The following is a 54,043-nucleotide window of genomic DNA, read 5'->3' as shown; positions in this document are numbered from 1 at the left end:
TCTTTATCCAAAACCCTTCGATTCAAATTATGTACAGAAAGCAATTCATCAATAAACTCTTGATGGGCTCTGATTGTCTGGCGCGAGACACCTGCACGCGCAGCAAAGGCCTTTTGGCTATATCGAAATTTAGCACCTTCAGATAATTTTAAATTAATATCATCCAACAAACATTGCTCTAGGAATTTCTGTAACTTCTGACCTCTGAGCTGCATACAATATGCACTCCTACGTCTTAGTTTTTGAGAGTATCTGATTAAGAATTCTATCTGCAGACTTTGCGACATTCTGAAAGTGAGTAAATTGTGGACTAGATTCTCCACCTGCAGATTTTATGTATTCCTGAAGTGTTTCCGCGTTATCCCTTACCCACTTTAATTCCACATATTGAGCCTTGTCAGTCGAATCGATAATCAAGTGATCGCATGGCTCCCCTGACGGGCCCTCTACAAAGCAAGAAAGGCTATGAGGGCAAGGTTTGAGTGCAAGATTATGAAGACATCCCCCATGCGGCATTGGATTTACAATACGCACCGCAGCCAGTAAGTAGGCTTCTGCGGTTTGGCGGTTAGCCAGGGAAATTTCGTTAAACGTATCTTGAACTACCCCGATAGCCTTATTGCCTCTAATACTCGCAATTAGCTCATGGACTACTGCTGACCGTTCCAACGCTGGTGTTTGGTCATAGACTGCGCCTTGCTTCTGATCCTTTCTTCCCAAGATGGTATTGACCTGGAGTTCCGACAGACCGCCTTGTTTATAAGTTGTATCTAACCAGTGCCGCAAATCGTGCCAAGTAAACTTGACAATCTCACCAGTTTTAGGATCGACTACATTATTTTCAATGAATAGCGAATTTCCGCTCTTACTACAATCGAACAACCAGACTAAAAACATGCCGCTTGAGACAGTCGTATATTGATTTGAACGCGCACGCATGTGAGAGCTTAAAAAGTATCTTGGGATGATGAAGAGAGCATCCTCTGGCTCTAACAAGATACTATTAGCTGTCCGCACAACAGGCTGCAACTTTCTTTCATATTTTTTTTCGAATAGCGGATCTTCTTTAAATACAGGACGAGCACCTTCTATCTGGCGTATAACGGCTTCATCAAGAACCTCCATTACAGGCATGCGTATATGATCGTAATCATTGAGTGCGGTTTCATAATGAGCCTCCATATTTTTCACTGTCGGAACATGTGGATGAAACGCGATGCGCTCTTTCCAATTGGAGACCTTCGAATCAAGAACATGAAAAACTCCAAAAGGCTGTTCATAAAGATACTGATTTTTTTTCATTCCTTCCTGACAAGCGATTAGCTTTCTAACCACTCGAAAGCTCGTGCCTAAATATTTTGCAGTTTCAGCGGCAGACCCTAGCCTAGCTGTCAAACCAATAGCATCAACAAACTGATCACTTGTCCGGAAATAGACTCCATTGGGAGTAAACAAACTCATCTTATCCATCCACTCTGAAGCAAACTTTGCAGCAAAATAGCGCAAGGCTTTTTCTGATTTTCTAATCAGCTGCCAATCTAATCCGGGTTGGATTTTTAAATTAAGCGCTATGCTTCTACCATCAGCCGTGTTCTGTTTAATGTATTCAACGGCACTTCGAACTGCTGGGTACATATCTTGCGGAAAAGGCCGATATGTTATAAGTCCTCCTTTTTCAGGAAACAATCTAACAACCCATTTTCCAGCTTGATCAACTAAACAATCCACAGGAAGACAAGCTAGCTCCTTAATTCTCATGCCAGTGGCGGCAGCTAGCACAATGGCGTTCAAAAAAAACTTATCACGCATACTGACATGTGGCGCTTGGGCGAGACTGAACAATCTTGCTATAACCTCCAGAGACATTAGCTTTGCGGCTCTTCCCTCTTCCGTTCCGTGTCGACCGTGCTTAATACCCACTCTAAGCTTCGGAGCGTCATAACTGATCGATAGACCTAATTTATTGCGCAACCAGATCGCGAATGACTGAAGAAGTGTCAATGAAGGCACTTTTCCTTGATGCCCTCGCCTGATGTATGAAAGCTGAATGGCATCGAAATCTGAGGTATTAATTTTTTCGAAATCTTTCGTACCGATCTGTCCATCAAGCTCAAGTAATGCTCGGTGTATTGAATATATTGTCGCCGCGCATATTCGTCTGTTAACTCGCTTTTCCGCAATGTATATTTTTGCAACAGCCTTGGCTCCCTTATTTGTAAACTTATCAAACCGAAGAGGCATCTTTTTACGGTTACCAGGTCTATTTTCCCACGGTAGAATCTCCCAAACATCAGAAAAAAAGTCGACATGTGCATCCAAACGCGCAATAGAAATTTCAGCGGTGGCAAGCAGAGCATCAGGAACACCACTAACCAACAACTTATCCTGTATACTCATTTTTTTCAGCCCCCCTTTTTAATCCTTTCCACGACATCCAAAACTGAGCGATACACCTGCTCAAGATCTTTGAGCACTTTACTTCTCTCATTTCGCCCTTCCGAAACTCTCCATCGGTCTAGCTCGCCTTCGAGATAAGATAATGATCGCGTATGATCTGCCTCCCTCCAAGCCAAGAAATAACGACACCCGTTGTAACACTGAAAAAAAGGGTGCTTACTGCAATTAGTTTTCTTCGAACACCCACCAACTACTGCGGGCTGTTCCGAAGACGGAATTAGAATCGGAGCACCTTTTCCTTCGGAGCTAATAGCACCTTGAAAAAAGAAGTCATTGAGACTTGAGAATAACCCTCCCAGCCTTCTTCCTACTTGATCAATTAAAGGACATAACTCTGAGGCTAAGCTGTCAATGTAAACCTGAACTGCATAAGGCGTACGATGTTCGAGTATATATTGAATTTCGTGAGCAGAAGCACCTAACATAGCCATCTGCGTAGCACCAGTATGCCTAATCCTATAGGGGGTTATTACGAGCGGCTTTAAAGTTCGTGGACTGATGATTTTCCTAGCCTTGAACCATTTATTCAAATTAACTCCAAGCCTACTTCGAAATCCAAATACTGAGGACACCAACAAGTATCCTGTTTCCTTCTGAGCCATACGCACGAAGTCGTGCGCTGAGTACTCGACAATTGCATGTGCCAACTCCCTTGTAATTGGCCACATTTCATCGCTCTGACCTGCCTGATACTTCGCTTTCGGTACCCTTAAGAAATATTGCGAGTCGTTACTAGAGCTGGGCTTCCATAACGCGTCAAACTCAATATCACCGACTTGTGATGGCCGCTTTAAAGTTTCGAATAATATCCATGTATATAATCTCGACGTTGTCTCTGTTATCGTTTCGCCCATTTTCTTATTAATCATTTCTGTTCGCACGACTTCCTGCTCAGCTGCAGTCATTGCTCCTTTGGTTTCGTGCCATTGAAGTACCGCCAGCATAGGTTTAGCGCTTGAGAAAGTAAGAGCTTCTAATTCAATGGCAAAAGACTCATCAGCCCCACAAAAATCATGTATCGCGCAATACATGTAAAATTTCCTAAAGTGAGTCTTTAAATCCTTTCTATATCCAGCTAACAACATGATTAATTGAGGTAAACTAAGCGAAGAGAAATCTAGCCAGCCAGACTTCCAATTCGCTGCCAAATTTCGCATTAGCTTGTCCATACCGATTAAAACGGTCGGCACACAAGTTTCCAGCCGACTTATCGCGAATTGATAAGCGGCTGTCACGATACATTTAGGCAGTTCGAGACCAGTCAGATCCAGCTTGCAGTTCACACGGCGCCATCGACCTTGAATCACAGATTCTTCCACTTTTACAAATACAGGCTGCCTTTTCCCAGATTTAACATAAAGAGTTCCGAGGTCATCCCTGTAGTCTCCAAACTCGTCCATTTCGATGCTCATCCAGAAGCCCCCACTTGGTTAATTCTATTTAACTTTCGTAGAGCGCTATCACGTATTGCTCGACGAGCGTATATGCGAAGAGACTCAGAACTAGCCCACCCCCCCATATAAACGATATGATCCATTTCAGTGGCGTTATCTTTTAAATTAGAGGCGGCTTCGTAAAGGCGGTTAAAGGTGGCATGCCTGAGAACATGCCAATGAAATTTGAATCCAACCTGCGCACTTATAGACGAAGCGATTTTGGTAGCTGCTGAACACGAAAGAGGTCGCGCCGAGCTTTTATTACCATGTTCAATAAAGATAAAATCGTGCCCCAAGAATATTGAAGCCCGCCTCTTACCCCCAACATCCGCGATTTTTACCCTGTGGAAAGATATGTATTGCTCTAACAAAGCAAGCAAACTTTTATCACCAGGATCAAAATAGAGCAACCTAGACAAAGTTTTAACTTTTGGGTGATATGGCGACCTCGGATCTTGATACTCAGCACCGCGCTCATCTATTCTTGTAATTTCTAGTGATGGATGTGCACCGTTCAAGTTTAAATCACTTAACCTCAGCGCCAAGGCTTCGCCAATACGCAAACCAAATGCTCGTATTAACCGATAGATCAGATAGTTTCTAACTGCAGAACTGCCTTCGTCACCGCTGTCTGATAGGGCATTGTGCAGAATCGCTTCAATATTACATAACTGTTCATCCGTGATATTAGGAGCGATGGGATCATTGGTATTCCCTGACATGCACCGAAGCCAGCATAATTCATGCGCCCTAATAAGCTCATGGAAATTATAGTTTACACCCAAACCTCTAGAGCTAATTGGCGCGTAGCTTTCAACAAACCATAGTACAAACCTTTTACAGTTACCCATAATCTCACGAGGATAACCGCAAACTTGTTTACCATCCGTCTTTGACTTAATGTTTTTATCAAGCCAGTTTCCAAATTTTTTTATATCATGGAAATCCACTCCACAACCCTTGAGTAACCGACACTCAAGGTCTGGCAGATTATTTTCCGCCCATGTAAACAAATAAGCTACGTGATGCAAAACAGTATTAATTGTCCCCTTATACCTACGACTACTTTTTGAGTAAGTCGCCTCGTATAAGCTTACACACATAGATGGGGTACTAGTTCCAGCATGCACGAGCATGCACCTGGACAACACACCCACCTTGAACTTATGAACAACAAAAGTAAGACTTACGACCCTAGATATAGAGGACATATTATTTGATAACGCCGTAGGAATAAAACACTGCACCGAGGCGTTCAAAACCATTGAAGAAGCGCATTCTCTGAATATATCGCGCCACCAAGCAAACACTCTTAACATGCCTATAGCAAACGATATACCGTAGAAATATATTAAACCTTTCAATGAGCTGAGAGAAAAACACACCGCGAATCTCGCTAAGACTCGACGAATGTATGCAAACGGACTGGAAATTGAATAGCAGCATGGCCTCGTACTCGACAAGTTAAAAGTCGTGGGTACGGATGCGGGGCCGCGGGCAATCCCGTCGTCTTACCGCTAACCATGCTCCTTATGCGCTGCACTGGCGCAATGTTTACCTTAGCTCACCTCGCCAATCGAGCAAGGCTGCAAAAGGCTAAAACGTTCCGATTAGCGCACCTCAAGTGGACACTACGCGTTCCGCTAAATCATGGATAAAGCCGAAGCTGACCGTCATGACAAAATGCTCGAGCTGGCCGAGCTGCTGGCTGAAGTGTTGCAAAAGGCTGTGCCGTCGCTGAACGAGCAGCAAGTTGAAGAAGCCGGTATCTACATGGCGAAAAACCGCGATGTGTTCGCCAAGGCCTTCAAGAGCCAGCCCGACGCGCTGTCCGAGCTGCTGGTCGAGAGCGAGTAATCAGTCGCGCCCTCGCTTGACTCTCCCCTTTGGGGCAACGTTTACCTTGAAAGGCCTTCTTTCAGGTGAGTGTAGCGATGAGCAAGCGTGTACTGATCATTCTGGGGCATCCCTCGACCGACAGTTTCTGTGGCGCGATAGCAACCTGTTATTTCGAGACAGCAACGCAGGCTGGTCGCGAGGTGCGCATAGTGCAACTGGGGGCTCTGAACTTTGACCCGGTGCTGCACGAAGGTTACAACCAGATCCAGACACTGGAACAAGACCTGCTCGATGCCCAGACAGACATCATGTGGGCCGAGCATCTGGTGTTTGTGTTTCCACTGTGGTGGGGCGGCGTTCCGGCTTTGCTCAAAGGCTTTATCGACCGCACCTTCCTGCCAGGCTTTGCCTTCAAGTACCGCCAGGGCAAAGTCTTCCCTGACAAATTGCTCAAAGGCCGCACCGCCCACCTGCTGGTCGCCATGGACACTGCACCGTGGTATTACAAATGGGTTTACTGGATGCCGGGGCTTCATCAAATGCGCAAGCACACTTTGGCGTTTTGCGGCATAAAACCGCTGACCACCTTGATGTTCGGCCCAGTGTTAACCTCGACCACAACTCAACGGCAAAGGTGGCTGCAACAGGCCATGACGCTTGCCCGTCGCTAATGCTCCGTCGGCCGACGCCTCTTTTAAGGACCTTTCATGTACATCGGCAAAGCGGCCCAATTGTCAGGCACGACCATAAAAAGCATTCGTCACTATGAGGCAATCGGCTTGCTGCCCTCCCCGCAACGACAGGGCAAATACCGAATCTACTCCCAACACAGTGTTGAGTGGCTGAAGTTAATCAAGTGTGCACAGCAGTTGGGTTTCAAGCTTAAGGAAATGCTCACGATTGTCGAGAACCACCCAGGGCAACCCTTGCCGTGGGAGGTGGTCAGCAACGCCATCGAGGTAAAGAAAAATGCTGTGGCGAGGCAGATCGAAGCATTGCAACAGGTGCAGGCGCAGTTGGTTGAATTTGAAACCCGTTTCAAGGATGCCTCACAACCTGTGAATCCTGGCTGCGATCCTTAACCTGCAGAAAACCGGCCCGCTTTTAGTCCTGCCCATACAGCAGCTTCTGCGCCAATTCGTCCGAAACCCGGGCCGGTGAACGTTTTTCGGCCTGGGCGTGGGCGTAGATGCCGGTCAGACGTTTGCTGATTTGCAGCAAATGCTGATTGATGGTTTCTGGCTGCGCCCCTTGGTGGGTCAATGCCATGTAGATCAGCCCGCCCGAATTGATGACGTAATCGGGCGCATACAAAATGCCTCGACGCTCCAACTGGTCGGCCACTTGCAAGTTGGTCAGCTGATTGTTGGCGCATCCGGCCACAGCAGAGCAGCGCAATTGGGCGACGCTGTGCCAGTTCAACACGCCACCCAACCCGCACGGCGCCAGGATGTCACACGGCGTGCTGAGCAAGGCTTCGCAGGCCACCGGATGAGCGCCCAACTGCTCCATGGCCAAGCGTACTTTGCCGGGGTCGGTGTCGCACACCAGCAGCTCGGCGCCAGCCGCGTGCAGTTGCTCGGCCAGGGCATAGCCGACTTTGCCCAAGCCTTGAATGGCAACGCGCAAGCCTTCGAGATTGTCACTGCCCAGCCGCGATGAGGCGGTGCTGCGGATGCCGGCAAACACGCCCATGGCCGTGTGCGCCGAAGGATCACCGGCGGCGGTGGTACTGGTGACGTGGCGGGTGTATTGGGCGATGCAGTCCATATCGGCAGTGGAGGTGCCGCTGTCGATGGCGGTGATGTAGCGGCCGTCGAGTTGCTCCACGCAGCGACCAAATGCTTCAAACAGCGCTGAACGGCTTTCAACATGAGGCGCGCGCATGATGACCGCTTTTGCCCCACCGACTGCCAGCCCGGCCAGCGCTGCTTTATAGCTCATGTCCTGGGCCAGACGGACCGCATCGCTGACGGCACTTTCGTCGTTGGGGTACGCCAGATAACGGCACCCACCCAACGCTGGCCCCAAGCGACTGCTGTGAATGGCAATCACGGCTTTAAGCCCTGTAACGGGATCAATACTGAGGTGCAGCGACTCCACATGAGCGCTTTGCATGAGAGCAAACATTAACCAGCCCTCGATCGGTGACAGGTAAACGCCAGTATAGGCCGTCGCAAAAAAGGCGTTGAAGTGAGCAGGAATAAGGTTCGAGGATTTGCGGTGGTTGCAGGTATATGGAGAACGCCAGATCTGCCGACGGCTGCGATGGTTTGATTTTCAAGATCAAAAGATCCCAGCCTTCGGCGGCTCCTATAAGGTTTAGCGTCCGTTAGATCGGCGTATCCGGTTGCCGTGCCGGGTGCGCCTGGATAAAGGCCGGGTGCTGTTCGGCCAATGTCGCCACCCTCGCAATACGCGGATAAGCCTCCAGCGACACGTTGAACCGTTGTGCCGCGTACACCTGCGGGATCAGGTACACGTCTGCCAGGCCCGGCTCCGGGCGAAAGCAATAGCCGCTGTCACCGATCATGTGTTCGATGGCCGCCAAACCCTGGCTGATCCACTGCTCGATCCACTGGCTCACCTGCTCTTCGTTCTGCCCCTGTTGGCGCAGTTGGTTGAGCACGCTGACGTTGTGCAACGGGTGGATATCACAGGCCACCAAGGCCGCAACGGCACGTTCGTGAGTGCGGGTGATCAGGTCTTCGGACAGTAATGGCCGCACCGGGTAGCGTTCTTCGAGGTATTCGATGATCGCCGGTGACTGGATCAATACGCTGCCGTCATCGGTGCGCAAGGCCGGTACACGGCCCTGCGGGTTGATCGCCTGGTAGATGGGCTGGCGCTGCTCGCCCTTGAGCAGGTTGATCGGCACGGCCTGGTAATCCAGGCCTTTAAGTGCCAAAGCGATGCGCACCCGGTACGACGAGGTCGAACGGTAGTAAGCAAAGAGTTCCATGGCTCGCTCCTCAGCGTGCAGCGACAACCTTGCCACGGCATTCGCCAAAACCGATTGAGGCAAAACCTTCACGCTTGCAACGGGCGCGGAAGATGATTTCGTCGCCATCTTCAAGGAATTTGCGCACTTCACCCGACGACAATTCCACCGGATGTTTACCGCCTTCGGTGATTTCCAGCAGGCTGCCCAGTTGCGATTGGTCAGGGCCTGACAAGGTGCCCGAACCGAACAAGTCACCCGGCTGCAACTGGCAACCGTTGACGCTGTGGTGAGCCACCAACTGCGCGGCGGTCCAGTACATGTTCAGACTGTTGCTCAAACCCAAACGCTGCGCAGGCAGGTTTTGTTCGCGCATTGATGTGGTCAACAGCAGCACTTCCAGTTCGATGTCCAATGCACCGTGGGCCTGATCGTGGGCATCCAGCAGATACGGCAGCGGCTGCGGATCACCTTGCGGGCGCGCAGGTTGCGCACGGCGGAACGGTTCCAGGGCTTCGGCGGTCACCACCCATGGCGAGATACTGGTGATAAAGCTTTTGGACAGGAACGGCCCCAGCGGCTGATATTCCCACGCCTGAATGTCACGTGCCGACCAGTCGTTGAGCAGGCAGAAACCGGCAATGTGTTCGCTCGCCTCGCCGATCGCGATGGCATCGCCCATGTCGTTGCCCTGGCCGATCCAGATGCCCAACTCCAGTTCATAGTCCAGACGGGCGCAGGGGCCAAACACCGGTTCGGTCTGCCCGGCGGGCAAGGTTTGGCCTTTAGGACGGCGCACGTCGACGCCCGACGGGCGAATGGTCGAGGCACGGCCGTGGTAGCCGATTGGTACGTACTTGTAGTTGGGCAGCAGCGGATTGTCGGGACGGAACAGTTTGCCGACGTTTTTCGCGTGTTCAATGCCCACGTAGAAGTCGGTGTAATCACCGATTTTGGCGGGCAGGTGCAGTTCGCAATCAGCCGCCAGCGGTAGCAGTTTGGCGCCCTGGGCTTCGATCTTGCCGCGCAGGGTGCTGCCTTCGCCCAGCAGTTCCAGCAAGCGTTCACGCAAAGCCACGCGAGCGCTTTTGCCCAAGGCAAAGTAGGCGTTCAAGGCGCCGCCCAACGAGGCTTCTACGGCGACTTTGGCAGGCCCTTCGAACAAACCGGCAGCCAGTGCGGCTTCCAGGTCGAAGATGTGCTCGCCGATCGCAACGCCACTGCGCGGAGCTGAACCTTGAACGCTAAACACGCCCAGCGGCAGGTTTTGTAACGGGAAATCGCTGTGACCATTGGCGGAGGCGATCCAGCTACGGGTTAAGGTGGACTGGGTCATGGTTATCTCCGGTTCGGGGTAAAGGTCGAGGGCAACGAAGCCCAGCAAGCGTCGTAATGGGGTTGCAGTTGCGGGCACTCGAGGGCGAATTGGCTCGGACGCAGCACCTGGCTGGTCTCAAACATAAAGGCCATGGTGTTGTCGATTTTGCTCGGTTGCAGATCGGCCGCAATGGCTTTGCTGCAGGTTTCGGCATCCGGGCCGTGGGCGCTCATGCAACTGTGCAGCGAAGCACCGCCGGGCAAGAAGCCTTCGGCCTTGGCGTCATAGCTGCCCTGGATCAGGCCCATGAACTCGTTCATCAAGTTGCGGTGGAACCACGGCGGCCGGAAGGTGTTCTCTGCCACCATCCAGCGCGGCGGGAAGATCACAAAGTCGAGGTTGGCCAGACCCGGCACGCTGGTCGGCGAGGTCAGCACGGAGAAGATCGACGGATCGGGGTGATCGAAACTGACCGTGCCGATGGTGTTGAAACGGCGCAGGTCATATTTGTACGGCACATTGTTGCCGTGCCACGCGACCACGTTTAGCGGTGAGTGATCCAGCTCGCAACCCCACAGTTCGCCGAGAAACTTTTGCACCAGGGTGACCGGTTGCTGCGAGTCTTCGTAGTGCGCGATCGGGCTCAGGAAGTCACGCGGGTTGGCCAGGCCATTGCTGCCAATCGGCCCCAGATCGGGCAGGCGCAGCGGCGCGCCGTGGTTTTCTGCGATGTAGCCGCGGGCTTGTGCGTCGAGCAGTTCAACGCGGAACTTGAGCCCTCGCGGGATCACGGCAATTTCCAGCGGCTCCAGGTCCAGACGCCCCAACTCAGTGACAATGCGCAAACGGCCCTGCTCCGGCACCAGCAGCAACTCGCCATCAGCATTGAAAAACACACGCTGCATCGAGGTGTTGGCGCGGTAGCTGTAGATGCTGATCCCGGCAGGTTTGTCCGGGCCGGCGTTGGCGACCATGCCGACCAGACCGTCGATAAAATCGGTGGGCTCGGCAGGAATCGGCAGCGGGTTCCAGCGCAGGCGGTTAGGCGTCACCGGCCCCAACGGACCACCGGCCAATTGGCGCTCAAGCTTGGTAAAGGCCGGGTGATTGGCGGACGGCTTGATCCGGTACATCCAGGTGCGCCGCGACTCGCTACGAGCCATGGTGAATGCTGTGCCAGAGAGCAATTCGGCGTACAGACCATAGGGGACTTTTTGCGGAGAGTTCTGCCCGACGGGCAACGCGCCCGGCAATGCTTCACTGCTGAATTCGTTGCCAAACCCGGATTGATACGCGAGGTCAGACAAAGACGAGTCGAGGTTCATGGAGCCTCCAGAGTGGAGAAAACAGTGGACTCACTCAACGCTGAACCGCGTGTGTGTCACTGCGTTATTTTTATCGTAATCGAATTACGCATAACGTAATTTGATTGGCAGTAAGCGTCAAGCTATAAAGACGCCCATTCATCCCGAGACCCGCGCCCCCATGCAAAAGCCTCCAAGCACCGCTGACAGCACCGGCAAACAGAAAGTGCGCTCTGCTGAAGTCGGCACCGACATTCTCAAGGCCTTGGCCGAGCTGTCGCCATCGACCTCGTTATCGCGTCTGGCCGAGCACGTGCAGATGCCGGCGAGCAAGGTCCATCGCTACTTGCAGGCGCTGATTGCCAGCGGGTTTGCCGAGCAAAATACCGCCACCAACCATTACGCCCTGGGCCGCGAAGCATTGCGCGTGGGGTTGGCCGCGCTCAACAGCATGGACGTGCTCAAAGTTGCCGCCCTGCCGATGGCTGAGCTGCGTGATGACTTGAACGAAACCTGCTTTCTGGCCGTGTGGGGCAATCAGGGCGCGACCGTGGTGCACATCGAAGCCGCCGTTCGTGCGGTCACGGTGGTGACCAAGCTGGGTTCGGTGCTGCCGCTGCTCAGTTCATCCACAGGGCTGGTGTTCAACGCCTTTTTGCCTGACCGCGAAACCGCCGAATTGCGCGGGCTGGAACTTGCCACCGACCATGTGCACCCGCTGCAACCTGCCCAGGCCTATACCGCGATCAGCGAGCAGATCCGCACCCGTGGTCTGCATTTTGTGCACGGCCTGTTGATGCCTGGCGTCGATGCGCTGTCGGCGCCGGTGTTTGAAGCGACCGGCAAAGTGGCGGGCGTGCTGACCGTGGTCGGCCCTACCTCTCTGTTCCATGCCGATGAACATGGCCCAGCGGCGCAGCGTTTACTGGCAGCGGCCCACGCCGTCAGTTGGCGCATGGGCTACCAGCCCGATTGATCACGTTGCGTGTTGCACACACAAAAGGCGTCGCACAATGAAGCCCAGTAAAACAACCTTGTTCGACCTTTATGCTGTGTTGGCCATCAGCACCCACAGAAGCTTTCGCAAAGCGGCCGATGAGCTTGAGATTTCTGCGTCTGCGTTAAGCCACGCGATTACCAACCTGGAAGCGCGGATGGGCACACGGCTGTTTAACCGCACCACTCGCTCTGTGTCGCTGTCGGAGGCTGGCAGGTTGTTTGTTGAGCGCATCAGCCCGGCGATTGAAGAAATCCAGCTCGCGGAAGAAGGACTGAACGCCTTTCGGCAATCGCCTCAGGGAACGCTGCGCATCAGCGCTTCAGAGACGGCGGCGCGGATTGTGATGTACCCGGCGTTTACCGCGTTTTTGCAGCGTTTTCCAGACATGCAGGTCGAAATTGTCGTGCAAGAAGGCTTGGTTGATATTGTTGCGGACAACCTGGACGCAGGCATCCGCCTGCGCGATCAGGTGCCAAAAGACATGATCGCCGTGGCCTTGGGCCCGGAAGTGTTTCGCCCGCTGGTGGTCGCCTCCCCTGACTATCTGGCGCGTCACGGCACGCCCGAATCCCCCGAGCAATTGAGCCAGCACAACTGCCTGGCCTATCGCTTTTCCAACGGGCAGATCTACCACTGGGAATTTGTGCGCGGTGACGTACGCAGCGTGGTCAAGCCACAAGGCAATTTCATCGTTAATGCCCAGACGCTGATCGTCGAAGCCGCGAAACAGGGTGCGGGCATCGCCTACGTCGACGACTCCAGTATCCGGGCTGATATCGCTCGGGGTGAATTGGTCCCCTTGCTGCTCGACTGGTGCGAGCCCTTCCCCGGTCTGGCGCTTTACTACCCGGGGCACCGGCTTGTGCCGTCCGGGCTGCGGGCGCTGATAGACAGTTTGCGCAGTGATCGCCCACTTAAAAACTGAGCTTGCTCGCGAACCTTTAAACGATCAAAAGATCGCGAGGCAAGCTCGCTCCTACAGGGTTTATCAGCGTGACGGCTTGAACTGCATCAGTTGGCCCCCGGAAACTGCGCCCGCATAAAGCGTTCGTAGGCTTGATCATCCAGTTCCCGGCGCGCTTTAACCAAATGTTCGACGCCATACGGCGCGCAATAACGCAGCCGGTCTGTGCCGTCGGTGACGGCGGCATAAATGTCTTTGGCTACCTGCTCGGGTGTGGCCACGCCTTCGGCCAGCTTGGTCATCGCCTCTTGGGTGCTGGCCAGAAATGCGTCGTAAGCGGGTACGTTGCCACTGCCGTTGCTTTCACGCGCGGAGCGCTCATGGAACGGCGTCATAATGCCGCCCGGCTCGAACAGTTTGACGACGATATGCTGCGAGGCCAGTTCATAGGCAATCGACTCGGTAAAGCCTTCAAGGGCGAACTTGGTCGAGATGTACACCGCGCTGTTGGGCAGGCCGAAAATACCGCCACAGGAACCGACGTTCAAAATCATCCCGCCGCCCTGCTGGCGGAGTATCGGAATGACGCGCTGGATCACATTGATAACGCCGAAAACATTCACATCATAATTTTTGCGAATCTTTTCGATGGGCATCCCCTCAATCACACCGTACTGGCCGTAACCTGCGTTGTTGATGACCACGTCAATTCGGCCAAATCGTTCCAGTGCCACGGTCAGCGCGCTATCGATGCTGGCGGTGTCTTCGACATCCAGCCGTACAACCATCAGGTTCGCAATACCGTCCAGCCCATGGGCGGCATCGGGATTACGCACGGTGGCGACTACATTGAAACCGTGTTCGGCAAAGTACCGGGCCGTCGCAGCCCCGACGCCGCTGGAGCTTCCGGTGATCAGCATGGTTTTTTTCATGGGGTTCCCCTTTCAGAAGTGCAACCAGTCTGAGCGGGAAATGGCGTCGGTTTAAGACCGAAATCAGGGATGCCTTAGTGAGCCACTTGCATCAATCGCAACATTGCGCGTGCCGTGGCAAGCCGCGACGCAGAGCACTGCAGGCCTGGCTGACTGTTGCCTAATTTGTAACAGAGCTTGTCGTAAACCGGCCTTACTCCCAGGCCGGCGAGCCCTTATTCTTGTCGCACTTACCGGGCACACCCGCCCGCCAGAGCATTGAGTCACAGTGATTCTGCTCTCACTGTTTACCCTGACGTTGATTTGCTGCTCCTTGATGAACGTCTTCTTTGGCCGCTGTTTTACAGCGGCCTTTTTTATGCCCGAGATTTAAGCCCTGATGCGGGATTTAAATCATCAGCATCAACAAGGGCGCGGCCAGCAGGTTGAGGATCCCGGTGAGGACCATGACCAAACCGGCCACCGAGCCTTCTTCGCTGCCCACTTCACGGGCACGGCTAACGCCCGCACCGTGAGCACCGACCGCAAACAGTGCACCGCGCGCCAGGCTGCTGCGCAACGGCAACCATTTGAGCAGGATGCCGCCCATCATGGCGCCAAACACGCCCGTGAACATCACGAACACGGCGGTGAGTTCCGGCACGCCGCCCAGGCTTTGCGCAACGGGCATGGCGAACGGCGTGGTAATGGAGCGCGGCACCAGCGACAAGGTCAGTGATGTGTCGAGTGCCAGCACTTTGGCCAGCCAGTACGAGCTGCCAATCGAGGCGATACTGCCCGCCAACATGCCGAGCAACAACGCCAGCCAATGCCGCGCCAGCAGCTTGCGTTGCTGCCAAATGGGTACGGCGAACGCGACGGTCACCGGACCGAGCACCAGCATCAGCCAATGGGTATCACGGGAATATTCGGCGTAGGCGGTGTGTAGCGGCGCGGCCACTGCCAGCAACAAGGCAGGCACCAGTATCAGCGGCGACAACAGGTAGCGCCCGGTGCGCCGGTACAACCAGCGGCTCAAGCCATAGGTCCCCAGCGTGAGCACCAGCCAGAACATCGGCATCAGTTCAGCCCTCATGGCGCAGCTTCCAGCGGCACACGGCTTCTACGGTAAAGGCCGTGACGATCATCACCAGCAGGGTGCTCACGCCAATCACCAACAAAATGCGCCAGCCCTCGTCACGCACCAAAGCGCCGTGATCGAGCAGGCTCATCAAGGCGGGAATAAAGAACAACAGCATTTCGGCCATCAATACACCGGCGCCCAGTTGTAAGGTGGCAGGCTTGACCCAGCCCAGGGCGAAGGCCAGCAGTAACAGGATCATGCCCATCACCCCGCCGGGGATCGGCACCTGCAACCACACGGCGATCTGACAGCCGACAAAATAGATGGCCAGCAATACGGCGATTTCACTGATCAGCCGACCCATGCGTTTTACATCGAAGCGTTTCATAGTGGTTCCAGTGCAGACAGGCGTTCAGTTTAAAGATGCACCTTCCATACCTAAAACGAATTGTTAGACTGGCCTGCATTCCAATCTGGAATCACACCATGGAATTCAAACAACTGCGTACCTTCGTTGAGGTGGTACGCCACGGCGGCTTTACCCAGGCTGCCCAGCACCTGCACATCAGCCAATCGGCGGTGAGCAAACAAGTTGCGCAGCTGGAGCACAGCCTCAGCACGACGCTGTTTGACCGGTTCGGATCGCACGTGCGCCTCACGGCAGCCGGACAGGTGGTGCTGCAACGCGCCGAAGGCATGCTGCGGTTGCACAAAGAGTTATTGAGTGAGCTTGATGATTTGAGCCACCTGGAACGCGGCGAGTTAAAACTGGGCCTGCCGCTGTTGGGCGGTAATGCGCTGTTTGCCAACCTGTTTGCCGAGTACCGGCGTCGCTACCCGAATATTCAGGTGCAACTGCTCGAAGGCGGCAGTTTGAATATTGAACAGGCGGTGTTGAGCGGCGAACTGGAGTTGGGCGGCAGCCTGACGCCCAAAAACAATCAGGCGTTTTCCTGGCAGCCCTTTTGCGACTAGCCGCTGGACGCCTTGCTGCCGGCCAATCATCCGCTGGCAGAAGGCGGCAGCGTGCGCCTGGAGCAATTGGCCGAGACACCGTTTTTGCTCTATCAACGCAGCTTTGTGCTTAACGACCGCGTGGTCCAGGCCTGCCAGCAAATGGGCTTTACCCCCAAGGAAGGCGGGCGCAGCGGCCAGTCGGACTTTTTGGTGGCGCTGGTGGCGGCAGGCCAGGGCGTGGCCTTGTTGCCCAGCGTGGTCGCACGCGAACTGGTACGCCCCGACGTCATACGTTTAAAGCTGATTGCCCCCGACACCCTGCGCTGGGACATCGCCTTTATCTGGCGCGAAGGTGCGTACTTGTCACGCGCAGCTCAAGCCTGGCTGGAGCTGCTGCGTGAGCGGTCGATTACTGGGTCAGTGCTTTGATGAATTCTTCTACCCACGGCTCGGAGTCGGCTTCAGGGGTAACGGTTTCGCTGGAATCCAGGCGCAGCATCGGCTGGACTTCACGCAGGCCCAACTCGGCAAACAGTTCTGTCAGCAGTTGGCCACCGCCGCAGTAGGTATCGCCGTAGCTGGAGTCGCCCAACGCAATCACGGCACCCGGCAGACCGCGCCAGGCGGCGGGCAGCAGGTCACGGATCTCGCTGTACAACGGGTTCAGGTTATCAGGCAGCTCGCCCATGCCGGTGGTTGAGGTCACCGCCAAAAAAGCGTCCGGAGCAAAGGCCTGAATTTCGGCCAGCTTGGCGCGCGGGTTAAACAACACCTCAAAACCGGCATCGGTCAGCAGTTGTTTGGCGTTGCGGGCGACTTCTTCTGCGGTGCCGTACACCGAGCCTGAAAGGATGGCGACTTTCATCAATCTGATCCTGTAACTGACTAAAAGGCAGGGATACTAACAGGTGATGCCGTGCTTTCGGTGATAGCACGTAGACAGCTTGTCGCGATGTCCTAAAATGGCTCGAACTTAACTGACTTTTGGAGTGCTGCACCATGATCAACGCCCGTTTACTGCAGCGCATGGTAGACGCGTCCCAGGACGGAATTGTGGTGGCCGAGCAGGAAGGTGAAGACAACATCCTTATCTACGTCAATAAAGCGTTTGAGGCACTGACGGGCTACAGCAGCGACGACATCCTGTATCAGGACTGCCGCTTTTTACAGTCAGGCGACCGTGATCAAATTGGTTTGCACTTGATCCGCGAGGCCATCGCCAGCGGAGAGCCGACACGTCAGGTGCTGCGTAATTACCGCAAGGACGGTTCGTATTTCTGGAACGAATTGTCGATCACGCCGGTGTTCAACGACGCTGATCAACTGACCTACTTTATTGGAGTGCAAAAGGATGTCACCCAACAGGTAAAGGCTCAGCAAAAAGCCGCTCAACTGGAGATCGAGTTGGCGGCAGTAAAAGCTGAACTGGAGGCGCTCAAAGCGGCCAACGGTGTTAGCGCGCCGCCGCTTGCTTAAGCTCAGCGTCCAGGCGCTGGTTCATCAAAGCGGTCTCGCTGCCCAGACAGGCAATCGATGAGCCAGCCAGCGCGTCTTGTGCCACATTGGCGGCCTCACCGGCCAGCGCCACTGAACAGTCCAGCGATTGCGCAAGGCGTACCAAGCGGCGCTGATGGGCCGCGCCCACTACCTGCCGGGCGAACAGCACGACCGCACGAGGCTGAACCTGCTCACAAATCAGCGACAGCTCATCCAGCGGCTGACCAACGGCCAATACCCTGATCAGCCGGTCATTGCGGCTCAACAGCAAACCGGCCACCAGCAGTTCCAGCTCAGTGCACAACTCGGGCAGCCCCACCAGCAGCACGCAATCTTGGGCGTCCATGGGTTGCAGGTGCAGGCGCTGCTGAACGCGGCCGCGCAAAAAGCGATCAAGCAGCAACCACTCGCTGGTGCGGCCAAACTCATCTTGCGCCTTGAGCAGTTGCTCCCAGAGCGGCATCAAGATGCTTTTGAACACGACTTCCAGCGGGTAACTGGAGAAAATCTGCCCGTACAGGCGATCCAGTTCAGCTTCGTTAAAGGCGCTGAGCGCAGCTTGAACACGCGCTTGCCACTGTTGGTATTCGTCAGCCAAAGCCTCTTTCGGCACGCTGACAGAGGCGGTCGGGCGTGCCAGCAATTCGGCCACTTTGCTGACCGCAACGCCGCGCTCAAGCCAGCCCATAACCTGACGCACTGCCTCAATATCGCTCATTGTGTACAAGCGATGCCCTGTTTCGGTGCGTGTCGGCTGGATCAAACCGTAGCGCCGCTCCCACGCACGCAAGGTCACCGGGTTAATGCCGGTGAGCCGGGCGACTTCTCTGATCGGGTACAGGCCCGGCAGTTCTGGCTGACCTGCCGCGAGCGCAACAGGCTCAAGTTCAGTGATCACGGGCATGGTTAAGGCCTGTTACAAGAGTGAATTGAGGGATTCTACGCTTCATCTCCCTCGCTGTGGCGATCCCGTTCATCGCGTTCGGGAACAATCCTTGCTTGTTTTTCCAGACACAGCCCACCACCCCGGCGCTGTGTTTTGTGGTTGCCCTACCCGGGCAGCATCAGCCTCATGGAGATACACAATGTCTACCTCCCCTGTCACCTTGATGGTCGCGCGCCGTGTCGCGAAAGGCCGTTACCAGGAACTGATCGCCTGGCTGCACGAAGGCGAACAGTTAGCCACCGACTTTCCCGGTTACTTGGGTTCGGGCGTGCTGGCACCGCCCCCGGGCGACGATGAATTCCAGATCATTTTCCGCTTTGCCGACGAAGCCACCCTGCACGCGTGGGAACACTCGGTGTCGCGCAAAGCCTGGTTGCAGCGCGGCAGCCACCTGTTTGCCAACCCTTCAGAACATCGCGTCAGCGGCATCGATGGCTGGTTTGGCGCCGCCGGGCAACGCCCACCGCGCTGGAAACAGGCCGTGGCCATCTGGCTGGCGTTCTTTCCGGTGTCGTTGTTGTTCAACTTTGCACTGGGCCCATTGCTGGGCGAGTTGAGTTTGTTGCCACGGGTGTTTGTCAGCACCTTGGCCCTGACGCCGCTAATGGTGTATCTGTTTATTCCGCTTTCGACCCATTTGCTCGCAGGCTGGCTGCACAGCACGCCCAACAAGCCCTTGCGCACAAACTCCCTCGCGCAACGCAGTTAAACGATCGCCCCGGGCTTGGCAGTCAGGTCGCGGACGCTGGTATAGTTTTGCCATTGCGCCGCGACTGTTTCCGGCTATTTCGCATCGAGCCCGTCATGCCCACGTCTTCTGCCCCGATCCTGATCACTGGTGCTGGCCAGCGCATTGGTTTGCACTGTGCCCGGCAACTGCTGGCTGACGGTTATCCCGTCATCATCAGCTATCGCAGCGAAAAGCCCGGCGTGCAGGCGTTACGCGAGCTGGGCGCGACTACGTTGTATGCCGACTTTTCCAGTGAAGGCGGCATTCTCGACTTTATCGAGCGGCTTAAAGCCCACACCGACACGTTGCGGGCTATCGTCCATAACGCCTCAGCGTGGCTGGCAGAGACGCCTGGCACTGAAACCAGCGCTTTTACCCAGATGTTCAGCGTGCACATGCTCGCCCCGTATCTGATTAACCTGCATTGCAGCGAATTGTTGTTGCGCTCAAGCCCGGCCGACATCGTGCATATCAGCGATGACGTGACCCGCAAAGGCAGTAGCAAGCACATAGCCTATTGCGCCACCAAAGCCGGGCTCGACAGCCTCACGCTGTCATTCGCGGCTAAACTGGCGCCCCATATCAAAGTAAACGGCATCGCTCCGGCCTTGCTGATGTTCAACCCAGACGACGACGCGGCGTACCGCACCAACGCCCTGGCCAAGTCAGCCCTGGGCATTGAGCCCGGCGCCGGGGTGATTTACCAAAGCCTGCGCTACCTGCTGGATAACCCGTACGTGACCGGCACCACCTTGACCGTCAACGGCGGACGACACGTTAAGTAAGACGTCCGCGAGGAAGCATTTTCATGAGCACATCATTGCCTGAGCATTACCGCGAAATCCTGGTCGGCCTCGGTGAAAACCCTGAGCGCGAAGGCCTGCTCGACACCCCGAAACGCGCCGCCAAGGCCATGCAGTATCTGTGTCACGGCTATGCCCAGAGCGTGGAAGATATCGTCAACGGCGCCCTGTTTGCCTCAGAAAGCGATGAAATGGTAATCGTCGCTGACATCGAGCTTTACTCGTTGTGCGAGCACCACCTGCTGCCGTTTATTGGCAAGGCCCACGTGGCCTACATTCCGACCGGCAAAGTATTGGGGCTGTCGAAGGTCGCCCGCATCGTCGACATGTTTGCCCGTCGCCTGCAGATCCAGGAAAACCTCACCCGCGAAATCGCCGACGCCATTCAGAACATTACCCAGGCGGCGGGCGTTGCCGTGGTGATCGAAGCCAAGCACATGTGCATGATGATGCGCGGTGTAGAAAAACAGAATTCGACCATGAACACCTCGGTCATGCTTGGCGCGTTCCGCGAGTCGAGCAGCACCCGCATGGAGTTCCTGCAATTGATTGGACGGAGCAAGTCGTAATGCCACAACTTCAGCCAGGAACGGCCCGCATCCGTGTCAAAGACCTGCGTCTGCGCACCTTTATCGGGATTAATGAAGACGAGATCCTCAACAAGCAGGATGTGTTGATCAACCTCACCATCCTGTATGCCGCGCAAGAAGCGGTACGGGATAACGACATCGATCACGCCCTGAATTACCGGACCATCACCAAGGCGGTGATTCAGCACGTCGAAGAGAACCGCTTCGCCCTGCTTGAGCGCCTGACCCAAGAACTGCTCGACCTGGTGATGAGCAACACCGCCGTGCAGTACGCCGAAGTCGAGGTCGACAAGCCCCACGCCCTGCGCTTTGCTGAATCGGTGTCGATTACGCTAGCGGCTTGCCGCTAAGCTACAGCCCACTGAACCCAGGTAAATTTTATGACGCCCCAAGAACAACTTGAACTTGAAGCTGCCGCCTTTCGCCGCCTTGTCGCGCATCTGGACAGCCGCAAAGACGTACAAAATATTGACCTGATGAACCTCTCGGGTTTTTGCCGTAACTGCCTGTCCAAGTGGTACAAGGCCGCGGCAGATGAGCGCCAGATCGAGGTCAGCCTCGATGACGCCCGTGAAGTGGTCTACGGCATGCCGTACGCCGAATGGAAAAACCTTTACCAGAAAGAAGCCAGCGCCGAACAAGTAGCGGCGTTCGCCAAAGGAAAACACGAATGACTGATTTGAACACCCTGCGCGCCAGCCTAAACAGCGGCGAACACGTATTTGCCGACACGCTTGCGTTTGTCGCCGCGCAGTACGATTACCAGCCGCAGGCTTTCAACAACGGCGGCGTCGAGAACGCGGCCGGGCAAAACGAAGGCTCGTGCAAGACCTTGGGCCTGGCCCTGCTCGAAGGGTTCAGCGATCAAGAAGCGCTGCTGGCGTTCGGCGAGCATTACCGCTCGGTACTGGCGACGCCAGAAGGCACCGACCACGGCAACATCCGCGCGCTGATCAGCCACGGCCTGGCCGGGGTTACATTCCAGACCCAGCCGCTGACGCGCAAGGCTTAAGCACGTCATCCGGTGTAGGAGCGAGCTTGCTCGCGATCTTTTGATCTTTTAAAAGATCGCGAGCAAGCTCGCTCCTACAAGGGATTTGTGTTGCCCACAAAAAAACCGGCCGAAGCCGGTTTTTTAGGCGCTACGGATTACTTGAACTCAGCGTTCTGCAGGCCGTCCAGGTAACGCTCGGTATCCAGTGCTGCCATGCAGCCGGCACCGGCCGAGGTGATGGCTTGACGGTAAACGTGGTCAGCCACGTCGCCCGCCGCAAACACGCCTTCGATGCTGGTCGCAGTGGCGTTGCCTTCACGGCCGCCCTTGACCACCATGTAGCCGTCTTTGAGTTCCAGTTGACCTTCGAACAGCGAGGTGTTCGGGGTGTGGCCGATGGCGATGAACACGCCGTCTACTTTGATTTCGTCAAAGCTGCCGTCGTTGTTTTTCAGGCGGGCACCGGTCACGCCCATGTTGTCACCCAGCACTTCGTCCAGGGTGGCGTTCAATTTGAACTCGATCTTGCCTTCAGCCACGCGGGCGTTCAGCTTGTCGATCAGGATTTTCTCGGCGCGGAAGGTTTCGCGGCGGTGAACCAGGGTCACTTTGCTCGCGATGTTGGCCAGGTACAGGGCTTCTTCAACTGCCGTGTTACCGCCACCCACGACTGCCACCGGCTTGTTGCGATAGAAGAAACCGTCGCAGGTTGCACAGGCCGACACGCCCTTGCCCATAAAGGCTTCTTCAGACGGCAGGCCCAGGTAACGGGCGCTGGCGCCGGTGGCGATGATCAGCGCGTCGCAGGTGTAAGTGCCGCTGTCGCCGGTCAGGCTGAACGGTTTGTTTTTCAGATCAACGGCGTTGATGTGATCAAACACGATCTCTGTTTCAAAACGCTCGGCGTGCTCACGCATGCGCTCCATGAGGACCGGGCCGGTCAGGCCGTGTACATCGCCCGGCCAGTTGTCGACTTCGGTAGTGGTGGTCAGTTGACCGCCCGCCTGCATGCCCGTGATCAGCAGTGGTTTGAGGTTAGCCCGGGCAGCGTAAACAGCGGCGCTGTAACCGGCAGGGCCAGAACCCAGAATAATCACACGCGAATGACGTACTTCAGACATGACTCACTCCTATGGCCGCCCGTGTAGAAATAAGGGCGGAACGCCGCTTTACCGGCTGGAATAAAAAGAAACCGCTCACCTGCTCAGGCCAGGTCTGTCACCCGCAGGTCCTGAAAAATGTAGGTGCAGCGTATATAGGCCGCTGAGAGTAAGGAAATACGCATTAACAATCCAGCTCATAGCAGTCCTCTATGTGCTCAAATTCATCATTGGACGTCTTTGTTACAGTTATTGTCGAATCCGCCTCCAGGCTTTCGCCCCGCGCGCAAAGCCGTTAAGGTCGGCCGATTTTCCATTGCCCGGAGCCCACTATGCCCGCCCCTGTTCTATCTGGCCCGCAGTACCTGCGTGAAGGCCTGAAGCTGGTCCTGAGCCCAGGCCTGCGTTTATTTGTGCTGTTGCCGCTGCTGATCAACCTGGTGCTGTTTGTCGGGCTGATTTACTTCGCCGGGCATCAGTTCAGCCTGTGGGTCGACACGCTGATGCCGACGCTGCCCAGCTGGCTGAGCTTTCTCAACTACGTGTTATGGCCGCTGTTTGTGGTGTTGCTCATTTTGATGGTGTTTTTCACCTTCACCATGTTCGCCAACATCATCGCCGCGCCTTTTAACGGGTTTCTCTCGGAGAAGGTCGAAGCCGTGGTGCGCGGGGTCGATAACTCGCCGCCGTTCAGTTGGAGCGAACTGATCGCCATGGTGCCCCGCACACTGGCCCGTGAAATGCGCAAGCTGGGCTACTTTCTGCCCCGCGCGATTGCCTTGCTGATTTTGTCGTTTGTGCCCGTGGTCAACCTGATCGCCGCGCCGTTGTGGCTGATATTCGGGGTCTGGATGATGGCCATCCAGTACATCGACTACCCGGCCGACAACCACAAACTGGGCTGGAACGAGATGCTCGCCTGGCTGCGCCAGAAACGCTGGCAGAGCCTGAGCTTTGGCGGGGTGGTGTATCTGGTACTGCTGGTGCCCGTGGTCAACCTGCTGATGATGCCTGCCGCCGTGGCCGGGGCAACGCTGTTTTGGGTACGTGAGCGGGGCGAAGAAGCCCTGGCCGTGAAAAAGCCATGAAGGGATAAAAAACACGGCTCTCAGCGCTGCATTAAAAACGCTGAGAGCCTTATTGCACCTAAGCTGTCTCCACGCTGTCTACGGTTCAGTCGCCATAAATTCATCATTTGGCTGACACGTAGCCGACACAGATCACGTTGAGACTGGTGCCATGACAACTGCCCTGCATATTTCCCTGATCACCGAAACGTTTCCACCAGAAATAAACGGCGTGGCCAACACCCTTGGGCGTTTGTTTGATGGCCTGCGCGCTCGCGATCACCATGTGGAGCTGGTACGCCCTCGCCAGACCTGCGATGGCAATCAACGCAGTAACGATCAGGTGATGCTGTGCCGGGGCTGGTCTATCCCCGGTTATCCGGGACTGCAGTGGGGCATCGCCTCCACCCGGCGCTTGATGAAGCGCTGGCAAGTACAACGCCCGGACGTGGTGTACATCGCCACCGAAGGCCCGCTGGGATTGTGTGCGCTGCGCGTGGCACGCCGACTCGGTATTGCAGTGGTCAGCGGTTTTCATACCAACTTCCAGCATTACTCCAGCATTTACGGCCTCGGGGTATTTACCCGGCTGCTGACCCAATATTTGCGCTGGTTCCATAACCGCTCGGCGTTGACTCTGGTGCCCAGCGCCAGCCAGCGGCTCGAACTGCAGCGTCGGCACTTTGATCGCCTGGAGCTGCTGGAGCGCGGGGTCGACAGCCGACTGTTCAGCCCGGCGAAACGCCAAAGCGCCTTGCGCCAGAGTTGGGGATTGGGCGAAGACGATATTGCCCTGCTGCATGTCGGTCGCCTGGCACCCGAGAAGAATCTGGGTGCACTCAAGCACTGCCTGGAAGCCTTGCAGGAGCGCTTCCCGCGGCGCCGCTTCAAGCTGATCATCGTCGGTGACGGGCCCAAACGGGCCGCACTGGAAGCCTCGCTGCCGGATGCGTTTTTTTGTGGCGCTCAATCCGGTGAAGACCTGGCCCGCCACTATGCCTGTGGCGACGTGTTTTTGTTCCCGAGCCTGACCGAAACGTTCGGCAATGTGGTGCTAGAAGCCTTGGCTTCGGGGCTGGGCGTTGTGGCTTATGACGCCGCCGCGGCGGGCCAGCATATTCGTCATGGCTACAACGGCGTGCTGGCCATGCCAGGGGATGAATATGCCTGGATCGATGCTGCCGCCTGGCTCCTTGAAGAGCCGGAAACCCTGCGCACCGTGCGTCTCAATGCGCGCCACCATGCCTGTCGCCAGGGCTGGCCGCAAATTATCGAACAGTTCGAAAACCAGTTGCAGCGCGCCTGCCAAAGCCAGACAGGTCCGTTTCCGCTATCTGAATAAACGCGCCCTGACCTGTGCCGCGCGATCGTGAATCAACAATCATGCAGAGCGCTGATGACATAACTTAGAGGCGCAAAAAAAGGCGCCAACAGGCGCCTTTCTTTACTCGCTCACAGGTGAGCGAAGTAGCCGGTATCAGTGCTGATGACCGCCTTCACCGTGCACGTGGCCGTGAGCAACTTCTTCTTCGCTCGCGTCACGTACAGCAACAACCTTTACCTTGAAGTTCAGGCGCTGACCCGCCAACGGGTGGTTGCCATCAACGGTTACGTCGTCGCCGTCCAGATCACGGATGGTCACGATTTGCATTTGGCCGTCCGGCGCGGAAGCGTGGAACTGCATGCCGACTTCCAGTTGGTCAACGCCTTCGAACATGCTGCTGCTCAGGGTGCTGACCAGTTCAGCGGAGTATTCGCCGTAAGCGTCTTCTGGCTCAACGGAAACGTCCAGCTCATCACCGACGTTTTTGCCTTCAAGGGCTTTTTCCAGACCTGGAATGATGTTGCCCGCGCCTTGCAGGTAAACCAGCGGAGCGCCGCCAGCAGAACTGTCAATGACATCACCAGCGTCGTTGGTCAGGGTATATTCGATGGAGACTGCCTTGTTGGCGGCGATCGTCATGGGGCGAGACCTTTTGCAAAATAATAATGAGTTCGCAAGTTTAACCAAGCATTCGCACGAAAGCGAACACAACCAAGACCAACGGATAACTTTGAAAACCTCAACAATCATTGGCTGGCGCCAAGATGAAGAGCAGCACTGGGTTGCTGTGCTCTCCTGTGGCCACACCCAGCATCAGCGCCATCAACCGCCCTGGCAGTCACGCCCCTGGGTGCTGGACCCTGAGCAGCGGGCAAAAAAAATAGGCCAGCCCTTTCGTTGTGGCTGGTGTGCTCAGGAGGCTGATAGCGTTAACCTTGGCAATTGATTCCAGCACATGGCTCGTTTATCGAGTGTTGCTCTTGCACTGCTACGTCAGGAAGCTCGCATGCAAACTTTCTTTATCGCCCCCACTGATTTTGGTGTGGGCCTGACCTCAATCAGCCTCGGCCTGGTCCGTACTCTGGAGCGTGCAGGCTTGAAAGTCGGCTTTTTCAAGCCCATTGCCCAGCCGCACCCCGGCGACACCGGGCCTGAACGCTCGACCGAACTGGTGGCGCGTACCCACGGCCTCAAGCCGCCTCAGCCCTTGGGCCTGGCCCACGTTGAGCGCATGCTCGGTGACGGCCAGCTTGATGAGCTGCTCGAAGAGATCATCAGCCTTTATCAGCAAGCCGCCGTTGGCAAAGACGTGTTGATCGTTGAAGGCATGGTGCCCACGCGCACCGCCAGTTACGCGGCGCGCGTCAATTTGCACCTGGCCAAGAGCCTGGATGCCGAAGTGATTCTGGTGTCGGCCCCGGAAAACGAAGTACTCACCGAACTCTCCGGCCGGGTTGAGCTGCAAGCGCAGCTGTTCGGCGGGCCGAAAGATCCGAAAGTGCTCGGCGTGATCCTTAACAAAGTGAAAACCGACGAAAGCATGGAAGTGTTTTCAGCGCGCCTCAAAGAGCACTCACCGTTACTGCGGACCGGCGACTTCAAGCTATTGGGCTGCATTCCGTACCAGCCCGAACTCAATGCTCCGCGCACCCGTGACGTGGCCGAGTTGCTCGGCGCTCAGGTGCTGAATGCGGGCGATTATGAAACCCGGCGCATGTCCAAAATCATCCTCTGCGCCCGCACCGTGCTGAACACGCTGCAACTGCTCAAACCCGGCGTGTTGGTGGTAACCCCCGGTGACCGCGATGACATCATCCTGGCCGTCAGCCTGGCCGCCATGAACGGCGTACCACTGGCAGGTCTGCTGCTGACCAGCGACACCAAACCCGACCCGCGCCTGATGGAACTGTGCCGTGGAGCCTTGCAAGCCGGGCTGCCCGTGCTGTCAGTGAGCACCGGCTCGTACGACACCGCCAACCAGCTCAATCAGCTCAACAAAGAAATCCCGATCGATGACCGCGAACGCGCAGAAATCATCACGGATTTTGTCGCCAGCCACCTCGACGCGCACTGGCTGCACCAGCGTTGCGGCACGCCACGGGAGATGCGCCTCACGCCTGCGGTGTTCCGCTATCAATTGATCCAGCGCGCCCAACACGCCAACAAGCGGATCGTCTTGCCCGAAGGCAGCGAGCCCTTGACCGTGCAGGCAGCCGCCATTTGCCAGGCCCGCGGTATCGCCCGTTGCGTGCTGCTGGCCAAGCCTGAAGAGGTTCACGCCGTGGCCAAGGCCCATGGGTTTGAACTGCCGCCGGGGCTGGAGATTCTCGACCCGGATGTGATTCGTGGCCGTTATGTCGAACCGATGGTGGCCCTGCGCAAAACCAAAAGCATCAATGCGCCGATGGCCGAGCAGCAACTGGAAGACCCGGTGGTGATCGGCACCATGATGCTCGCACTGGACGAGGTCGACGGGCTGGTTTCCGGGGTCATCCACTCCACTGCCAACACCATCCGCCCTGCCCTGCAACTGATCAAAACAGCGCCGGGCTGCACCTTGGTGTCGTCGGTGTTCTTCATGTTGTTCCCGGAACAGGTGCTGGTGTACGGCGACTGCGTGATGAATCCGCACCCGTCGGCCACTGAGCTGGCAGAAATTGCCCTGCAAAGCGCTGACTCTGCCGCAGCGTTCGGCATCACCCCGCGCGTGGCCATGATCAGCTACTCCAGCGGCGACTCGGCCAGCGGTGAAGAAGTCGAAAAAGTCCGTGAAGCGACCCTCCTCGCCCATGAAGCCCAGCGCGCACTGCTCATCGACGGCCCGTTGCAATACGACGCTGCGGCCAACGAAACAGTGGCCCGCCAACTGGCGCCCAACAGCCAGGTGGCCGGCCGTGCGACGGTGTTTGTCTTCCCCGACCTGAACACCGGCAACACCACGCACAAGGCCGTGCAGCGCAGCGCTGATTGCGTGAGTTTGGGCCCGATGCTGCAAGGCCTGCGCAAACCGGTGAACGACCTGCCCCGTGGTGCGCAAGTGGACGACATCGTGTACACCATCGCCCTGACGGCGATTCAAGCCGCCAACCGACCTATGGATGTGTAAATGCTGGATTTCCTGCCTGCGCCGTTACGCGGCGTCATTGCTTCATTGTTCTTGGCGATCAACACCATCGTGTGTTGCACGCCGTTGTTTGTGGTTGCGATCTTTAAGCTGTGCCTGCCGTTCAAGCCCGCGCAACGGGTGACCGACGAGTTGATGCGGCACATTCACCAAGCCTGGGTCGGCAACAACAAACGCTGGATGGACCTGCTGGGCAAAACCCGCTGGCACATCAAGGGCCTCGAAGGGCTGGACTATGAGCACTCGTACCTGGTGACCAGCAACCACCAGAGCTGGGTCGACATCATGGTGCTGCAATACGTGCTCAACAAACGTATCCGCCCGCTGAAGTTCTTCCTCAAGCAAGAGCTGATCTGGGTGCCGGTAATCGGGCTGGCGTGGTGGGCGTTGGGCTTCCCGTTCATGAAACGCTACTCCAAGGCCTACCTGGCCAAACACCCGGAAAAGAAAGGCGCCGACCTGGCGACCACGCGCAGAACCTGCGCCAAGTTCAAAAACCAGCCGGTGGGCATTTTCAACTTCGTCGAAGGCACACGCTTCACCGAAGCCAAACACGCCGAACAGCAATCGCCGTTCCGCTACCTGCTCAAACCTAAAGCCGGCGGCATTGCCTTCGTGCTGGATGCGATGGGCGAGCAGTTAAAGTCCATCGTCAACGTAACGATTCATTACCCTGGCGGACGCCCGGGGTATTGGGACTTGCTGTGCGGCAACGTGCGGGACGTAGTGGTGGTATTTGAAGAGCTGGAAATCCCGGCGGAGTTCATCGGTAAAAACTACGACCAGGACCCGGCCTACAAATTGGCGTTTCAGAGCTGGATCAACCAGCTGTGGGAAGATAAGGACCGGTTGTTGGGCGAGTTGCATCGGCAATACCCGGCACAGTGAAGAAGATCAAAAGCCCCTCACCCTAACCCTCTCCCAAAGGGAGAGGGGACTAAAAGCAGAAGCAGGCCTGCGCAACACCACAAATCAGCTCCCTCTCCCTCGGGAGAGGGCTGGGGTGAGGGGAAAATACAGCGCCCAATAAAAAGCCCGCCACCGATCTCGCGGTGACGGGCTTTTTAATCGCGGCTTAGATTGCGCCGCGTTGACGCAACAGGTCGAGCACCCGCTTGACGCCTTCTTCGACGGTCAGCGCTTGAGTGTCGACCACAAGGTCGGCATTCAAAGGCACGTCGTACGGGAAGGATTCGCCCGGGATGTTGTCGCCACCCGCTGCATACAGGCCCTGCGGGTCACGCTCGGCGCAGACTGCAGGCGATGCCTGTACATACACCGTGATCAAACGATCATCACCGATCAGGGCTTTGGCCTGTTCACGGCCTTCAGCATCCGGCGCGACGAAAGCCGCCAGGGTCAGCAAGCCCGCTTCGTTGAATTGACGCGCCACGTGGGCAGCACGACGCCAGTTCTCGGTACGGCCCGCACGGTCCTGTGGCAGACCTTTGTTCAGGTCATGACGCAGGTTTTGACCGTCCAGCACAAACACCGCACGGCCCATGTCGAACAACTTGCGCTCAACTGCGTAAGCCAGGGTGCTTTTACCGGCACCCGACAAACCGCTGAACAACACGGTCGCCGGTTGTTGGCCGAAGCGCTGGGCGCGCTCCTGGGTGGTGACGTGTGCAAGCTCACCGTGATGCGTCGCGCTGCCGTGGCTGACCGGCGAGGCGATGATCATGCCCGCGCCCACGGTGCCGTTGGTCAAACGGTCAATGATGATGAACGAACCGGTGGTGCGGTTGCTTTCATAACCGTCCAGGGCAATCGGTGCGTCGAGGCTGATCTTGACCTTGCCGATCTCGTTCAACTGCAACGCGCTGGCCGGGCCTTCTTCGAGGGTGTTCACATCGACTTTGTTGACGATGCTGGCAATCGAACCTGGCACATAGCTGGTCGCACGCTTGATGTCGTACTTCTTGCCCGGCAGCATCGGCTCTTCAGCCATCCACACCAGCATGGCTTCGAAGTTATCGGTCACCTGCGGCACGTTGTCGGCATGCACCAACAAGTCGCCACGGGAGATGTCGATCTCGTCTTCCATGGTCAGCGTGATCGCCTGGCCAGGCCCGGCGTGCTCCAGTTCACCTTCAAAGGTGACAATGGATTTCACGCGGCTGCTTTTACCCGACGGCAGCACCACGATCTCGTCACCCTTGTGCACGACGCCGCTGGCCAGCGTACCGGCGAAACCCCGGAAGTTCAGGTTCGGACGGTTCACGTATTGCACCGGGAAGCGCAGGTCGGAGAGGTTGCGGTCGGCCGCGATTTCCACGGTTTCGAGGATTTCCATCAGCGACTGGCCGGTGTACCACGGCGAGCGCTCGGACTTGTTCACCACGTTGTCGCCCTTGAGGGCAGACATCGGCACGAAGTGCAGGCTCGAAGGCTTCATTTTCAAGCCTTCAGCGAACTTCAGGTAATCGGCCTTGATCGACTCGAATACGCCTTCGTCAAAGTTCTTGAGGTCCATCTTGTTGATGGCCACGACGATGTGCTTGATGCCCAGCAACGAGGCAATAAAGCTGTGACGACGGGTTTGGGTCTGCACGCCGTAACGGGCATCCACCAGAATGATCGCCAAGTCACAGGTGGACGCACCGGTGGCCATGTTGCGGGTGTACTGCTCGTGGCCCGGGGTATCGGCAATGATGAACTTGCGCTTGGCCGTTGAGAAGTAGCGGTACGCCACGTCAATGGTGATGCCCTGCTCGCGCTCGGCTTGCAGGCCGTCGACCAGCAGTGCCAGGTCGATGTCATCGCCGGTGGTGCCGCTTTTTTTCGAATCGCGGGTAATGGCTTCCAGATGATCTTCGTAGATCATCTTGGAGTCGTGCAGCAGGCGCCCGATCAGGGTGCTCTTACCGTCATCGACGTTGCCGCAGGTCAGAAAGCGCAACATCTCTTTGCGCTCGTGCTGGCCCAGGTAGGCGAGGATGTCCTCGCTGATCAAATCAGATACGTGCGACATGACAACCCCTTAGAAATAACCTTGACGTTTTTTATCTTCCATCGAGCCTGCGCCATCGTGATCGATGACTCGGCCCTGGCGCTCGGAAGTTCGCGTCAGGAGCATTTCCTGGATGATGTCGGTCAGGGTTTCTGCCTCGGACTCTACCGCGCCAGTCAGCGGGTAGCAGCCCAGAGTACGGAAGCGGACCTTTTTCTTGACGATGCGCGCCTTGTCTTCGTCAGACAGGTGCTCAAGGATGCGATCGTCGTCGATCATGATCAGTGTGCCGTTCTTATCGATGACTTCACGCTCAGCCGCGAAGTACAGCGGCACGATCGGGATGCCTTCAAGGTAGATGTACTGCCAGATGTCGAGTTCGGTCCAGTTGGACAACGGGAACACGCGAATCGACTCGCCTTTGTTGACGTTGCCGTTGTAGACGTTCCACAACTCAGGGCGCTGGTTTTTTGGGTCCCAGCGGTGTTTGCTGTCACGGAACGAGTACACGCGCTCTTTGGCACGGGACTTTTCTTCGTCGCGACGGGCACCACCGAAGGCGGCATCAAAACCGTGCTTGTCCAGCGCCTGTTTGAGGCCCTCGGTTTTCATGATGTCGGTGTGCTTGGCGCTGCCGTGGGTGAAGGGGTTGATCCCTTGCGCCACGCCGTCCGGGTTTACGTGAGTGATGAGGTCCAGGCCCAGCTCGGCAACCATCTTGTCGCGAAAGCTGTACATCTCCTGGAATTTCCACTGGGTATCGACATGCATTACCGGAAACGGCAGCTTGCCAGGGAAAAATGCCTTGCGGGCAAGGTGCAGCATTACGGCGGAATCTTTACCAATGGAGTACAGCATCACCGGGTTATCGAACTCGGCGGCCACCTCGCGAATGATATGGATGCTCTCCGCCTCCAACTGTTTCAGGTGCGTCAGTTTGTCGACCATGGCTACTCACGAAAGCTATCTTATTAACGGCCTGCGGGCCGTGTTCGAGGGTCGAATGCTAGCACAGCGCCTACTTCTATTGAGGGCGCCAAGTAGACCTAAACGATCTAAGAATAGATCGCCAGGTTTGGCCATCGCGCCTACTGTAGTCGCTGCCGCAGGCTGCGATGGGTTGCGCAGCAGCCCTGCTTTTGGGGTTAAAAGCGAAGGTCCTACGGCCCTTATCGCAGCCTGCGGCAGCGGCTACAGATGTTTGCCACAGTTTTAAATCGGGTTGGGGCAGTCGATGAACAGGTGTTCGAGGGCAAAGCGTCGCGCCAGGTAATCGCCCAGCGCCTGTACGCCGTAACGCTCGGTGGCGTGGTGGCCGGCAGCGATGAAGCTGATGTCGTTTTCCCGCGCGCTATGGAAGGTTTGCTCGGACGCTTCGCCGCTCAAGTACAGGTCAACGCCCGCCAGCACGGCCTGGTCGATAAACCCTTGGCCGCCGCCGGTGCACCAGCCTACGCGGCGAATCATGTCGCTGCCTTCAATAAGTAACGGTTCACGCCCCAACGCTTCCTGGACACGGCGGGCAAAGTCGCGAGCAGTCATCGGTTCGGCCAATGACCCCACCAGACCCACGACTTTGTTGTTGGCCGGGTCCAGCGGGCCTTCAACGGTGATGTCCAGTTGCCGCGCCAATTGCACGTTATTGCCCACCTCAGGGTGCAGGTCGAGTGGCAAGTGATAGGCCAGCAAGCTGATGTCATGCTTGAGCAAGGTTTTAAGACGGCGCTGCTTCATACCGGTGACGCAAGGGTCTTCGCCCTTCCAGAAGTAGCCGTGATGCACCAGGATCAGGTCGGCCTCAGCCTCGACAGCGGCATCCAGCAACGCCTGGCTAGCAGTGACCCCGCTCACAATTCGCAATACTTGCGGTCGGCCTTCGACTTGCAGGCCGTTGGGGCAGTAATCGCTGATTGCAGCGCTGTTCAGGTAACGATTTGCTTCTTCTACCAGCGTGCTCAGGGCGACAGCCATAAAAGACTCCTAAATATAGCGTTCAGAGGCGCTCAGGCACTCGTATAATGGCCGCCATTATGGGCCGTCATGGTGGCTCTGCAACCTTCAGGATTAAGTTCAATGTTCAAGGCTTTGCGTTTTTTTGGCTGGCCATTGCTGGCCGGCGTGCTTATCGCTTTGCTGATTATTCAACGCTATCCAGAGTGGGTTGGCCTGCCGACGCTGGACGTTAATCTGCAACAAGCCCCGCGCACCAGTTATGTGCAGCAAGGCCCTGTGACCTATGCCGACGCCGTGACCCGCGCTGCCCCGGCAGTCGCCAACCTGTACACCACCAAAGTGGTGAACAAAAACGCCAGCCCGCTGTTTGAAGACCCGCAGTTCCGACGTTTTTTCGGCAACAACGCGCCCAAACAAAAGCGTATGGAATCGAGCCTCGGCTCGGGCGTGATCATGAGCCCGGAAGGCTATTTGCTGACCAACAACCACGTAGTGGCAGGTGCTGACCAGATTGTCGTGGCGCTTAAAGACGGTCGCGAAACCCTGGCCCGCATGATCGGCAGTGACCCGGAAACTGACCTGGCCGTGCTCAAGATTGACCTGAAAAACCTGCCCTCTATCACCATTGGTCGCTCTGACGCCTTGCGCATCGGTGACATCGCGCTGGCCATTGGCAACCCGTTTGGCGTGGGTCAAACCACCACCATGGGCATCATCAGCGCCACCGGGCGTAACCAGTTGGGCTTGAACAACTACGAAGACTTTATCCAGACCGATGCCGCGATCAACCCCGGCAACTCGGGCGGCGCGCTGGTGGATGCCAACGGCAACCTGACCGGCATCAACACCGCGATCTTCTCCGAGTCGGGGGGCTCGCAAGGTATTGGCTTTGCGATCCCGATCAACCTGGCGATGGAAGTCATGAAGTCGATAATCGAGCACGGCCAGGTGATCCGTGGCTGGCTGGGGATTGAGGTTCAGTCACTGACGCCGGACTTGGCCGAGTCGTTTGGCATGAATGGCCGCCCGGGGATTGTCGTCGCGGGGATCTTCCGTGATGGCCCGGCGCAAAAAGCCGGTATGCAACTGGGTGATGTGATCCTGAGCATTGACGGCGAACCGGCTAATGATGGTCGTCGTTCAATGAACCAGGTGGCCCGCATCAAGCCTTCAGACAAGGTGGCGATTCTGGTCTTGCGCAATGGCAAAGAGCTCAAGCTCTCCGCCGAAGTGGGCCTGCGGCCGCAGCAAGAACAGCCGGCGCATACCGAGAAATAAACACCCCTCTGTAGGAGCGAGCTTGCCTCGCGATCTTTTGATCTTTAAATGATCGCGAGGCAAGCTCGCTCCTACAGGTCGTGGGACGCTTTAAATATCAGCCAACCCTTCAATCAGCGCCGCGTTCTGCTCAGGCGTGCCAATGGTAATGCGCAGGAACTGGGCGATACGCAGTTGCTTGAAGTGGCGCACGATCACGCCCTGCTCGCGCAATTTGGCCGCCAGTGCTGCCGCATCGTGTTCCGGGTGGCGGGCGAAGATAAAGTTCGCCGCCGATGGCAACACTTCAAAACCCAACGCCTTCAACTGACCGACCACGTGCTCGCGGCTATCGATGACCGCCTGGCAGGTCTGTGCGAAGTAATCACGGTCGGCAAAAGCCGCCGCCGCGCCGACGATGGCGATGCGGTCCAGCGGGTAGGAGTTGAAGCTGTTTTTAATCCGCTCCAGGGCCTCGATCAGGTCAGGATGGCCCACCGCTAGGCCCACCCGCAAACCGGCCAGCGAGCGCGATTTGGACAGAGTTTGCGTCACCAGCAGGTTCGGGTAGCGGTCCACCAGGCTGATGGCGGTTTCACCACCAAAGTCGATGTAGGCTTCGTCCACCACAACCACTGAATCCGGGCTGGCCTTGAGCATCTGCTCAATGGCGTCCAGCGCCAGCAAGCAGCCCGTGGGCGCGTTGGGGTTCGGGAAGATGATGCCGCCGTTGGGCTTGGCATAGTCCGCAGGCTGGATCTGGAACTGCTCATCCAGCGGCACCGCGTCGAACTCGATGCCATACAGACCGCAATACACCGGGTAGAAGCTGTAGCTGATGTCCGGGAACAACAGCGGTTTGTCGTGCTGCAACAGGCCATTGAAGATGTGCGCCAGCACTTCATCAGAACCGTTGCCGAGAAACACCTGGTTGGTTTGTACGCCGTAATACTCGGCCACCGCCTGCTTGAGCAGGTCACTGTTGGGGTCCGGGTACAGACGCAGGTTGTCGTTAACTTCGGCCTGCATCGCAGCCAGCGCTTTGGGCGATGGCCCGTAAGGGTTCTCGTTGGTGTTGAGTTTGACCAGCTTGGTCAGTTTTGGCTGCTCACCCGGTACGTAGGGCACCAGCTCTTTAACGAACGAACTCCAGAATTTGCTCATGCTTATTGCCCCTGTTCGGTGTCGGCGATGATCCGGTATTCAGCACTGCGGGCGTGGCCGGTCAACGACTCGCCACGGGCCAGAATCGACGCGGTTTTGCCCAGTTCAGAAGCGCCCTGCTCCGAGCAAAAAATGATCGATGAACGCTTTTGGAAGTCGTACACACCCAGCGGCGACGAGAATCGTGCGGTGCCCGACGTCGGCAATACGTGGTTCGGGCCTGCGCAGTAATCGCCCAGGGCTTCGGAGGTGTGACGGCCCATGAAGATCGCCCCGGCGTGACGGATCTGTGGCAGCCAGGCTTGCGGGTCTGCCACCGACAGCTCCAGGTGTTCCGGGGCAATGCGGTTGGCAACGTCCATGGCTTGCTGCATGTCATTCACCAGAATCAACGCGCCACGGCCATTGATCGAGGTGTTGATGATGTCGGCACGCTCCATGGTCGGCAGCAGTTTGGCGATGCTGGCGGCCACCTTGTCGAGGAACTCGGCATCCGGGCTGACCAGAATCGCTTGCGCGTCTTCGTCGTGCTCGGCCTGGGAGAACAGGTCCATGGCGATCCAGTCCGGGTCGGTCAGGCCGTCGCAAACAACGAGGATTTCCGAAGGCCCGGCGATCATGTCGATCCCCACCTGGCCAAACACGTGGCGCTTTGCGGTGGCCACGTAGATGTTGCCCGGCCCGACCACCTTGTCGACTTGCGGCACGCTTTCAGTGCCATAGGCCAACGCTGCAACGGCTTGGGCACCACCGATGGTGAACACCCGGTCAACCCCGGCAATGCAGGCAGCAGCGAGTACCAGCTCGTTGATTTCGCCACGCGGCGTTGGCACGACCATAACCACTTCGCCAACGCCTGCCACTTTGGCCGGGATCGCGTTCATCAACACAGAAGACGGATACGACGCTTTGCCGCCCGGCACGTACAGACCGGCGCGGTCCAGTGGCGTGACCTTCTGCCCCAGCACGGTGCCGTCGGCTTCGGTGTAGCTCCAGGAGTCTTGCTTTTGTTTTTCGTGGTAGCTGCGCACACGCTGTGCGGCTTTTTCCAGTGCTTCACGCTGCGCGGCGGTGATGCGGGTCAAGGCCAGTTCCAGGCGCTCACGCGGCAGGATCAGGTCGGCCATGGAGTTAACGCTCAAGCCGTCAAAACGCTGGGTGAACTCAACCAGCGCCGCATCGCCACGCTCACGCACGGCTTTGATGATGTCGAGCACACGCTGGTTGACCGAGTCATCAGACACACTTTCCCAGCTCAGCAGATGATCCAGATGCTGCGCGAAGTCCGGGTCAGCAGCGTTGAGTCGGCGAATTGCAGTGGGAGCGGTCATAGCGAGGGCCTCGGTAATGGGCGTTTGCTTGGAATTAAGGGGTGCAAGTATCAGGCACGGCAAGACTACCAAGCCATCCGCGTGGATACCTGAAATTTCTGGCTATTACACGGATGGATGGGCGCGACGTAAAGATGCTGGATCCAGGGTCGCGCAGGTGTGTCAGCCGCGGTGTCGAGACTCGACTGCTTTGCGCAGGGTATCGATCAGGGCTTGAATGCGGGCGTGCTGCATTTTCATCGACGCTTTGTTAACCACCAGACGGGAGCTGATGGCAGCGATGAAATCTTGTGGCTCAAGGCCGTTGGCACGCAAGGTATTGCCGGTATCGACGACGTCGATGATTTTGTCGGCCAGACCAATCAGCGGAGCCAGTTCCATCGAGCCGTAGAGCTTGATGATGTCGACCTGACGGCCCTGCTCGGCGTAGTAACGCTTGGCGATATTGACGAACTTGGTGGCAACGCGCAGGCGGCCTTTAGGTTCGACGGCGCCTACAGCACCGGCAGTCATCAGCTTGCATTGGGCAATCTGAAGGTCCAGCGGCTCGTAAAGGCCCTGGCCGCCGTATTCCATCAGCACGTCTTTACCCGCGACACCGAGGTCGGCGGCACCATGCTCGACATACGTCGGCACATCGGTGGCACGGACGATCAGCAGACGGACGTCCGGCTGGGAGGTCGGGATGATCAGCTTGCGGCTTTTGTCCGGATTCTCTGTCGGCACAATGCCTGCTTCAGCCAGAAGCGGCAGGGTGTCGTCAAGGATACGGCCCTTGGACAGTGCAATGGTCAACATGGGAAACGTAAGTCCTTATCAGGGTACTTATGCCCGACGCAATCGGCGCCGGACATGCATCGAGCCTGATATCAGGCTCGACTTGAACGATTCAAGGCCAGGTAAGGTAACGCGTGCGAGCGCTTACGTCACCTGGCGGCTGGACACGATCCCTGTGCCCATGATGCCAAACCCCAAAACTAGCCCGGAACGCGGCGGATTTTGGCACCCAGCATTTGCAGTTTTTCTTCGATGCACTCGTAGCCACGGTCTATGTGGTAGATGCGGTCGATCAGGGTGTCGCCTTCAGCAACCAGTGCCGAAATAACCAGGCTGGCCGAAGCACGCAGGTCGGTGGCCATGACGGGCGCGCCTTTGAGCGTTTCTGTGCCGGTGACGATGGCAGTGTTGCCTTCTACCTGGATCTTGGCGCCCATGCGGTGCAGTTCGTAAACGTGCATGAAGCGGTTTTCGAAGATGGTCTCGATCACTGCGCCAGTACCTTCGGCAATGGCGTTGAGCGAGATGAACTGCGCTTGCATGTCCGTCGGGAACGCCGGGTACGGAGCCGTACGCACGTTGACCGCCTTCGGGCGTTTGCCGTGCATGTTCAGCTCGATCCAGTCTTCGCCGGTGGTGATCTCGGCGCCCGCTTCCTTGAGCTTCTCAAGGACGGCTTCGAGGATGGTCGGATCGGTGTCCTTGACCTTCACGCGACCGCCAGTTACGGCGGCAGCCACCAGGTAAGTACCGGTTTCGATACGGTCCGGCATCACGCGGTAAGTTGCCGGGTGCAGCTCTTTAACGCCATCAATGGTGATGGTGTCAGTGCCAGCACCGCTTACCTTGGCGCCCATGGCGTTCAGGAAGTTGGCCAGGTCTACCACTTCAGGCTCGCGCGCAGAGTTCTGCAATACGCTGCGGCCATTGGCCAGAGCTGCGGCCATCATGATGTTTTCAGTACCGGTTACGCTGACGGTATCAAAGAAGAAGTTGGCACCGCGCAAGCCGCCTTCTGGCGCCTTGGCTTTGATGTAGCCACCTTCGACGTCAATCACTGCGCCCATGGCTTCGAGGCCACGGATGTGCAGGTCAACTGGACGCGAGCCGATGGCGCAACCGCCAGGCAGCGCAACTTCTGCCTCACCGAAGCGTGCAACCATCGGGCCCAGCACCAGGATCGACGCACGCATGGTTTTCACCAACTCGTACGGTGCGACCAGGGTTTTGATGGTGTTCGGGTTGATTTCGACGCTGAGCTTCTCGTCGATCACTGGCTCAATGCCCATGCGACCGAACAGCTCGATCATGGTGGTGATGTCATGCAAATGCGGCAAGTTGCCGACCGTGACCGGGCCATTGCACAGCAAGGTCGCTGCCAGAATCGGCAAAGCAGAGTTCTTCGCACCGGAAATACGGATTTCGCCATCAAGACGGGCACCGCCGGTAATAATCAATTTATCCATAACAATCTCGACGCCAAGGGGCTCAGGTGCGCTCGGCCCAGGCCGCGCGGCTGAAGAATTTCATAGTCACCGCATGGATGCTGCCATCAGCGATCCACGGGTTCAAATGGGTATAGATGCTTTGTTGACGTTTGACCGGGCTCAAGGCCGCCAGCTCGTCACTAATCACGTTCAGCTGAAAGTTGCAGCCTTCGCCCTCAACTTCTACCTGAATTTCAGGCAGCTTCTCTTCAAGAAAGCTCTTAACTTCTACGGCCTGCATGCTCAACCTCAATCGGCGCCTAACGCGCGCGGGTCGGCCATCATACAAAAAAGCCCCGCGCCTGCGAACCCCGTATAACAGGACTCTGACGGGGGGCTTTCTTATAAGTGGCTATTAATGATGTGCCAGCAACTCGGTCAGACCCGAAACTTTAGCGATTTCACGCATGTCTTCGGGCAAACCGGTGATGCTCATTGGCTTGTTCAGGGCTTGCGCGTCACGGATGTAGCACAGCAGCAGGGACAAGCCCACGCTGCTGGACTTGGTGACCGCCGAGCAATCCACCACCAGGGCTTTGGCCAAGGCCTTTTTGATCAGGGCCTGGCCTTCCTTGCGCAAGCGCGGGCCGGTCTGATAGTCGAGCACGCCACTCAGGCGCAGCTCGCTTTCGCCAGCCAGGGTAATGGCGGCGTCAGTCATTGGCTCAATTTCTCGTCGGTTTTTTCCTTGGCCTTGGCAACTTCGCCGGCCCAGTTATCAATGGTCTTGTCCAGATTATTGCCGTTGCGATTCATGGCATCGGCGAACTGATCACGGAACAACTTGCCGATGTTGATGCCGTTGATGACGACGTTACGTACCTTCCACTCGCCATTTATTTTAGTCAGTGTGTAGGAGACAGGGTAAATCGCGCCATTTTCACCTGTCACCTTCATATCGACGCTCGTGCGATCACCACTTTCATCCTTGGCGGGCCCAACTTCGATGCCTTTGTTCTTGAACTCTAGCAAGGCATTGCCGTAGAACTGGAACAGGCTGCGCTTGAAGTTGTCCTGGAAGCGCTGCACCTGGGCAGGAGTGGCCTGGCGCGAATACTTGACGGTCATGATGCTTTTGGAAATACCGTCAACGTCAACCACCGGCCCAACGATGTTGTTCAGGGCGTCATAAAACTCGGCCGGACTGGCTTTGTATTTTTCTTTGTTGGCAGAAAGGTCCGCCAGCAGTCGAGTGGTTGTGTCAGTCACGATGTCATGGGCAGACTGACCCGGCGCAGCGCTCGCCATCATCGGCAAAGCCGCCGCCAACATCACCAGCAGGCCACGGCGCAAGAGAGAAATCATCTTAAGGCTCCTTATTTGGCTTCTTTGCTAACGGTATTCATCAGGAACTTGCCGATCAGGTCTTCGAGAACCAGCGACGATTGCGTGTCGTGAATGGTGCCACCATCTTTGAGCACAACGTCATCCCCGCCCACGCTGATACCGATGTACTTCTCGCCCAGCAGCCCGGCTGTGAGGATAGACGCCGTCGAGTCCGTCGGCAGGTTATTCACATCCTTTTCCACTTGCAGGGTGACGCGTGCCGTGAAGTTGTCACGGTCCAGGTCAATTGCCGTGACCTTGCCGATGGTGACACCTGCCATGGTGACTTTGGCGCGCACCGTCAGACCTGCGATGTTGTCAAAGTAGGCATAGAGTTTGTAGGTGTCCGTGCTGGCAGTCGGCGATAGCCCACTGACTCGCAGGGCAAGTAACAGTAAAGCCAGGATGCCAGCCAGCAGGAACAGGCCGACACCGATTTCCATGGTGCGGTTTTGCATCAGAAATCTCCAAACATCAAGGCAGTCAAAATGAAGTCCAACCCGAGGACTGCCAGAGAGGCATACACCACGGTTTTGGTAGTGGCACGGCTGATCCCCTCTGATGTGGGCTCGCAGTCATAACCTTGAAACACAGCAATCCAGGTCACTACAAAAGCAAACACGATGCTTTTGATGATCCCGTTAATCACGTCACCACTGAAGGTCACACTGTTCTGCATATTGGCCCAGTAGGAACCGTCGTAGACACCCAGCCAGTCGACTGCCACCCACGAACCGCCCCAGATCCCGACCACGCTGAAAATCATCGCCAACACCGGCAGGGAAATGAACCCGGCCCACAAGCGTGGCGCAATGATGTATTTGAGCGGGTCAACACCGATCATTTCCAGGCTGGACAACTGTTCGGTTGATTTCATGTTGCCGATTTCGGCGGTCAGCGCCGACCCGGCACGCCCGGCAAACAGCAAGGCAGTCACCACCGGCCCCAGCTCACGCAACAGGGTCAAGGCAACCATTTGCCCTACCGCCTGCTCGGAACCGTAGCTGGACAAGATACTGAAACCCTGTAGCGCCAGCACCATGCCGATAAAAATACCGGACACCACGATGATGACCAGCGACATGACGCCCACAGAGTGCAGTTGTTTGAGCAACAGCCCAAACCCGCCGCCAATGCCGCCACGCCCCAGCAATGCGTGAAACAGGAAAATGGTCGAACGGCCCAGCACCGAGACCATGTCGATCCCGGCTCTGCCGAAAAACCCGATTCGGTCAATCATTGATTTTTTGGGCATTAACGCTTCCCCAGAAGATCGGTTCGGTAGTCCGACGCCGGAAAATGGAACGGGACCGGGCCGTCCGGATCGCCGTTCATGAATTGACGAATGCGCGGGTTATCCGCATTCATCAGCTCTTCTGGCGTGCCCTGCCCCAGCACCTGGCCATCGCCAACGACATAGAGATAGTCAGAAATACTCGCCGTCTCTGCCAGGTCGTGGGATACCACAATACTGGTGATGCCCAACGCGTCGTTGAGCAGACGGATCAGCCGCACCAGAACCCCCATGGCAATCGGGTCCTGGCCAACAAAAGGTTCGTCATACATCAGGATCTGCGGATCCATGGCAATCGCCCGCGCCAGGGCTACCCGACGCTTCATGCCGCCCGACAGCTCATCGGGCATCAGATCGATTGCCCCGCGCAGCCCCACGGCCTGCAATTTAAGCAGCACGATGTCGCGGATCATGTCTTCTGGCAGTTGGGTGTGAACCCGCAGCGGGAATGCTACGTTTTCGAACACGTCCAGGTCGGTGAACAACGCGCCACTCTGGAACAACACGCCCATGTGCTTGCGCGCATCGAACAGGTCGCTGCGTGACAGGGTCGGAAGATTCTGGCCATTGACCCACACTTCGCCGCTGCTGGGACGCAATTGCATGCCCATCAAACGTAACAGGGTAGTCTTGCCGCAGCCGGACGGGCCCATGATTCCCGTGACCTTGCCACGCGGAATTCGAATATCGACATTATTGAAGATGCTGCGCGAACCGCGCTTGAAGGACACTCCCTTCAGCTCGACCGCGTAGGCGTTATCGGCGCTCATCTAAACTCCTTGCGATGCAGCTTCTGCCTCTCACCCGGACACCATGCTTCTTATTAAGAAGCTCGCGCTCCTGAGCGGGCCGAACTGGCGGCGAACTATAGCACTGCTGATACAGACCGCCCAAGACCGAAGGAGTGCCCTCACAGGTTGCAGACAGCTAATAAATGCCAAATTAGCCGCAGTCCTGACACTGACTTGTAACCTGGTGCAACAAAGCATCACGATCAAGCGTGAGGGAATTGCGCATAACCGCTATAATCGTCGCCTTTTCTCAGGCTACCCGACTTCAAACATGAGCCAATCCAGCGACCTGATTCAATCTGCCCACCGTACTATCCGTCTTGAACTGGAAGCCGTCGAAGGCTTGCTGGCTCATATCGACGCTGATTTTGTACGCGCTTGCGAGATGATTCTGGCAAGTAAAGGCCGGGTTGTCGTGGTCGGCATGGGCAAATCCGGGCATGTCGGCAATAAAATTGCCGCCACCCTGGCCAGCACCGGCACCACGGCTTTTTTTGTTCATCCCGCTGAAGCCAGCCATGGCGACATGGGCATGATCACCAGCGATGACATCATTCTGGCCTTGTCGAACTCCGGCACAACGGCCGAAATCGTGACCCTGCTGCCACTGATCAAGCGCCTGGGCATCAAGCTGATCAGCGTGACCGGTAACCCGAACTCGACACTGGCCAAAGCCGCCGAGGTGAACCTTAACGTTCATGTTGCCCACGAAGCCTGCCCACTGAACCTGGCGCCGACCTCCTCGACCACTGCAGCCCTGGTCATGGGCGACGCCCTGGCCGTGGCATTGCTCGAAGCGCGCGGCTTTACCGCAGAAGACTTCGCCTTCTCGCACCCGGGTGGCGCCCTGGGCCGTCGCCTGCTGCTGAAAGTCGACAACGTGATGCACTCCGGCGATGAACTGCCTAACGTGGTCCGTGGCACCTTGCTTAAAGACGCCTTGATGGAAATGACCCGCAAAGGCCTTGGCATGACCGTTATCGTTGAAGAAGACGGGCGACTGGCCGGGATCTTCACTGACGGCGACTTGCGCCGCACCCTGGACCGCGAAATCGACATTCGCAATGCAACCATCGACTCGGTCATGACGCCGCACGGCAAAACGGCCAAGGCCGACATGCTGGCCGCCGAAGCCCTGAAAATCATGGAAGACCACAAGATCAGCGCGCTGGTGGTGGTCGACAAGGATGACCGCCCGGTGGGTGCCTTGAACATGCACGACTTGCTGCGCGCAGGAGTAATGTAATGACCAGCGATCTGCTTGAGCGTGGCAAACACATCAAACTTGCTGTCTTTGACGTCGATGGCGTACTGACCGACGGTCGCCTGTACTTCCTCGAAGACGGCAGCGAATTCAAGACCTTCAATACCCTGGACGGCCAAGGCATCAAGATGTTGATGGCCGGCGGTGTGCAGACCGCAATCATCAGTGGTCGCAAGACCCCGGTCGTTGAACGGCGCGCACAAAACCTGGGCATCCCGCACCTCTATCAGGGGCGCGAAGATAAATTGGTGGTATTGGACGAGCTTCTCGGCCAACTCGGCCTAAGCTATGAACAGGTTGCCTATTTGGGCGACGACCTGCCCGACCTGCCCGTCATACGCCGGGTCGGCCTGGGCATGGCGGTGGCCAACGCTGCCGGTTTTGTTCGCGAGCACGCCCACGGCACTACCCAGGCACGCGGTGGCGAAGGTGCCGCCCGCGAATTTTGCGAACTGATCCTGCGCGCTCAAGGGCGCCTTGATGCAGCCCTCGCCGCCTACTTATAGAGCGTTTTATGCAGAGTAAAAAGATTCGCAACATTCTGTTATTCGCAGTCATTGCCGCGCTATTTGCGGCCGTTGGCTACTGGAATATCAGCCCGGAGCGTTTTCTCGACAAGCCTGTTGCGCCTGTCGATGACACCGCTATCGACTATTACGCAATCAATGCTCACAGCCTGCAGTTCTTGCCCGACGGCAAACTGCAATATGAGCTGACATCAGACAAGGTCGAACATTTGCAGGCTTCTGAAGTCACATTAATGACCAAGCCAGACATGCAAATTTTCCGCGGTACGCCCTTCCCGTGGCACGTTCAGAGCGAGCGCGGCGAAGTTAACCCGGACGGTACCCAGGTCGAACTCATCGATTCTGTGCGCGTTGCACGTACCGACGATAAAAACCGCACTACGATTATTACCACGACCCGCATGACTGTATTCCCACAGAAGGAATATGCGCAGACCGACCGAGACGTTAGAATCGACGGCGCCGGTGGTGTGACGACTGGTAAGGGAATGAAAGCATATTTGAAAGACGGCAGGATGGACCTGCTGTCCAACGTAAGAGGACAGTATGAGTCTCGTTAAAACCCTCCCTTTATTGCTCAGCCTGAGCGCAGCACTGGGAAGCGCGAGCGCCTGGGCTCTGCCGGATGACAACAAGCAGCCTATCCGTATCCAGGCCGACGAAGCCCAACTGGATGACAAGCAAGGCGTTGCGACTTACAAGGGCGATGTGATCATCACCCAAGGGTCCATGAAAATTACCGGTAACACCGTCACCCTTACCCGCACCGCAGCGGGCGATATTGACGTTGTAACCTCGGTCGGCAACCTGGCGTATTTCGAACAACTGCAAAAAGTCGGTGATCCGAAACCGGTTCAGGCGTACGCCGTGACGATTCAATATCACGCGCCGCAAAACCGCATCGTGCTGATCGACAAGGCTAAAGTCATCAACGAAGGCAACACGACCGAAGGCGAGAAGATCGTCTACGACACCGTGAAACAAGTCGCCAATGCCGGCCGGGCCAATGGCACGAACGTCACTGCGCCTCGTCCACGCATTGACATGGTGATCCAGCCGAAGAGTAAAACCGACCAGCAGAAGGCCCAGTAATGGCAACCCTGAAAGCCCAGCATCTGGCTAAAAGCTACAAGAGTCGCCAAGTGGTACGCGATGTAAGCCTGTCGATCGACAGCGGGCAGATCGTCGGCTTGCTCGGGCCTAACGGCGCGGGCAAAACCACCTGTTTCTACATGATCGTCGGCCTGGTACAAGCCGATCAGGGCCGCGTACTGATTGACGACCTGGACGTCAGCCATCAGCCCATGCACGGTCGCGCACGCGCCGGTATCGGCTACTTGCCGCAAGAAGCGTCGATCTTCCGCAAGCTGTCGGTCGCCGACAACATCATGGCGATTCTTGAGACACGCAAAGAGCTCGACAAGGCTGGTCGCCGCAAAGAGCTGGAAAGCCTGCTGCAGGAGTTCCATATCAATCACATCCGCGACAACCTCGGCATGAGTTTGTCCGGCGGTGAGCGTCGCCGTGTAGAAATCGCCCGCGCCCTGGCGACCAACCCCAAGTTCATCCTGCTCGATGAACCTTTTGCAGGCGTTGACCCCATCTCGGTGGGCGATATCAAGCAAATCATTCACCACCTCAAGGCCAAAGGCATTGGCGTGCTGATCACCGACCACAACGTCCGTGAAACGCTCGACATTTGCGAAACAGCCTACATCGTCAACGACGGTCAATTGATCGCCGAAGGCGATGCTGAAACAATTCTCGCCAACAAGTTGGTGCGAGAAGTGTATCTGGGTCACGAGTTCCGCCTCTAAAGCTGTACCCTGAGCGCCATTTGAAGCATCAGGCAACCGCCCATGCTGCCAAATCCTTCAAGTGGCGCCCTCCCGCAGATTCCCGCCCTAGCACAAACTTATTAAAAATGCCCCCTAGGCAAACGCCCCGCTTTCAGGCATATAATTTGCTTAAGTTTGGCGCTCACGCGCCCTGTAGTGGATGGCGCCATGCGCGCCGGCGAATAAGGTGTTAAGCCCCTGCCATGAAACCATCGCTAGTCTTGAGAATGGGCCAGCAGCTGACGATGACGCCTCAGCTGCAACAGGCCATCCGTTTGCTCCAACTGTCGACCCTGGACCTTCAACAGGAAATCCAGGAGGCCCTGGAATCCAATCCGATGCTCGAACGCCAGGAAGAAGGCGACGACTTCGACAACTCGGACCCTCTGGCCGACAACATCGAGCAAAAACCCAGCAGCGATATTCAGGAGCCTTCCTACCAGCAAGAGTCCGCCCCTACCGTGGACAACCTGGAAGACGGCGACTGGAGCGAGCGCATCCCCAACGAACTGCCGGTCGACACGGCCTGGGAAGACATCTACCAGACCAGCGCCAGCAGCCTGCCCAGCAGCGATGATGACGAGTGGGACTTCACCACGCGCACCTCGGCCGGCGAGAGCCTGCAAAGCCATCTGTTGTGGCAATTGAACCTGGCACCGATGTCGGACACCGATCGCCTGATCGCCGTGACACTCATCGACTGCATCAACAACCAGGGTTACCTCGACGAAACACTCGAAGAGATTCTGGAAGCCTTTGACCCGGAACTCGATATCGAACTCGACGAGATCGAAGCCGTCCTGCACCGCATCCAACAATTTGAGCCAGCCGGCATTGGCGCCCGCAACCTGGGCGAGTGCTTGCTGCTGCAACTGCGCCAGTTGCCCGCCAAGACGCCCTGGATCAACGAAGCCAAGCGTCTGGTCACCGACTACATCGACTTGCTCGGCGCGCGTGACTACAGCCAGCTGATGCGGCGCATGAAGCTCAAAGAAGACGAGCTGCGCCAGGTCATCGAACTGGTACAAAGCCTCAACCCGCGTCCGGGTTCGCAGATCGAGTCCAGCGAAGCGGAATACGTGGTTCCTGACGTCATCGTCCGCAAGGACAACGACCGCTGGCTGGTCGAGTTGAACCAGGAATCGGTGCCACGCCTGCGGGTCAACCCGCAATACGCAGGCTTCGTGCGCCGTGCCGACACCAGCGCCGACAACACCTTCATGCGCAACCAGTTGCAAGAAGCCCGCTGGTTTATCAAAAGCCTGCAGAGCCGCAATGAAACGCTGATGAAAGTAGCGACCCAAATCGTCGAGCATCAGCGTGGCTTTCTGGAATATGGCGATGAGGCCATGAAGCCGCTGGTACTGCATGACATCGCAGAAGCTGTCGGCATGCACGAATCAACGATTTCGCGCGTCACCACACAAAAATTCATGCATACCCCGCGCGGTATTTATGAATTGAAGTACTTTTTTTCCAGCCACGTCAGCACCTCGGAAGGCGGTGAATGCTCGTCCACCGCGATCCGCGCGATCATCAAAAAACTGGTCGCCGCTGAAAATCAGAAAAAGCCATTGAGTGACAGCAAGATCGCTGGTTTACTGGAGGCACAAGGTATTCAGGTGGCCCGTCGGACCGTCGCCAAGTACCGCGAATCCCTTGGGATTGCGCCTTCGAGCGAACGCAAGCGTTTGATGTAAGTACGGGTCACAGCGTTTCAGTGGCAGGCGCTTCGGCCTGTCACTTTATGCAATGGCAACAGAAGGAGAAACTGTATGCAAGTCAACATCAGTGGACAACATCTGGAAGTCACCCAAGCGCTGCGCGACTCGATCAATGACAAACTCGCACGTCTGGAACGTCACTACGACAAAATCACCAACGTGCAGGTGATCCTCTCTGTTGAAAAACTTCAACAGAAAATCGAAGCCACTCTCAATATTCCCGGCGGAGAAGTTGTCGGCAACGCGGTCAATGAAGACATGTACGCCGCCATCGACAGCCTCTACGAGAAGCTTGATCGCCAACTGAAAAAGCATAAGGAAAAGACTCAAAGCCTGCTCCAGGGCGCAACGGGTCGCTAATACTCCATCACCATGATTCGACTTGAAAATATCCTGACCCCCGGCCGTTCCTTGGTGAACGCGCCGGGCGGCAGTAAAAAGCGCGCACTCGAACAAGTTGCCAACCTGATCAGCCGGGAAGTACCTGATCTGGACGCGCAAAAAGTGTTTGAGGCGCTGATCGCCCGTGAAAAACTGGGTTCCACCGGTTTTGGTAACGGCATCGCAATACCTCATTGCCGTCTGGCTGGCTGCGAGTCGCCCATCAGCGCCTTGCTGCACCTGGACGCCCCCATAGATTTCGACGCCATCGATGGCGCACCGGTCGACCTTTTGTTCGTTTTGCTGGTGCCACAAGCGGCTACCGATGCGCACCTGGAACTGCTCCGGCAGATCGCCAGCATGCTCGACCGCAAAGACGTGCGTGACAGATTGCGCAACGCACCCAGCAACGAAGCGTTGTATCAGGTTGTTCTGGACGTACAGAACGGTCATTAATCATGCGCTTAGTCATTGTCAGCGGACGCTCCGGCTCCGGAAAAAGTACAGCCCTCGCGGTCCTCGAAGACAACGGTTTTTATTGCATCGACAACCTGCCGGCCGGCTTGCTGCCTGAGCTGGCGGAACGCGCACTGATCCACACAGAATTACCGCAACCGCTGGTCGCCGTCTCCATTGATGCGCGTAACCTGCCGAGCCACCTGTCGCGCTTTCCGCAATTGCTTGAGGAAGTGCGCAACCGGCATATCCAGTGCGATGTCCTGTATCTGGATGCCGATGAAGAAACCCTGCTCAAGCGCTTCTCTGAAACCCGTCGTCGGCACCCGCTGAGCAGTGAGAGCCGCTCGCTGGCAGAGGCCATTCGCGATGAAACCCACTTGCTCGGGCCGATTGCCGACCTCGCCGACCTGACCGTCAACACCACCAATCTGAACCTGTATCAGTTGCGCGATACGATCAAGTTGCGCCTGCTGAACAAGCCCGAACCGGGCACAGCGTTCCTGATTGAATCGTTTGGCTTCAAGCGCGGCATGCCGGTAGACGCTGACTTGGTGTTTGACGTGCGCTGCCTGCCCAACCCGTACTGGAAACCGGAACTGCGCGAGCAATCAGGCCTGGATCAACCCGTGGCGGATTACCTCGCTGCACAGCCGGATGTTGAAGAGATGTTTCAGGACATCTCCAGCTACCTGCTTAAATGGCTACCCCGCTTTGCCGCCAGCAATCGTGCTTATGTGACCATTGCTATCGGCTGCACAGGCGGCCATCACCGATCGGTGTATCTGACCGAACGGCTTGGCAAATGCCTGCAAGAAACTCTTAAGAACGTCCAGGTTCGCCACCGCGACCTGACCTGAAAGGACCCACCCTGCGATGCCTGCTCTGGAAATCGAAATCATCAACAAACTGGGCTTGCACGCTCGGGCATCAGCAAAATTCGTCGGCGTCGCCGGGAAGTTTCCGTGTCAGGTAAGAGCGGGTCGCACCCCTGAATCCATGGTCGACGGCAAGAGCATCATGGCCATGATGATGCTCGCTGCCGGCAAAGGCACCAAGATCCATTTGAAGACGGAAGGCGAGCAGGAACAGGAAGCGCTCGACGCACTGGTCAAGCTCATCAACAACTACTTCGATGAGGGTGAGTGAAGAGCAGCCCGGCGTAACGGTAGGAGCGAGCTTGCCTCGCGATCTTTTAAGATCAAAAGATCGCGAGGCAAGCTCGCTCCTACGGGTTTGTTGGGGATCAATACAGGGCGTTAGCCCAGTGCGGTGTCCATCACCATCATCAGGCAAAAGCCGATGCACAAGCCCAGGCTTGCGAGCTTTTCGTGACCGTTGCGCCGCGATTCGGGGATCACTTCTTGAGTGACCACCAACAACATCGCACCCGCCGCCAACGCCAGTCCAAATGGCAATAACACTTCGGCCAGGTTCACTAGCCAGGCACACAGCAGCGCAAATACCGGCTCAACCAGGCCGGAGGCCGCACCGATTAAGAACGCCTTGACCCGCGACATGCCTGCACCCGCCAGTACCAGCGCGATCACCAGGCCCTCCGGGACGTCCTGCAAGGCAATGCCCATCGCCAGGCTGTCAGCATCTGGCATGCCGCCGCCCGCTGACACCCCGACCGCCATCCCTTCCGGGATGTTGTGCGCAATGATGGCAATCACGAACAGCCAGATGCGCGGCGCAATCACGGGCTCGCCGGGCTTGCTGATGATCATTTCAGGGGCAGCCCCGGAGACCTTGAGGTCGACCAGAAACAGAAAGAATGCCCCCAGCAAAATACCCGCACTGACCAGGCCGCTAGCGCCCCATGACGACAGCCCAAGATTTTGCGCCGCCGCAATGCCCGGCACAATCAACGAGAATGCCGTGGCCGCCAACATGACCCCCGCCCCAAAACCCAGCAAGGTGTCGCTTACCGCAACCGGCATTTTGCGGATAACCAATACCGGCACGGCGCCCAAAGCGGTGCCCAGCGCACACAGCGCACCGCCTTGCAGAGCCCGCAACAACCTGGGTTCAAGATCCAGCCAGACCAACCCCTTGGCCACCAGCAAGGCCGTGCCCGCCAACAGCAAGAGCGTGCCCAGCGCATAGCGGAACATCCGCACGCCACCCACCGCTAATATTTGCGTGCCCATAATCTGCCTGAATCCTTCTTGGTCGGCTTAGGCAATCGCAGCTGCATAGCGCCGCTCGACTTCGGGCCAATTAATCACGTTGTAAAACGCATTAATGTATTCCGGACGGCGGTTCTGATAACGCAGGTAGTAAGCGTGCTCCCAAACGTCCAGCCCCAGAATCGGGGTGTTGCCGTTCATCAGTGGGCTGTCCTGGTTACCGCTGCTTTCGATGATCAGTTTTTTCTCGGGGTTCACGCTGAGCCAGGCCCAGCCGCTGCCGAAACGGGTCAAGGCCGCTTTGGTGAAGTTTTCCTTGAACGTCTCCAGCCCACCCAGCTGTTCATCAATGGCCTTGGCCAATGCGCCTTTTGGGGTGCCGCCGCCGGTTGGGCTCATGACTTCCCAGAACAGTGAGTGGTTGGCATGCCCGCCGCCCTGGTTGATCACCGCTGCACGCAGTTTTTCTGGCAGTTCCTGGACGCTGGCGACCAGTTTTTCAACTGGCCATTTTGCCCACTCCGTGCCATCGACCGCGGCATTGAGGTTGTTGATGTAGGTCTGATGGTGCTTGGTGTAGTGAATTTCCATGGTTTGCGCATCGATATGCGGCTCAAGCGCGTCGTAGGCGTAAGGCAAGGCAGGCAAGGTGTAAGTCATATCAATGTGCTCCTGAGTGATGGCCGCTGACGGTTGAGAATTCGTGACTTGACTGAGTCACAGGGCTTTTGAGCAACAGTTCGGAGCGCGGGTATTCGCCGTGATCGCTGATAAAGTTCAAAAGCTCAACGTAGGTTTTGCTGCTCTGACGCAGCGCTGCTTCACGCAGCGCAGGCGCCAGGCGGGGGTTCTGCATGGTTTGCAGTAACCGCTGGTGAATCGCGCACAGGTACTCAACGCTCTCCTCCGGCTGGTTAAGGCGCAAATGCAGATCCGCCAGGTTGTGGTGGGAAATGACACAGGCCGCCACTGCTTCGTCGGCATCACTCCAGCGCTCAAACAGCACTTGTGCCAGTGCCAGCGCCTGCAAGTAATGTTCTCGAGCATCGACCAGCTCGCCCTCAGCGAAACAGCGGTTGGCTCTTTCGATCGTGCGTTTCCAGTGCTCCATGTGAACCTCCAAAGCAGTGTGTGGGGCGTGGGGTTAAACGCCGCCGGCGGTCAATTTCTCGGGGTTGAGCAAGACTTCAAGCTGGCTGCGCGGCAGATCGGTGTACTCAAGGGCCACATCAATCACCGGGCGCCCCTGCTGGTAGGCGGTCTTGGCAATTTCGGCCGCCTTTTGATAGCCGATGATCGGGTTCAACGCCGTGACCAGGATCGGGTTGCGCGACAGCGCTTCCTTGAGCTTGGCTTCGTTAACCTTGAAGGTGGCAATGGCTTTGTCGGCCAGCAAGCGGCTGGAGTTGGCCAAGAGCTCGATGCTGCTCAACAGGTTGTGTGCAATCACCGGCAGCATCACGTTGAGCTCAAAGTTGCCTGACTGCCCGGCAATGGTGATCACCGTGTCATTGCCGATCACCTGGGCGGCAACCATGGCGGTGGCTTCCGGGATCACCGGATTGACCTTGCCCGGCATGATCGACGAGCCCGGCTGCAAGCCTTGCAGTTCAATTTCACCCAAGCCTGCCAGCGGGCCCGAGTTCATCCAGCGCAGGTCGTTGGCGATTTTCATCAGCGATACAGCGGTCGCTTTAAGCTGGCCCGAAACAGACACTGCGGTGTCCTGCGAACCAATCAAGGCAAACAGGTCTTTACCCGGCGTGAATTGCACGTGGGTCAGCGCACTGAGTTGTTGGCTGAACAGCGCAGCGAATTGCGGGTGCGCGTTGATCCCCGTGCCCACCGCCGTGCCGCCCTGGGCCAGCGACTGCAAGGCCGGTTGCAGAGTGTGCAGGTGCTCGATATTGGCCTTGAGCTGCTGTGCCCAGCCATTGAGCACCTGGCTCATGCGCACTGGCATGGCGTCCATCAGGTGGGTACGCCCGGTTTTAACGTAGACGTGAACCTGCTCGGCCTTGTGCTCAATCACCTGAACCAGATGCTTGAGGGCTGGCAGCAGTTCTTCGTGCAAGCCCAGAGCGGCGCTGACGTGAATGGTGGTCGGGATAATGTCGTTGCTGCTTTGCCCACAGTTGACGTGATCGTTGGGGTTGACCACTTCGCCCAGCACGCGGGTCGCCAGCGTGGCGATGACTTCGTTGGCGTTCATGTTGGAACTGGTGCCCGAACCGGTCTGGAAAATATCCACCGGGAAGTGCTCCATAAAATCGCCGGACAGCAATATCTGCGTGGCTTCGACAATGGCATTGCCCTGCGCTTCGCTGATTTGCTTGAGTTCAACGTTGGCCTTGGCGGCAGCGGCCTTGGCCAGAATCAGTGCACGAATGAATTGCGCGGGCATGCGCTGATGGCTGATCGGGAAGTTGTCTACCGCACGCTGTGTTTGCGCGCCATACAGCGCGGCCTCAGGCACGTGCAATTCACCCATGCTGTCCCGTTCGATACGCGTATTACTCATCAGGAAATCCTTGCAGCAGTTCTGTTAAAGAAATTGAAGGTTCGAGTTCGCAGGTCGCCAATTGCCAGGCAAAGCTTTGCCAGCGCTTGAGGCGGCAGTTACACAGGGCTTGAGTTTCCATGTCACGCAGCGGGCGCCATGCATGGTCCAGGCACAGGTTGCGCCAGTGCCACGGCAGGGCCGTATCAGCGGCGGTGTCCAGCAAGAGCCGGAACGCGGTAGCAGAAATCATCCAGGGAGAAGTCGCCGTGCAACCGGCCAGGTATCGGCCTTCGGCCAGATAGTGCTCAATCAGGCGCGGCTCGTCGGGCGCCAGGCCGCAACGGATCTGGCGGCTCATCCAGCGCCAGCTTTCCAGATAAGGGCCTTCATGCAAGGCTGAACTCATGACCTAGGCTCGCTCGATAATGAGATTCATTATTAAGCGATATTGATTATCAAAACAAGCCTGCGTTAGACACACACCTGTAGGAGCCAACTGTCTTTCGCTTTGCCCGACAAACGCACATATCAGGGTGGCAGGCGCTAAGTTTGCCTTCCG

61 protein-coding genes and 1 pseudogene (1 of these 62 cut by a window edge) are annotated in these 54,043 nt (G+C 56.9%); 29 read left to right on the top strand and 33 right to left on the bottom strand.

Annotation, left to right across the window (positions count from 1 at the left end; genetic code table 11):
• The 4 genes in view from GHO41_RS08580 to GHO41_RS08565 are tightly spaced (at most 13 nt apart) and all read right to left on the bottom strand, a layout consistent with a single transcriptional unit that may run on beyond the window.
• Window positions 1-215, bottom strand: partial view of a hypothetical protein gene (locus GHO41_RS08580; protein ID WP_153433354.1) — the 5' portion only. Its footprint begins 214 nt before the window's first position; 215 of the gene's 429 nt are visible here — the first part of the coding sequence; the start codon lies at window positions 213-215; its stop codon lies beyond the left edge, outside the window.
• Window positions 216-228: 13 nt separating this feature from the next.
• On the bottom strand, window positions 229-2,397 hold the full coding sequence (locus GHO41_RS08575; protein ID WP_153433353.1) for a hypothetical protein: 2,169 nt from the start codon (window positions 2,395-2,397) through the stop codon (window positions 229-231).
• A gap of 5 nt (window positions 2,398-2,402) precedes the next feature.
• Window positions 2,403-3,869, bottom strand: a complete 1,467-nt coding sequence (locus tag GHO41_RS08570; protein WP_153433352.1) for a site-specific integrase — start codon at window positions 3,867-3,869, stop codon at window positions 2,403-2,405.
• On the bottom strand, window positions 3,866-4,843 hold the full coding sequence (locus GHO41_RS08565; RefSeq protein ID WP_178126486.1) for a site-specific integrase: 978 nt from the start codon (window positions 4,841-4,843) through the stop codon (window positions 3,866-3,868). Before GHO41_RS08565 ends, GHO41_RS08570 begins: the two co-directional genes overlap by 4 nt.
• A 700-nt stretch (window positions 4,844-5,543) precedes the next feature.
• Here GHO41_RS08565 and GHO41_RS08560 point away from each other — a divergent pair.
• The 3 genes from GHO41_RS08560 to GHO41_RS08550 all read left to right on the top strand — a co-directional run bounded on the left by GHO41_RS08560 (window position 5,544) and on the right by GHO41_RS08550 (window position 6,814).
• A complete protein-coding gene (locus GHO41_RS08560) occupies window positions 5,544-5,750 on the top strand; it encodes a YebG family protein (RefSeq protein WP_153433350.1) in 207 nt (68 codons plus the stop codon).
• 77 nt (window positions 5,751-5,827) lie between these two features.
• A complete protein-coding gene (locus tag GHO41_RS08555; RefSeq protein WP_153433349.1) occupies window positions 5,828-6,403 on the top strand; it encodes an NAD(P)H-dependent oxidoreductase in 576 nt (191 codons plus the stop codon).
• A gap of 36 nt (window positions 6,404-6,439) precedes the next feature.
• Window positions 6,440-6,814 (top strand): MerR family transcriptional regulator, encoded by a 375-nt coding sequence (locus tag GHO41_RS08550; protein WP_153433348.1) that lies wholly within the window; start codon window positions 6,440-6,442, stop codon window positions 6,812-6,814.
• A 22-nt stretch (window positions 6,815-6,836) separates the two neighbouring features.
• Here the strand turns inward: GHO41_RS08550 and GHO41_RS08545 are convergent, their stop codons facing one another.
• From GHO41_RS08545 to hmgA, 4 genes are all read right to left on the bottom strand, one after another.
• Entirely contained in the window at window positions 6,837-7,862 is a 1,026-nt protein-coding gene (locus GHO41_RS08545) for a Glu/Leu/Phe/Val dehydrogenase dimerization domain-containing protein (protein WP_048368288.1), read from the bottom strand.
• A 202-nt stretch (window positions 7,863-8,064) separates the two neighbouring features.
• Window positions 8,065-8,694, bottom strand: coding sequence for a maleylacetoacetate isomerase (maiA, locus tag GHO41_RS08540; protein ID WP_153330461.1), 630 nt, complete (start codon window positions 8,692-8,694; stop codon window positions 8,065-8,067).
• A 10-nt stretch (window positions 8,695-8,704) separates the two neighbouring features.
• Window positions 8,705-10,009 (bottom strand): fumarylacetoacetase, encoded by a 1,305-nt coding sequence (fahA, locus tag GHO41_RS08535; protein WP_153390674.1) that lies wholly within the window; start codon window positions 10,007-10,009, stop codon window positions 8,705-8,707.
• 2 nt (window positions 10,010-10,011) lie between these two features.
• Window positions 10,012-11,316: a homogentisate 1,2-dioxygenase gene (gene hmgA / locus GHO41_RS08530; RefSeq protein ID WP_153390673.1), complete on the bottom strand. Its 1,305-nt coding sequence runs from the start codon at window positions 11,314-11,316 to the stop codon at window positions 10,012-10,014.
• Window positions 11,317-11,476: 160 nt separating this feature from the next.
• Here hmgA and GHO41_RS08525 point away from each other — a divergent pair, with 160 nt between their 5' ends.
• The gene (locus GHO41_RS08525) at window positions 11,477-12,271 is read left to right on the top strand and encodes an IclR family transcriptional regulator (RefSeq protein WP_153330458.1); all 795 of its coding nucleotides are present in this window, start codon (window positions 11,477-11,479) and stop codon (window positions 12,269-12,271) included.
• A gap of 37 nt (window positions 12,272-12,308) precedes the next feature.
• Window positions 12,309-13,220 carry a LysR family transcriptional regulator gene (locus GHO41_RS08520; protein WP_153330457.1) on the top strand — a complete coding sequence of 304 codons (912 nt, stop codon included), beginning with the start codon at window positions 12,309-12,311 and terminating at the stop codon, window positions 13,218-13,220.
• Window positions 13,221-13,306: 86 nt separating this feature from the next.
• On the opposite strand, the gene GHO41_RS08515 is transcribed toward GHO41_RS08520, so the two are convergent.
• The 3 genes from GHO41_RS08515 to GHO41_RS08505 form a co-directional block, all read right to left on the bottom strand.
• Window positions 13,307-14,131, bottom strand: a complete 825-nt coding sequence (locus GHO41_RS08515; RefSeq protein WP_153390672.1) for an SDR family oxidoreductase — start codon at window positions 14,129-14,131, stop codon at window positions 13,307-13,309.
• A 388-nt stretch (window positions 14,132-14,519) separates the two neighbouring features.
• Complete coding sequence (locus GHO41_RS08510; protein ID WP_153390671.1) at window positions 14,520-15,206, bottom strand: LrgB family protein; 687 nt, start codon at window positions 15,204-15,206, stop codon at window positions 14,520-14,522.
• On the bottom strand, window positions 15,196-15,582 hold the full coding sequence (locus tag GHO41_RS08505) for a CidA/LrgA family protein (RefSeq protein WP_123749634.1): 387 nt from the start codon (window positions 15,580-15,582) through the stop codon (window positions 15,196-15,198). The genes GHO41_RS08510 and GHO41_RS08505 overlap by 11 nt, the downstream gene beginning before the upstream one ends.
• Window positions 15,583-15,680: 98 nt before the next feature.
• On the opposite strand from GHO41_RS08505, the pseudogene GHO41_RS08500 reads away from it, so the two are divergent.
• Window positions 15,681-16,580, top strand: a pseudogene (locus tag GHO41_RS08500) (LysR substrate-binding domain-containing protein).
• Here GHO41_RS08500 and GHO41_RS08495 read toward each other — a convergent pair.
• Window positions 16,561-17,016 carry a flavodoxin gene (locus tag GHO41_RS08495; protein ID WP_153433347.1) on the bottom strand — a complete coding sequence of 152 codons (456 nt, stop codon included), beginning with the start codon at window positions 17,014-17,016 and terminating at the stop codon, window positions 16,561-16,563. The pseudogene GHO41_RS08500 and the gene GHO41_RS08495 overlap by 20 nt on opposite strands.
• 134 nt (window positions 17,017-17,150) lie before the next feature.
• On the opposite strand from GHO41_RS08495, the gene GHO41_RS08490 reads away from it, so the two are divergent.
• Window positions 17,151-17,627 (top strand): PAS domain S-box protein, encoded by a 477-nt coding sequence (locus GHO41_RS08490; protein ID WP_048390249.1) that lies wholly within the window; start codon window positions 17,151-17,153, stop codon window positions 17,625-17,627.
• On the opposite strand, the gene GHO41_RS08485 is transcribed toward GHO41_RS08490, so the two are convergent.
• Window positions 17,605-18,552, bottom strand: coding sequence for a MerR family transcriptional regulator (locus tag GHO41_RS08485; RefSeq protein ID WP_153433346.1), 948 nt, complete (start codon window positions 18,550-18,552; stop codon window positions 17,605-17,607). The two genes, GHO41_RS08490 and GHO41_RS08485, sit on opposite strands and share 23 nt — an antisense overlap.
• Window positions 18,553-18,733: 181 nt before the next feature.
• On the opposite strand from GHO41_RS08485, the gene GHO41_RS08480 reads away from it, so the two are divergent.
• The 6 genes from GHO41_RS08480 to GHO41_RS08455 all read left to right on the top strand — a co-directional run bounded on the left by GHO41_RS08480 (window position 18,734) and on the right by GHO41_RS08455 (window position 21,729).
• Window positions 18,734-19,303 (top strand): antibiotic biosynthesis monooxygenase, encoded by a 570-nt coding sequence (locus GHO41_RS08480; protein ID WP_153333299.1) that lies wholly within the window; start codon window positions 18,734-18,736, stop codon window positions 19,301-19,303.
• 95 nt (window positions 19,304-19,398) lie between these two features.
• Complete coding sequence (folM, locus tag GHO41_RS08475; protein ID WP_048390255.1) at window positions 19,399-20,109, top strand: dihydromonapterin reductase; 711 nt, start codon at window positions 19,399-19,401, stop codon at window positions 20,107-20,109.
• A gap of 23 nt (window positions 20,110-20,132) precedes the next feature.
• Complete coding sequence (folE, locus tag GHO41_RS08470) at window positions 20,133-20,696, top strand: GTP cyclohydrolase I FolE (protein ID WP_153390668.1); 564 nt, start codon at window positions 20,133-20,135, stop codon at window positions 20,694-20,696.
• Window positions 20,696-21,067, top strand: coding sequence for a dihydroneopterin triphosphate 2'-epimerase (folX, locus tag GHO41_RS08465; RefSeq protein WP_048368312.1), 372 nt, complete (start codon window positions 20,696-20,698; stop codon window positions 21,065-21,067). Before folE ends, folX begins: the two co-directional genes overlap by 1 nt.
• 30 nt (window positions 21,068-21,097) lie before the next feature.
• Entirely contained in the window at window positions 21,098-21,391 is a 294-nt protein-coding gene (locus GHO41_RS08460; RefSeq protein ID WP_048368313.1) for a DUF1244 domain-containing protein, read from the top strand.
• Window positions 21,388-21,729, top strand: coding sequence for a HopJ type III effector protein (locus tag GHO41_RS08455; RefSeq protein WP_048368314.1), 342 nt, complete (start codon window positions 21,388-21,390; stop codon window positions 21,727-21,729). The genes GHO41_RS08460 and GHO41_RS08455 overlap by 4 nt, the downstream gene beginning before the upstream one ends.
• 137 nt (window positions 21,730-21,866) lie before the next feature.
• Here the strand turns inward: GHO41_RS08455 and trxB are convergent, their stop codons facing one another.
• On the bottom strand, window positions 21,867-22,832 hold the full coding sequence (trxB, locus tag GHO41_RS08450) for a thioredoxin-disulfide reductase (protein WP_048368315.1): 966 nt from the start codon (window positions 22,830-22,832) through the stop codon (window positions 21,867-21,869).
• 311 nt (window positions 22,833-23,143) lie between these two features.
• Between trxB and cysZ the strand changes: the two genes are divergently transcribed.
• On the top strand, window positions 23,144-23,899 hold the full coding sequence (gene cysZ, locus GHO41_RS08445) for a sulfate transporter CysZ (RefSeq protein WP_153433345.1): 756 nt from the start codon (window positions 23,144-23,146) through the stop codon (window positions 23,897-23,899).
• 151 nt (window positions 23,900-24,050) lie between these two features.
• Window positions 24,051-25,220: a glycosyltransferase family 1 protein gene (locus GHO41_RS08440; protein WP_153433344.1), complete on the top strand. Its 1,170-nt coding sequence runs from the start codon at window positions 24,051-24,053 to the stop codon at window positions 25,218-25,220.
• Between the two features lie 135 nt (window positions 25,221-25,355).
• Here the strand turns inward: GHO41_RS08440 and GHO41_RS08435 are convergent, their stop codons facing one another.
• A complete protein-coding gene (locus tag GHO41_RS08435) occupies window positions 25,356-25,841 on the bottom strand; it encodes a peptidylprolyl isomerase (protein WP_048368319.1) in 486 nt (161 codons plus the stop codon).
• On the opposite strand from GHO41_RS08435, the gene GHO41_RS08430 reads away from it, so the two are divergent.
• The 3 genes from GHO41_RS08430 to GHO41_RS08420 are packed head-to-tail and all read left to right on the top strand — an operon-like array spanning window position 25,810 to window position 29,214.
• On the top strand, window positions 25,810-26,148 hold the full coding sequence (locus GHO41_RS08430) for a DUF3565 domain-containing protein (protein ID WP_048368474.1): 339 nt from the start codon (window positions 25,810-25,812) through the stop codon (window positions 26,146-26,148). The genes GHO41_RS08435 and GHO41_RS08430 overlap by 32 nt on opposite strands.
• Before the next feature lie 60 nt (window positions 26,149-26,208).
• Window positions 26,209-28,308 carry a phosphate acetyltransferase gene (gene pta / locus GHO41_RS08425; protein ID WP_048368321.1) on the top strand — a complete coding sequence of 700 codons (2,100 nt, stop codon included), beginning with the start codon at window positions 26,209-26,211 and terminating at the stop codon, window positions 28,306-28,308.
• Window positions 28,309-29,214, top strand: coding sequence for an acyltransferase (locus tag GHO41_RS08420; protein ID WP_153330446.1), 906 nt, complete (start codon window positions 28,309-28,311; stop codon window positions 29,212-29,214).
• A 187-nt stretch (window positions 29,215-29,401) separates the two neighbouring features.
• On the opposite strand, the gene cysN is transcribed toward GHO41_RS08420, so the two are convergent.
• The 3 genes from cysN to GHO41_RS08405 form a co-directional block, all read right to left on the bottom strand.
• Window positions 29,402-31,300, bottom strand: coding sequence for a sulfate adenylyltransferase subunit CysN (gene cysN, locus GHO41_RS08415; protein WP_153327092.1), 1,899 nt, complete (start codon window positions 31,298-31,300; stop codon window positions 29,402-29,404).
• Window positions 31,301-31,309: 9 nt separating this feature from the next.
• Window positions 31,310-32,227: a sulfate adenylyltransferase subunit CysD gene (cysD, locus tag GHO41_RS08410; RefSeq protein ID WP_153433343.1), complete on the bottom strand. Its 918-nt coding sequence runs from the start codon at window positions 32,225-32,227 to the stop codon at window positions 31,310-31,312.
• Window positions 32,228-32,491: 264 nt separating this feature from the next.
• Complete coding sequence (locus tag GHO41_RS08405; protein ID WP_153327090.1) at window positions 32,492-33,250, bottom strand: Nif3-like dinuclear metal center hexameric protein; 759 nt, start codon at window positions 33,248-33,250, stop codon at window positions 32,492-32,494.
• A 102-nt stretch (window positions 33,251-33,352) separates the two neighbouring features.
• Here GHO41_RS08405 and algW point away from each other — a divergent pair, with 102 nt between their 5' ends.
• Window positions 33,353-34,510 (top strand): Do family serine endopeptidase AlgW, encoded by a 1,158-nt coding sequence (algW, locus tag GHO41_RS08400; RefSeq protein WP_153433342.1) that lies wholly within the window; start codon window positions 33,353-33,355, stop codon window positions 34,508-34,510.
• Between the two features lie 90 nt (window positions 34,511-34,600).
• Here the strand turns inward: algW and hisC are convergent, their stop codons facing one another.
• The 10 genes from hisC to GHO41_RS08350 all read right to left on the bottom strand — a co-directional run bounded on the left by hisC (window position 34,601) and on the right by GHO41_RS08350 (window position 42,638).
• Complete coding sequence (gene hisC / locus GHO41_RS08395) at window positions 34,601-35,653, bottom strand: histidinol-phosphate transaminase (protein WP_153327082.1); 1,053 nt, start codon at window positions 35,651-35,653, stop codon at window positions 34,601-34,603.
• 2 nt (window positions 35,654-35,655) lie between these two features.
• Entirely contained in the window at window positions 35,656-36,984 is a 1,329-nt protein-coding gene (gene hisD, locus GHO41_RS08390; protein ID WP_153373685.1) for a histidinol dehydrogenase, read from the bottom strand.
• A 162-nt stretch (window positions 36,985-37,146) separates the two neighbouring features.
• Entirely contained in the window at window positions 37,147-37,782 is a 636-nt protein-coding gene (gene hisG, locus GHO41_RS08385) for an ATP phosphoribosyltransferase (RefSeq protein WP_048368336.1), read from the bottom strand.
• Between the two features lie 179 nt (window positions 37,783-37,961).
• Window positions 37,962-39,227, bottom strand: coding sequence for a UDP-N-acetylglucosamine 1-carboxyvinyltransferase (murA, locus tag GHO41_RS08380; protein WP_048368338.1), 1,266 nt, complete (start codon window positions 39,225-39,227; stop codon window positions 37,962-37,964).
• Between the two features lie 22 nt (window positions 39,228-39,249).
• Window positions 39,250-39,489 (bottom strand): BolA family protein, encoded by a 240-nt coding sequence (locus tag GHO41_RS08375; protein ID WP_048368340.1) that lies wholly within the window; start codon window positions 39,487-39,489, stop codon window positions 39,250-39,252.
• Window positions 39,490-39,603: 114 nt separating this feature from the next.
• Window positions 39,604-39,909 carry a lipid asymmetry maintenance protein MlaB gene (locus GHO41_RS08370; protein WP_048390273.1) on the bottom strand — a complete coding sequence of 102 codons (306 nt, stop codon included), beginning with the start codon at window positions 39,907-39,909 and terminating at the stop codon, window positions 39,604-39,606.
• Window positions 39,906-40,553 (bottom strand): phospholipid-binding protein MlaC, encoded by a 648-nt coding sequence (locus tag GHO41_RS08365; RefSeq protein WP_153433341.1) that lies wholly within the window; start codon window positions 40,551-40,553, stop codon window positions 39,906-39,908. Before GHO41_RS08365 ends, GHO41_RS08370 begins: the two co-directional genes overlap by 4 nt.
• An 11-nt stretch (window positions 40,554-40,564) precedes the next feature.
• Entirely contained in the window at window positions 40,565-41,032 is a 468-nt protein-coding gene (mlaD, locus tag GHO41_RS08360) for an outer membrane lipid asymmetry maintenance protein MlaD (protein ID WP_048368345.1), read from the bottom strand.
• Window positions 41,032-41,829: a lipid asymmetry maintenance ABC transporter permease subunit MlaE gene (gene mlaE / locus GHO41_RS08355; RefSeq protein WP_153433340.1), complete on the bottom strand. Its 798-nt coding sequence runs from the start codon at window positions 41,827-41,829 to the stop codon at window positions 41,032-41,034. The genes mlaD and mlaE overlap by 1 nt, the downstream gene beginning before the upstream one ends.
• Entirely contained in the window at window positions 41,829-42,638 is an 810-nt protein-coding gene (locus tag GHO41_RS08350) for an ATP-binding cassette domain-containing protein (protein WP_048368349.1), read from the bottom strand. The genes mlaE and GHO41_RS08350 overlap by 1 nt, the downstream gene beginning before the upstream one ends.
• A gap of 292 nt (window positions 42,639-42,930) precedes the next feature.
• Between GHO41_RS08350 and GHO41_RS08345 the strand changes: the two genes are divergently transcribed.
• The 10 genes from GHO41_RS08345 (at window position 42,931) to GHO41_RS08300 (ending at window position 49,998) form a co-directional block, all read left to right on the top strand.
• Window positions 42,931-43,905 (top strand): KpsF/GutQ family sugar-phosphate isomerase, encoded by a 975-nt coding sequence (locus tag GHO41_RS08345; protein ID WP_048368351.1) that lies wholly within the window; start codon window positions 42,931-42,933, stop codon window positions 43,903-43,905.
• Window positions 43,905-44,429, top strand: a complete 525-nt coding sequence (locus tag GHO41_RS08340; protein ID WP_048390280.1) for an HAD family hydrolase — start codon at window positions 43,905-43,907, stop codon at window positions 44,427-44,429. The genes GHO41_RS08345 and GHO41_RS08340 overlap by 1 nt, the downstream gene beginning before the upstream one ends.
• An 8-nt stretch (window positions 44,430-44,437) precedes the next feature.
• Window positions 44,438-45,010 (top strand): LPS export ABC transporter periplasmic protein LptC, encoded by a 573-nt coding sequence (gene lptC / locus GHO41_RS08335; protein WP_048390282.1) that lies wholly within the window; start codon window positions 44,438-44,440, stop codon window positions 45,008-45,010.
• On the top strand, window positions 44,997-45,542 hold the full coding sequence (gene lptA, locus GHO41_RS08330) for a lipopolysaccharide transport periplasmic protein LptA (RefSeq protein WP_048368358.1): 546 nt from the start codon (window positions 44,997-44,999) through the stop codon (window positions 45,540-45,542). The genes lptC and lptA overlap by 14 nt, the downstream gene beginning before the upstream one ends.
• Window positions 45,542-46,267, top strand: coding sequence for an LPS export ABC transporter ATP-binding protein (lptB, locus tag GHO41_RS08325; RefSeq protein WP_048368360.1), 726 nt, complete (start codon window positions 45,542-45,544; stop codon window positions 46,265-46,267). The genes lptA and lptB overlap by 1 nt, the downstream gene beginning before the upstream one ends.
• 224 nt (window positions 46,268-46,491) lie before the next feature.
• Window positions 46,492-47,988 carry an RNA polymerase factor sigma-54 gene (locus GHO41_RS08320; protein WP_048368362.1) on the top strand — a complete coding sequence of 499 codons (1,497 nt, stop codon included), beginning with the start codon at window positions 46,492-46,494 and terminating at the stop codon, window positions 47,986-47,988.
• A gap of 75 nt (window positions 47,989-48,063) precedes the next feature.
• A complete protein-coding gene (gene hpf, locus GHO41_RS08315) occupies window positions 48,064-48,372 on the top strand; it encodes a ribosome hibernation-promoting factor, HPF/YfiA family (protein WP_123749612.1) in 309 nt (102 codons plus the stop codon).
• Window positions 48,373-48,384: 12 nt separating this feature from the next.
• On the top strand, window positions 48,385-48,849 hold the full coding sequence (ptsN, locus tag GHO41_RS08310; RefSeq protein ID WP_048368365.1) for a PTS IIA-like nitrogen regulatory protein PtsN: 465 nt from the start codon (window positions 48,385-48,387) through the stop codon (window positions 48,847-48,849).
• Window positions 48,850-48,851: 2 nt separating this feature from the next.
• Entirely contained in the window at window positions 48,852-49,709 is an 858-nt protein-coding gene (gene rapZ, locus GHO41_RS08305) for an RNase adapter RapZ (RefSeq protein ID WP_048368367.1), read from the top strand.
• A 16-nt stretch (window positions 49,710-49,725) separates the two neighbouring features.
• Window positions 49,726-49,998, top strand: a complete 273-nt coding sequence (locus GHO41_RS08300; RefSeq protein ID WP_048368368.1) for an HPr family phosphocarrier protein — start codon at window positions 49,726-49,728, stop codon at window positions 49,996-49,998.
• A 110-nt stretch (window positions 49,999-50,108) separates the two neighbouring features.
• On the opposite strand, the gene GHO41_RS08295 is transcribed toward GHO41_RS08300, so the two are convergent.
• The 5 genes from GHO41_RS08295 to GHO41_RS08275 are packed head-to-tail and all read right to left on the bottom strand — an operon-like array spanning window position 50,109 to window position 53,890.
• Entirely contained in the window at window positions 50,109-51,002 is an 894-nt protein-coding gene (locus GHO41_RS08295) for a ZIP family metal transporter (protein ID WP_048368370.1), read from the bottom strand.
• Window positions 51,003-51,029: 27 nt separating this feature from the next.
• The gene (locus tag GHO41_RS08290) at window positions 51,030-51,641 is read right to left on the bottom strand and encodes a superoxide dismutase (RefSeq protein WP_048368372.1); all 612 of its coding nucleotides are present in this window, start codon (window positions 51,639-51,641) and stop codon (window positions 51,030-51,032) included.
• Between the two features lies 1 nt (window position 51,642).
• Complete coding sequence (locus tag GHO41_RS08285) at window positions 51,643-52,092, bottom strand: hypothetical protein (RefSeq protein WP_048390292.1); 450 nt, start codon at window positions 52,090-52,092, stop codon at window positions 51,643-51,645.
• Between the two features lie 33 nt (window positions 52,093-52,125).
• The gene (locus tag GHO41_RS08280; protein WP_048368375.1) at window positions 52,126-53,502 is read right to left on the bottom strand and encodes an aspartate ammonia-lyase; all 1,377 of its coding nucleotides are present in this window, start codon (window positions 53,500-53,502) and stop codon (window positions 52,126-52,128) included.
• Window positions 53,495-53,890, bottom strand: coding sequence for a hypothetical protein (locus GHO41_RS08275; protein WP_048368376.1), 396 nt, complete (start codon window positions 53,888-53,890; stop codon window positions 53,495-53,497). Before GHO41_RS08275 ends, GHO41_RS08280 begins: the two co-directional genes overlap by 8 nt.
• Window positions 53,891-54,043 lie beyond the last annotated feature (153 nt).

The sequence above is a fragment of the Pseudomonas sp. FSL R10-0399 genome, from assembly GCF_009600165.1.
In the GTDB taxonomy this organism is placed as follows: Bacteria; Pseudomonadota; Gammaproteobacteria; order Pseudomonadales; family Pseudomonadaceae; genus Aquipseudomonas; species Aquipseudomonas helleri.
This window is presented reverse-complemented; position numbering and strand designations above follow the sequence as displayed.

What these genes read in the sequence shown, in the direction of transcription:
- GHO41_RS08560 (WP_153433350.1), top strand. Translation starts at nt 5,544, where the DNA reads ATGGATAAAGCCGAAGCTGACCGTCATGACAAAATGCTCGAGCTGGCC.
- GHO41_RS08300 (WP_048368368.1), top strand. Translation starts at nt 49,726, where the DNA reads ATGCCTGCTCTGGAAATCGAAATCATCAACAAACTGGGCTTGCACGCT.
- algW (WP_153433342.1), top strand. Translation starts at nt 33,353, where the DNA reads ATGTTCAAGGCTTTGCGTTTTTTTGGCTGGCCATTGCTGGCCGGCGTG.
- hisD (WP_153373685.1), bottom strand. Translation starts at nt 36,984, where the DNA reads ATGACCGCTCCCACTGCAATTCGCCGACTCAACGCTGCTGACCCGGAC.
- GHO41_RS08295 (WP_048368370.1), bottom strand. Translation starts at nt 51,002, where the DNA reads ATGGGCACGCAAATATTAGCGGTGGGTGGCGTGCGGATGTTCCGCTAT.
- cysN (WP_153327092.1), bottom strand. Translation starts at nt 31,300, where the DNA reads ATGTCGCACGTATCTGATTTGATCAGCGAGGACATCCTCGCCTACCTG.
- GHO41_RS08370 (WP_048390273.1), bottom strand. Translation starts at nt 39,909, where the DNA reads ATGACTGACGCCGCCATTACCCTGGCTGGCGAAAGCGAGCTGCGCCTG.
- GHO41_RS08440 (WP_153433344.1), top strand. Translation starts at nt 24,051, where the DNA reads ATGACAACTGCCCTGCATATTTCCCTGATCACCGAAACGTTTCCACCA.
- cysD (WP_153433343.1), bottom strand. Translation starts at nt 32,227, where the DNA reads ATGGTCGACAAACTGACGCACCTGAAACAGTTGGAGGCGGAGAGCATC.
- GHO41_RS08545 (WP_048368288.1), bottom strand. Translation starts at nt 7,862, where the DNA reads ATGTTTGCTCTCATGCAAAGCGCTCATGTGGAGTCGCTGCACCTCAGT.
- GHO41_RS08505 (WP_123749634.1), bottom strand. Translation starts at nt 15,582, where the DNA reads ATGAAACGCTTCGATGTAAAACGCATGGGTCGGCTGATCAGTGAAATC.
- GHO41_RS08495 (WP_153433347.1), bottom strand. Translation starts at nt 17,016, where the DNA reads ATGAAAGTCGCCATCCTTTCAGGCTCGGTGTACGGCACCGCAGAAGAA.
- lptA (WP_048368358.1), top strand. Translation starts at nt 44,997, where the DNA reads ATGAGTCTCGTTAAAACCCTCCCTTTATTGCTCAGCCTGAGCGCAGCA.
- mlaD (WP_048368345.1), bottom strand. Translation starts at nt 41,032, where the DNA reads ATGCAAAACCGCACCATGGAAATCGGTGTCGGCCTGTTCCTGCTGGCT.
- hmgA (WP_153390673.1), bottom strand. Translation starts at nt 11,316, where the DNA reads ATGAACCTCGACTCGTCTTTGTCTGACCTCGCGTATCAATCCGGGTTT.
- folX (WP_048368312.1), top strand. Translation starts at nt 20,696, where the DNA reads ATGCCACAACTTCAGCCAGGAACGGCCCGCATCCGTGTCAAAGACCTG.
- GHO41_RS08485 (WP_153433346.1), bottom strand. Translation starts at nt 18,552, where the DNA reads ATGCCCGTGATCACTGAACTTGAGCCTGTTGCGCTCGCGGCAGGTCAG.
- fahA (WP_153390674.1), bottom strand. Translation starts at nt 10,009, where the DNA reads ATGACCCAGTCCACCTTAACCCGTAGCTGGATCGCCTCCGCCAATGGT.
- trxB (WP_048368315.1), bottom strand. Translation starts at nt 22,832, where the DNA reads ATGTCTGAAGTACGTCATTCGCGTGTGATTATTCTGGGTTCTGGCCCT.
- hisG (WP_048368336.1), bottom strand. Translation starts at nt 37,782, where the DNA reads ATGTTGACCATTGCACTGTCCAAGGGCCGTATCCTTGACGACACCCTG.
- maiA (WP_153330461.1), bottom strand. Translation starts at nt 8,694, where the DNA reads ATGGAACTCTTTGCTTACTACCGTTCGACCTCGTCGTACCGGGTGCGC.
- GHO41_RS08455 (WP_048368314.1), top strand. Translation starts at nt 21,388, where the DNA reads ATGACTGATTTGAACACCCTGCGCGCCAGCCTAAACAGCGGCGAACAC.
- hisC (WP_153327082.1), bottom strand. Translation starts at nt 35,653, where the DNA reads ATGAGCAAATTCTGGAGTTCGTTCGTTAAAGAGCTGGTGCCCTACGTA.
- folE (WP_153390668.1), top strand. Translation starts at nt 20,133, where the DNA reads ATGAGCACATCATTGCCTGAGCATTACCGCGAAATCCTGGTCGGCCTC.
- GHO41_RS08340 (WP_048390280.1), top strand. Translation starts at nt 43,905, where the DNA reads ATGACCAGCGATCTGCTTGAGCGTGGCAAACACATCAAACTTGCTGTC.
- GHO41_RS08460 (WP_048368313.1), top strand. Translation starts at nt 21,098, where the DNA reads ATGACGCCCCAAGAACAACTTGAACTTGAAGCTGCCGCCTTTCGCCGC.
- GHO41_RS08375 (WP_048368340.1), bottom strand. Translation starts at nt 39,489, where the DNA reads ATGCAGGCCGTAGAAGTTAAGAGCTTTCTTGAAGAGAAGCTGCCTGAA.
- GHO41_RS08345 (WP_048368351.1), top strand. Translation starts at nt 42,931, where the DNA reads ATGAGCCAATCCAGCGACCTGATTCAATCTGCCCACCGTACTATCCGT.
- GHO41_RS08570 (WP_153433352.1), bottom strand. Translation starts at nt 3,869, where the DNA reads ATGAGCATCGAAATGGACGAGTTTGGAGACTACAGGGATGACCTCGGA.
- GHO41_RS08515 (WP_153390672.1), bottom strand. Translation starts at nt 14,131, where the DNA reads ATGAAAAAAACCATGCTGATCACCGGAAGCTCCAGCGGCGTCGGGGCT.
- GHO41_RS08525 (WP_153330458.1), top strand. Translation starts at nt 11,477, where the DNA reads ATGCAAAAGCCTCCAAGCACCGCTGACAGCACCGGCAAACAGAAAGTG.
- GHO41_RS08275 (WP_048368376.1), bottom strand. Translation starts at nt 53,890, where the DNA reads ATGAGTTCAGCCTTGCATGAAGGCCCTTATCTGGAAAGCTGGCGCTGG.
- ptsN (WP_048368365.1), top strand. Translation starts at nt 48,385, where the DNA reads ATGATTCGACTTGAAAATATCCTGACCCCCGGCCGTTCCTTGGTGAAC.
- GHO41_RS08285 (WP_048390292.1), bottom strand. Translation starts at nt 52,092, where the DNA reads ATGGAGCACTGGAAACGCACGATCGAAAGAGCCAACCGCTGTTTCGCT.
- hpf (WP_123749612.1), top strand. Translation starts at nt 48,064, where the DNA reads ATGCAAGTCAACATCAGTGGACAACATCTGGAAGTCACCCAAGCGCTG.
- cysZ (WP_153433345.1), top strand. Translation starts at nt 23,144, where the DNA reads ATGCCCGCCCCTGTTCTATCTGGCCCGCAGTACCTGCGTGAAGGCCTG.
- GHO41_RS08420 (WP_153330446.1), top strand. Translation starts at nt 28,309, where the DNA reads ATGCTGGATTTCCTGCCTGCGCCGTTACGCGGCGTCATTGCTTCATTG.
- GHO41_RS08550 (WP_153433348.1), top strand. Translation starts at nt 6,440, where the DNA reads ATGTACATCGGCAAAGCGGCCCAATTGTCAGGCACGACCATAAAAAGC.
- GHO41_RS08480 (WP_153333299.1), top strand. Translation starts at nt 18,734, where the DNA reads ATGTCTACCTCCCCTGTCACCTTGATGGTCGCGCGCCGTGTCGCGAAA.
- GHO41_RS08280 (WP_048368375.1), bottom strand. Translation starts at nt 53,502, where the DNA reads ATGAGTAATACGCGTATCGAACGGGACAGCATGGGTGAATTGCACGTG.
- mlaE (WP_153433340.1), bottom strand. Translation starts at nt 41,829, where the DNA reads ATGCCCAAAAAATCAATGATTGACCGAATCGGGTTTTTCGGCAGAGCC.
- rapZ (WP_048368367.1), top strand. Translation starts at nt 48,852, where the DNA reads ATGCGCTTAGTCATTGTCAGCGGACGCTCCGGCTCCGGAAAAAGTACA.
- GHO41_RS08430 (WP_048368474.1), top strand. Translation starts at nt 25,810, where the DNA reads ATGGAGACTGCCTTGTTGGCGGCGATCGTCATGGGGCGAGACCTTTTG.
- GHO41_RS08405 (WP_153327090.1), bottom strand. Translation starts at nt 33,250, where the DNA reads ATGGCTGTCGCCCTGAGCACGCTGGTAGAAGAAGCAAATCGTTACCTG.
- pta (WP_048368321.1), top strand. Translation starts at nt 26,209, where the DNA reads ATGCAAACTTTCTTTATCGCCCCCACTGATTTTGGTGTGGGCCTGACC.
- lptC (WP_048390282.1), top strand. Translation starts at nt 44,438, where the DNA reads ATGCAGAGTAAAAAGATTCGCAACATTCTGTTATTCGCAGTCATTGCC.
- GHO41_RS08320 (WP_048368362.1), top strand. Translation starts at nt 46,492, where the DNA reads ATGAAACCATCGCTAGTCTTGAGAATGGGCCAGCAGCTGACGATGACG.
- GHO41_RS08490 (WP_048390249.1), top strand. Translation starts at nt 17,151, where the DNA reads ATGATCAACGCCCGTTTACTGCAGCGCATGGTAGACGCGTCCCAGGAC.
- murA (WP_048368338.1), bottom strand. Translation starts at nt 39,227, where the DNA reads ATGGATAAATTGATTATTACCGGCGGTGCCCGTCTTGATGGCGAAATC.
- GHO41_RS08575 (WP_153433353.1), bottom strand. Translation starts at nt 2,397, where the DNA reads ATGAGTATACAGGATAAGTTGTTGGTTAGTGGTGTTCCTGATGCTCTG.
- GHO41_RS08290 (WP_048368372.1), bottom strand. Translation starts at nt 51,641, where the DNA reads ATGACTTACACCTTGCCTGCCTTGCCTTACGCCTACGACGCGCTTGAG.
- GHO41_RS08520 (WP_153330457.1), top strand. Translation starts at nt 12,309, where the DNA reads ATGAAGCCCAGTAAAACAACCTTGTTCGACCTTTATGCTGTGTTGGCC.
- folM (WP_048390255.1), top strand. Translation starts at nt 19,399, where the DNA reads ATGCCCACGTCTTCTGCCCCGATCCTGATCACTGGTGCTGGCCAGCGC.
- GHO41_RS08510 (WP_153390671.1), bottom strand. Translation starts at nt 15,206, where the DNA reads ATGAGGGCTGAACTGATGCCGATGTTCTGGCTGGTGCTCACGCTGGGG.
- GHO41_RS08365 (WP_153433341.1), bottom strand. Translation starts at nt 40,553, where the DNA reads ATGATTTCTCTCTTGCGCCGTGGCCTGCTGGTGATGTTGGCGGCGGCT.
- GHO41_RS08435 (WP_048368319.1), bottom strand. Translation starts at nt 25,841, where the DNA reads ATGACGATCGCCGCCAACAAGGCAGTCTCCATCGAATATACCCTGACC.
- GHO41_RS08555 (WP_153433349.1), top strand. Translation starts at nt 5,828, where the DNA reads ATGAGCAAGCGTGTACTGATCATTCTGGGGCATCCCTCGACCGACAGT.
- GHO41_RS08350 (WP_048368349.1), bottom strand. Translation starts at nt 42,638, where the DNA reads ATGAGCGCCGATAACGCCTACGCGGTCGAGCTGAAGGGAGTGTCCTTC.
- lptB (WP_048368360.1), top strand. Translation starts at nt 45,542, where the DNA reads ATGGCAACCCTGAAAGCCCAGCATCTGGCTAAAAGCTACAAGAGTCGC.